The sequence below is a fragment of the Rhodopseudomonas sp. AAP120 genome (assembly GCF_001295845.1).
Classification (GTDB): Bacteria; Pseudomonadota; Alphaproteobacteria; order Rhizobiales; family Xanthobacteraceae; genus Rhodopseudomonas.
Window position 1 is genome coordinate 1 of record NZ_LJIC01000107.1, and the last position, 57,671, is coordinate 57,671.

A 57,671-nucleotide genomic window follows, 5' to 3' on the forward strand; every position below is an offset into this window, starting at 1 on the left:
GGCCAGCCATTTGGCGGCTTCCTCGCGATTGGCAGGCCCGCCGCCGCGGCCCGCCATGCGGGCCATCGCCAGCGCGAACATCGCCTCGCGGTCACCCAAATCGGCGGCGCGCCTGTACCACTCGACCGCCTTGTTGTAGTCGCGCTTGGTGCCGAGCGCGTTGGCGTAGAGCTCGCCCAGCATGGTCATTGCCTTGGGGTCGCCGAGCTCCTGGGCGCGCTTCATCGCCAGGTCGAACGCAGTCTTGTAGAAGCCGCGCTGATAGGCGCCGTACACCAGATCGACATTGGGGTCGTCCGCCGCTGCATCGGCCCCGTCCGCGGGCGTGCCCGGCTTGGCGCCACCGCCCTTGTCGGCGGCCGGCTTCTTAGCCTTGTCCTTATCGGCGGGCGCCGCAGCGGGCTTGGCGGCGGCTTTGGGCGCGGGGGTCGGCTTGGGCTTCGGCTTTTCCGGCTCGATCGGCTTCGGGAATGGATTCGGCGGCGGCGGAGTCAGCGACAGCTGGGCCGACGCGCCGCCGGTGGCGAACAGCAGCACGGCCGCAGCGAGCGAGAACGGGCGCAGCGATTTCATCGATTATTCCCGCGAGGCCGGGGCCGCGTCGGCGGTTGCCGCATAGCCCCGCTTCAGCGCCGCTTCGGCCTCCGCCAACACGGTCGCCTCGGCGCCCGGTTCGGCCCAGACGAGATCGCCGAGCAGCACGAAATCGGCGCCGGCCGCTGCGAATTCCTCGACCTCGTTGCGCGACAGCGCGTAGCCCACACAGGGCGGCTCGAACAGCTCGGCCCACCAGTTCAGCCGCTCGGCGATCGCATCCGACGACGGACGGGTGCCGTCGTCGGTCGGCTCACCGAACAGCACGTAGTCGGCGCCGGCTTCGCCGGCCACCATGGAGTCGTGACGGGTCGGCAGACCGCCGACGCCGGCGATCCGCGACGGCTGCAATTGCGGCAGCCACTCCTTCATCTCGGCAAGGCCCGTCAGATGCGCCCCGTCGGCGCCGCCGCGCGCCACCAGATCGGCATGGCCGTCCAGCAGCAGCGCGGCGCCGGCCGCTTGCACCACGCCCGCCACCGCCTTGACCCGGGTGATCAGCGTCCTCGGATCGGATGGCGCGAGCCGCAGCAGCACCGCCGCGACATCGGCAGCGGCGAGCAGGCGCGGCAGCACCGCGAGCAGGGGAGCGGGATCAGCGAGTGCCGGCGTCGCGAGGTAGAGACGCGGCGCCGGGCGGGGCGGGGCAGGCTTGGCGGCCATCGCGGCTATGCGGCTTTCTTGCTTTCCAGGTCGGAGCTCCACTCGCCCTTGCTGGCGAGCGAATTCATCTTGGCCCGGTGGGTGAAGGCGGCCTGGCCGGCCGCGACATTATCGACCTTGCCCGACCACGCCTTCTGCGGCGCGGCCTGCAGGGCACGGCCGTAGGAGAAGGTGAGGCCCCAGGGCAGGCCGCCGATCTTGTTCATGGCGTCGAGATGCGCGGTGGCTTCCTCGTCCGACTGGCCGCCCGACAGGAACGCGATGCCCGGCACCGCCGACGGCACGCAGGACTTCAGCAGCTTGACGGTCTTCTCGGCGACTTCCTGCACCGACGCCTGCTTGGGCGACTTCTTGCCGGCGATCGCCATGTTGGGCTTCAGGATCATGCCCTCGAGCGCGACGCGCTGGAAGTACAGCTGCTGGAAGGTTTCCTTCAGCACCCATTCGGTGACGTTGTAGCAGGTGTCGATGTCGTGGGAGCCGTCCATCAGCACTTCCGGCTCGACGATCGGCACGATCTGCGCCTGCTGGCACAGCGCCGCGTAGCGCGCCAGCGCGTGTGCGTTGGTCATGATCGCCGTGTGGGTCGGAACGCCCCTCGCGGAATCGATATCGATCACCGCGCGCCATTTCGCGAAGCGCGCGCCCTGCTTGTAGTACTTGGCGAGCCGTTCGGCGAGCTTGTCGAGACCGACGGTGATCAGTTCGCCCGGGCAACCCGGCAGCGGCTGCGTGCCTTCGTCGACCTTGATGCCGGGGATCGAGCCGGCCTGCTCGATCAGCTTGACCAGCGGCGTGCCGTCGGCGGCATTCTGCCAGATGGTCTCGTCGTACAGGATAACGCCGGAGATGTACTCGCTCATCGCTTCCTTGGAGCGGAACATCATCTCGCGGTAATCGCGGCGGTTGGTTTCGGTGGATTCGACGCCGATCACGTCGAACCGCTTCTTGATGGTCCCGGAGGATTCGTCGGCCGCAAGGATGCCCTTGCCGGGCGCGACCATCGCCCGGGCAATCTTGTTGAGGTCGGCGAGGTTCATCAACGTCTCTCCTATAAGGTGTTTTTGTTGGTTGGAAGGCAGCGGACAGGGTCTTAGACGAAAGCCGAGATGAGGGTCTTAGACAATGCCCAGGAAAATGGCGAGGGCGCGATTGACCGCGGAGATGTCTTCGGGGGAGAGGCGGCCGATGCGTGAACGGATCCGGTGAGGGGCGACTGCCGTGATCTTGTCCACCATGATCTGAGACAGATGCCGCAGGCCGTTATCCGGGGCCGGCTCGACTGAAATGCGGATCACGTCGATATCGCGCAATTCTGTGGTGAGCGGTAAGACCACGATCGAGGGGACTTCGTCGAAATCCTCGTTCTGGACAACAACAGCGGGTCTGGGCTTGCCATAGTCGCCTTGCATGGCGACCAGAACGATATCGCCTCGGGTCACTTCCAGCCTTCTGGATCGTACCAATCTTCAATTTCGGCGAGAATCTGCTGCTCGTGAGGATCGTTCGCGATCAATCGGCACTGCCGCTTGATCTCGGCCTTCCATTCCGGCGACTTGTAGTTCTCGGGAACCCAGATCGTCGCTGGCTTCAGCCCCATCGCCTTCATCTTCTCGCGGTGACGGCGGACGCGTTCGGCGCTGAGGCTGCGCGGCTTGTCGGCACGCTGGACCTTAGCGGCCGTGCGCTTGCCGGTGGCCGGCTTGTCGACCTTCCTGTCCATCGGGACTGCCTCTATCCGAAGCGTTACATGTAACGCAACATAGGCCTCCGATGGGCAAGCTGCAAGCCGGCGCCGGCCGCGAAACTTACTTCGCCCGCAGCACTTCGACGCCGGGCAGCGGCTTGCCTTCCATCCACTCCAGGAAGGCGCCGCCGGCGGTCGAGATGTAGGTGAAGTCGTCGGCCACGCCGGCGTGGTTGAGCGCCGCGACGGTGTCGCCGCCGCCCGCCACCGAGATCAGCTTGCCGTCCTTGGTGCGCTTGGCGGCGTGCTTGGCGGCCTCGACGGTGCCCTTGTCGAACGGCGTCAGCTCGAAGGCACCGACCGGGCCGTTCCATACCAGCGTGGCGGCGTCGTCGATCGCCGCGTGGATGCGCTCGATCGAGCGCGGGCCGACGTCGAGGATCATGGCGTCAGCCGGGATGGCGTCGAGTCCATAGGCGAAGGACGGCGCATTGGCCTCGAAGTGATACGCCACGGTAGCGTCGACCGGCAGAATGATGGCGCAGTTCGCCGCCTCGGCCTTGTCGAGAATGCGCAGCGCAGTCGGAGCCAGATCCTTCTCGCACAGCGACTTGCCAACCTTGACGCCCTGCGCGTGCAGGAAGGTGTTGGCCATGCCGCCGCCGATCACCAGCGCCTGCACCTTGGTGACGAGGTTTTCCAACAGGTCGATCTTGCTCGACACCTTGGCGCCGCCGACGATGGCGATCACCGGCTTGGTCGGTGCTTCGAGCGCCTTCTCCAGCGCGACCAGTTCGGCCTGCATGGTGCGGCCCGCATAGGCCGGCAGTTTGTGTCCGAGGCCTTCGGTGGTGGCGTGGGCGCGGTGCGCGGCCGAGAACGCATCGTTGACCCAGATATCACCGAGCTCGGCGAGCTTGGCGACGAAAGCCGGATCGTTCTTCTCTTCTTCCGGATGGAAGCGCGTGTTCTCCAGGCACAGGATGTCGCCGTCCTTCATCGCGGCGATCGCCTTCGCGGCGGCTTCACCGACGCAATCGTCGGCGAACGCGACCGGCTTCTTGATCACCTCGGCGAGCGCAGCGGCGACCGGCTTCAGCGAGTTCTTGTCGTCGCGTCCCTTCGGCCGGCCGAAATGCGCCAGCAGGATCACCTTGCCGCCCTTGCCGGCGATCTCGGTGATGGTCGGCGCGACGCGGTCGAGCCGGGTCGTATCGGTCACCTTGCCGGCTTCCATCGGCACGTTGAGATCGACGCGCAGCAGCACGCGTTTGCCTTTGACATCGACGTCGTCGAGTGTGCGGAATGATTTCGTCATGATGAACCCTATGCGTGGGGCACATCCTTCGAGACGCCTCGCTGCGCTCGGCTCCTCAGGATGAGGCTTACGAAAGCGGCGCGGAGAGCTAGCTCCCCGCGCCTTGTCTGGATCCTCATGGTCAGGAGCGGGCGAAGCCCGCGTCTCGCACCCTGAGGCAACGTGTCATTCGTGCTTTAGATCAGCTTCCCGATCGCGACGGCAGTATCCGCCATGCGGTTGGAGAAGCCCCACTCGTTGTCGTACCACGACATCACGCGCACTAGCGTGCCGTTCTGCACCTTGGTCTGGTCCATGTGGAAGGTGGACGAGTGCGGATCGTGGTTGAAGTCGATCGAGACGTTCGGCGCGTTGGTGTAGCCGAGGATGCCCTTCAGCTCCTGTTCGGCGGCACGCTTCATCGCGTCGTTGATCTCCTCCTTAGTGGTGGCCTTCTTGGCGACGATCTTGAGGTCGACCACCGACACGTTCGGGGTCGGCACGCGGATCGCGACGCCGTCGAGCTTGCCCTTCAGCTCGGGCAGCACCAGGCCGATCGCCTTGGCGGCACCGGTCGAGGTCGGGATCATCGACATCGCCGCGGCGCGGCCGCGGTAGAGGTCCTTGTGCATGGTGTCCAGCGTCGGCTGGTCGCCGGTGTAGGCGTGGATCGTGGTCATGAAGCCGGTCTCGATGCCGACGGTGTCGTTCAGCACCTTGGCGACCGGGGCCAGGCAGTTCGTGGTGCACGAACCGTTCGACACCACCATGTGGTCCTTGGTCAGCGTCTCGTGGTTGACGCCATAGACGATGGTCGCATCCGCGCCGTCCGACGGCGCCGACACCAGCACGCGCTTGGCGCCGGCGGTCAGCAGCGCGGCGGCCTTGTCGCGCGCGGTGAAGATGCCGGTGCATTCCAGCGCGATGTCGACGCCGAGGTCCTTGTAGGGCAGCGCCGACGGGTCCTTGATCGCCGTCACCTTGATCTTGCCGCGGCCGGCATCGATGGTGTCGCCATCGACCTTGACCTCGTGCGGGAAGCGGCCGTGCACCGAGTCGAAGCGCAGCAGATGGGCGTTGGTCTCGACCGGGCCGAGATCGTTGATCGCAACGACTTCGATGTCCTTACGGCCGGACTCGTAGATCGCCCGCAGAACGTTGCGGCCGATACGGCCAAACCCATTGATCGCGACCCGGACTGCCATCCAACTTCTCCTCGGTGCTAATGATACTCAACTGACTGGGGAGAGGGGTTCCCCCGTACTTGTGCGGTGTCATGCCCTGAATGCACCGCAGTTGCAATGCGCTCGTTTGTCGAATCTGCCCAGCGCCTTACTGGCCGGCCAGACGGCTCGTCGCCGCTTCGACAACCGCCTCGGCGGTAATGCCGAAGTGCTTGTAAAGGTCCTTGGCGGGCGCGCTGGCGCCGAAGCCCGTCATGCCGACGAAGCCGCCCTCCGGGCCGATGATCGCATCCCAGCCGAACCGCACCGCGGCCTCGACCGCGACCTTGACGGGGGCGTCGCCGACGATCGCCTTGCGGGTCGCGGCATCCTGCTGCAGCAGCAGGTCGAGCGACGGCACCGAGACGACGCGGGCGGCGACGCCCTTGTCGGCCAGCAGCTTGTGCGCCGCGACCGCGATCTCGACCTCCGAGCCGGTGGCGAAGATCGTCACCTGGGCCTTGCCGCTCGCGGGCACGAGTTCATAGCCGCCCTTGGCGCAGCGGTTCTCGTCCGATTTGGTGGTGCGCACCGGCGTCAGGTTCTGCCGCGACAGCGCCAGCACGGTCGGGCCCTGGGTGTTCTCCAGCGCGAGCTGCCAGCACTCCGCGGTCTCGACCGGGTCCGCCGGGCGGAATACGCGCATGTTGGGCATCGCGCGCAGCGAGGCGAGGTGCTCGACCGGCTGATGGGTCGGGCCGTCTTCGCCGAGCCCGATCGAGTCGTGGGTCATGATGTAGACCACCGGCACATGCGACAGCGCCGCGATCCGCATCGACGGCCGCGCGTAGTCGGCGAAGCACATGAAGGTGCCGCCGGCCGGCGCGAAGCCGCCATGCATCGCGATGCCGTTCATCGCCGCCGCCATGCCCATCTCGCGGATGCCGTAGTGAATATACCGCCCGCTGAAATCATCCGGCGTGACGTCCTTGGCATGTTTGGTGCGGGTGTTGTTGGACGGCGTCAGGTCGGCCGAGCCGAGCAGCATCTCGGGCACCACTTCGACGATCGCCTCGAGCGCGACTTCGCTGGCCTTGCGGGTGGCGATGGTCTGCGGCTCGGCGACCAGTCTGTCCTTGAGCTTGCGGATCGCGCCGTCCAGCGCCGCCGGGCGCTTGCGGTCGATCACCCGGCGCTGGAATTCGCCGCGCTGCTCCGCCGGCAGCGCCCCGAAGCGCTTTTGCCAGTCGGCATGCGCCTTGGCGCCCTTGCTGCCGACCTCGCGCCAGGCGTTCAGCACGTCGTCCGGAATTTCGAACGGGCCATAGTCCCAGCCCAGCGCCTTCTTGGCGCCGGCGAGTTCTTCGGCGCCGAGCGGCTCGCCATGCGCCTTGGAGGTGCCGGCGCGGGTCGGCGCGCCGAAGCCGATCGTGGTCTTGCAGGCGATCATGGTCGGGCGGTCGGAGGCCTGCGCCTTGCGGATCGCATCGGCGATCGCCTTGTGGTCGTGGCCGTCGATCCGGAACGAATTCCAGCCGTGCGCCTGGAAACGCGCGACCTGGTCGACATTGTCGGTCAGCGTCAGCGGGCCGTCGATCGAGATGCCGTTGTCGTCGTACAGGAAGATCAGCTTGTTGAGCTTGAGATGGCCGGCCAGCGCGATCGCCTCGTGGCTGACGCCTTCCATCAGGTCGCCGTCCGAGCACAGCACATACGTATAGTGATCGACGATCTCGCCGAATTCGGCCGCCAGCAGCCGCTCGGCCAGCGCGGTGCCGACCGACGACGCCACGCCCTGGCCGAGCGGGCCGGTGGTGGTCTCGACCGAGTCGGTGATGGAATTTTCCGGATGGCCGGGCGTGCGGGAATCCAGCTGGCGGAAATTCTTGATCTGGTCGAGCGTCATCTCCTTGTTGCCGGTCAGATACAGCAGCGCGTAGAGCAGCATCGAGCCGTGGCCGGCGGAGAGGATGAAGCGGTCGCGATCCGGCCAATGCGCATCGGCGGCGTCGAACTTCAGGAATTCGCTCCACAGCACGGCGGCGACGTCGGCGGCGCCCATCGGCAGGCCGGGGTGACCGGACTTGGCCTTTTCGACTGCATCCATCGCCAGCGCCCGGATTGCGTTCGCCATACGGGAATGATCGAGCTTCGCCATGATGTAACCACCTGAAATCGTGTGTTGGCCGGCGCTCCGCGATTCGAAGCGCAGTGCCGCTCCGGCACAGCCAGAGACACGAACAGGCCGAAAATACCGGGGTGCGATGGTGGAATAGCACCATGATCCGGCGAGTCCAAGGCGGGGGCCTGGGATCAGCACGAGGTGCGTGCTTTGTGGTGCATAGTTGAGCAGCGGCGTTGCGCTCGGCTGCCTTGCTGCGTAAATTTCCCCGTCTAAAGGCTTGTCCAATCGTGGCTTTTATTTGGACGCGTGAAGCTGCGAGGGTCGCGCAACACTATGACGGATCGTCCCGCCCCCGGTTCCATCAGCGCCGATCAGGCTCCGACCGAGATCGTCGCGGCGACGCGTCGTCTTGCCGCGGCGCTCGAGGCGCTCGAAGGCGCGGTGGAGCGGCGGGCCGAAGCGGATCGCGACGAGGACGAGCTGGCGTCGCGAATCCAGGCGCTCGGGGCCGATCGCTCGCGGCTTGCCGACGAGCTCGACGGCTCGCTGGTCAAGACCCGCAAGCTGGAGCGCGCCAATCGCGAGATCGCGCAGCGGCTGGACGCCGCGATCGGCACCATCCGCGCCGTGCTGGAATCCGAGTCGGTCGACGAGGAGGAGCCGTCATGAGCTCGAAGGACGCAGCGGCCGCCGCCAACCACGTCAGCGTCACCATCAACGGCCGGCAATACCGCATGGCCTGCGAGCCGGGCCAGGAGCCGCAGCTGCTCGGCCTCGCCGACAACCTCGAGAGCCGCATCCAGAGCCTGCGCGGCCGCTTCGGCGAGATCGGCGACGCGCGCCTCACCGTGATGGCGGCGCTGATGATGGCCGACGAACTACTCGACGTGAACGGCCGCCTCGCGGCGCTCCAGCAGGAAGTCGACGCGCTACGCGAAGACCGCGCCGCCGCGCTCGACCGGACCGTGACCACCAACCGCGCCGTCGCCGCCGCCCTCAACAGCGCCGCCGAACGCATCGAACGCACCACCCAAGTCCTCAACCGCACCATCGGCGGCGGGATTGCGATCGGGTAGTTACTACGCTCGAATTCCAGCGTCATTGCGAGCGAAGCGAAGCAATCCAGCTCCGTGCTCGGCGCTGGATTGCTTCGTCGCTGCGCTCCTCGCAATGACGGTTGCTACTTCCTGAAGACCGCCACCAGCTCGACATGCGGCGTGTACTTGAACTGATCGACTGGGGTCACCTTCTCCAGCCGGTAGCCGCCGTCGATCAGCAGCTTCGCGTCGCGGGCGAACGTCTGAGCGTTGCAGGAGACGGCGATGATCAGCGGCACACGGCCGGCCGCGAGTTGTGCGGCCTGGGCCTGGGCGCCCTGGCGGGGCGGGTCGAACAGCACGGCGTCGAAATCGACCAATTCCGGCGGCGCCAGTGGGCGTCGGAACAGATCGCGCGTCTCGGCTCTCACCGGCTTCAGGCCGGGCGTCGCCAGCGCGGCCTTCTGCAGGGCCGTCACCGCCGGTCCATCGCTGTCGCAAGCGAACACGCGGGCCTTCGTGGCGAGCCGGAGCGCAAACGGGCCGACGCCGCAGAACAGATCGGCGATCAGCTTGGCGCGTTTGATCTCGGCCAATGCGAGATCGGCCAGCGTCTGTTCGCCGAGCGCGGTCGCCTGCAGGAACGCGCCGGGTGGCAGTGTCACGCGCGCGGTGCCGATCATCACGGTCGGCGGCATCCGCATCAGCACCAGTTCGCCGTGCCGCGTCAGCCGCGCCAGGCGATGCTGTTCGGCGAGCTTCGACAGCGACACGATCATCCTCGGTGGCAGCGGGCCGGAGCCGCGCACATCGACATCGAGGCCGTTCTCGGCGGCGGTGACCTGGATGTCGAGCGGCTTGCCGACCGGCGTCAACGCTTCCGCCAGCGCCCACGCCGCCTCGATCGCGCCGGTCAGTCCCGGATCGAGGATCGGGCAATGATCAATCGCCACCACGTCGTGGCTCGCCGCGGCGCTGAAGCCGACCTTCAGCACGTCGTGCGTGCCCCTGCGCGCATGCAGCGTGATACGGCGGCGGCCGGTGCCGTGGGCGTCGATCAGCGGCGCGACCGGCGCGTCGATCCTGGCCTGCGCCAGCGTCTCGATCACCAGATTGCGCTTCCAGGCGCGATACGCCTCGTCCTGCCAATGCTGGATGGCGCAGCCGCCGCAGACGCCGAAATGCGGGCAGAACGGCGCGACGCGCTCGGGGCTGGCGACATCGACGCGCAACAGCTTGCGACGGTCGGGATGGCCCGACACCAGCGCCGTCTCGACGGTTTCGCCGCCGAGCGCGTAGGGCACATACAGCGTGCCGCTGGGCGCGAGGCTGACGCCGTCGCCGCGGTGGCCGACGTGATCGATCCGGAGAACTTCGTTCATGCCGAAGCGATATAGCGTGTCACGGCCGGCCGGGCACCTGTGTGTCTCAACAAATCGCCGCTAGGCGCTCGGCACGGCGGTGCGGCTCAGCAGGTGGAAACGCCACACCAGCAGTGCGGCGTACACCACCAGCCCGATCGCCAGACCAATCCAGACGCCGAATGGCCCAACGCCGGCGGTAAAGCCGAGCAGCCAGCAGCACGGAAACGCGATCACCCAGAAGCACAGGATGGCGAACAGCAGCGGCACGCGGGTGTCGTTGCGGCCGCGCAGCGCACCATTGGCGACGACCTGCAGGCCGTCGGCGATGAAGAAGCTGGCGCCGACGATCAGCAGTGCCGCGGTCAGCTCCGCGGTGGCAGCCGACTGTGGGCTGTCGCCGAGAAACAGATGCGGGATCTGGTGCCGCGTCAGCGCCACCAGCAGCGTCATGGCCGCCATGAACACGAGGCCGAGTCCGATCGCCGCGAAGCCGGCCCGTCGCGCGCCCTCGGCATCGGCGCGGCCGATCGCGTGCCCGACCCGCACGGTGGCGGCGATCGAGATGCCCATCGGCACCATGAACATGATGGCGGCGATCTGCAGGGCGATCTGATGCGCGGCCAGCGCGGTGGTGCCGAACTTGCCCATCAGCAGCGCCGCGGCGCCGAACACGCCGTATTCGAGCACGGAGGCGCCGGAGATCGGCAGGCCGAGGTGCAGCAGCCGGCCCATTAGCGGCCCGTCGAAGCGCCACAGCTCGCCGAACACCTGATACTTCCGGAACGGCCGCATCGTGACGCAGACGATCGCAGCCGCTACGCACATTGCGACGGCGACGATCGCGGTGGCGAGGCCGGCGCCGAAAATGCCGAGCTGCGGCACGCCGTAGCCGCCATGGATCAGCCAATAGGCGAGGCCGAAATTGATCGGGATCGCCGCCAGCATGATCCACAGCGCCGGCTCGGGCCGGTTCACCGCGCCCATGAAGCCGCGCAGCGCGATGAACAGCCAGGACGGCAGCAGCGACCAGGCGAGGCCGTCGAGATAGAGGCCCGCCAGCTTCGCCGTGCCGGGATCCTGGCCGAGCGCCAGCAGCATCTGCTCGCCGAACAGTTGCCCCAGTGTCAGCGGCACGCCGGCGATCACCGTCGCCCACAGCCCGACGCGCAGCGCGGCGCGGACCTGCCGCGGATTGCGCGCGCCGACCGCCTGCGCGGCCAGCGGCGTCACCGCCGAGACCAGGCCGAGGCCCATGGTGTAGGTCGCGAACAGCACCGTGTGGGCGAGCGCGGCCGCGGCGACCGACTGGTCGCCGAGCCGGCCGATCAGCGCGAGGTCGGTGGTCATCATCGCGATCTGGCCGAGCTGCGTCAGCGCCATCGGCGCTGCGAGCCACAGCGTCTCGATAACTTCCGTCCGCCACGCAGACGATTTCGCCGGCGCAAACGCGCCGGCGGTGACTTCCGAGCCAGGGTGGGTCATGGCGCGCACCATAACCGAACTTGCGGCGGGAGTAAGACTGTTGTGGTTGCGAAGCTGAGGCGGCATTCTTGCTAATGGAATTCGCCCGTCGCCACGAGTACAGCCTCATGGTGAGGAGGCGCGCAGCGCCGTCTCGAACCATGGGCCGCAGCGAATGCGTGGCCCATCCTTCGAGACGCCCGGCTTCGCCCGGCTCCTCAGGATGAGGTCGGTGCGTGTGGTTAAGACATCAGCCGCGCCGCGCGCCGAGGAAGAACTCGGTGTTGCCGTCGCCGCCGGCGATCGGCGAGGCGAACACCTCGATGTCGGTGCAGCCGAGCGAGGCCGCAAAGGCGATGAGTTCGTCGCACACCGCGCGATGCGCTGCGGCATCGCGAACGATGCCGTGCTTCGACGGCACCTCGAATTGCGGTTTGATCAGCGCCAGCAGGCTCATCGGCGCGGCGGCGAGAGACAGCGCGGCCGGCAGCACCAGCTTCAGCGAAATGAAGCTGGCGTCGATCACCACGACGTCCGGCCGCGCCGGCAGCCGCTTGCCTTCGAGGCTGCGGATGTCGGTGGCTTCCATCGAGACGATCTTGGGATGGCCGCGCAGCGACGGATGCAACTGATCGCGGCCGACATCGACGGCGAACACCACCGCGGCGCCGTTCGCCAGCAGCACCTCGGTGAAACCGCCGGTGGAGGAGCCGACGTCGAGGCAGACGTGGTCCTCGATTTCGATCGGATAGCGCTCCAGCGCGCCGGCGAGCTTGACGCCGCCGCGCGACACCCACGGATGCGCCGGCTCGGCCTGCAAGGCTGCATCGAGCGCGATCGGCTCAGACACCTTGGTGACTTGCTTGCCATCGGCGAACACCAGCCCGGCCTCGATCGCCGCCTGCGCCCGCGCCCGGCTTTCGAACAGGCCGCGCTCGACCAACACGACGTCGGCGCGTTTGCGGGGCGGGGAGTCGGGCGACTTGGCCATTATTGGTGCGCCGCCTTCTGCAGCAGCCGCTGCGCCGCGATCTGCACGCAGCTCTCGAACGCGGTGAGATCGTGCCAGATATCAGCGGGCGCGGTGCGCGGCGTCACCAGCGGTGCGCCGTGCAGCTCCAGACAATGGATCAGCATTAGATTATCGGGCAGGCCGAAATCCTCGACTGCGAGTCCGTCGGCGCCGACCAGCAGGCCGTCGCGGCTCGTGATCGTCTCGAACCGCGCGACGCGGTCGATGTAAGTCGCCGGATCGTTCGAATAGCCGAGAACCAGTTTGCCGCGGCCCGCCATGTAGCCGAGTTCGTACACCGTCCCGGCGTCGGCGCTCGGCCCGCGGAACGGCGTCAGATTGGCGATGATCGCATCGGCCCGGTCCATCATCGCCTCGTTGCCGCGGAAGATCTGCAGCGACGCATCATGCGCCGCGAGCGCGACGGCATTGTCGAGCGGGAACAGGCCGGTGAGGCCGTAACGGCCGCAAAGCTCGGCCTTGCGCCGGCCGACGTCGCGCGCGTCGGGCAAGAAGACGTCGGGACCGGCGAGATAGATGTTCATCGCGCAACGCCCATATCTGTGCCCCGGACGCTGCGCAACGCGCCGCGCAGCGGCGTGGTGCGCTGCAGATCCGGGGTCCCGGTTGCTGGGGCGAAGATAACCGGGGTCCCGGATCTGCGCAGCGGCACGAGCGTGCCGCAGCTTGTCCGGGACACGGATCGGGTGGCGCTTACGCCAGCTTCGACGTTTCGGCGGCGACGTCCTTGCCGAGGGTCTCGAACACCTTCTTGACGATCGCCTTGGCGTCGAGGCCGGCGCGGGCGTACATCGCGGCGGGGGTGTCGTGGTCGAGGAAGACGTCGGGCAGCACCATCGAGCGCATCTTCACTTCGCCGTCGAGCTTGCCGTGTTCGGCGAGCGCCTGCATCACGTGGCTGCCGAAGCCGCCGATCGAGCCTTCCTCGATGGTGATCAGGATCTCGTGGTCGTTTGCGAGCTTCAGGATCATGTCGAGGTCGAGCGGCTTCATGAAGCGCGCGTCGGCCACCGTGGTCGAGAGGCCCAGCGTCGCCAGCTCTTCGGCGGCCTTCTCAGCCTCGGCGAGCCGGGTGCCGAACGACAGCAGCGCCACCTTGTTGCCGGTGCGGACGATGCGGCCCTTGCCGATTTCCAGCGGAATGCCGACTTCCGGCATCTCGACGCCGCGGCCTTCGCCGCGCGGATAGCGCACCGCGCTCGGCCGGTCGTTGATCGCCACCTGGGTGGCCACCATGTGCACCAGCTCGGCCTCGTCGGCCGCCGCCATGATCACCAGGTTGGGCAGGCAGCCCAGATAGGCGTTGTCGAACGAGCCCGCATGGGTGGCGCCGTCGGCGCCGACCAGGCCGGCGCGGTCGATCGCGAAGCGGACCGGCAGGTTCTGGATGCAGACGTCGTGCACGACCTGATCGTAGGCGCGCTGCAGGAAGGTCGAGTAGATCGCGCAGAACGGCTTGTAGCCCTCGGTGGCCAGACCGGCCGCGAAGGTCACGGCGTGCTGCTCGGCGATGCCGACGTCGAAAGTGCGCTTCGGGAACGCCTTCTCGAAGATGTCGATGCCGGTGCCGGACGGCATCGCGGCGGTGATGCCGACGATCTTGTCGTCCTTCTGGGCTTCCTTGACGAGGCTCTGGCCGAACACGTTCTGATAGGCCGGGGCGTTCGACTTGGCCTTCGACTGCGCGCCGGTGGCGATGTCGAACTTGACCACCGCGTGATACTTGTCGGCCGCGGCTTCGGCCGGGGCGTAGCCCTTGCCCTTCTGGGTCACGACATGGATCAGGAACGGACCGGCGTCGGCGTCGCGGACGTTCTGCAGGATCGGCAGCAGGTGATCGAGGTTGTGACCGTCGATCGGGCCCACATAGTAGAAGCCGAGCTCCTCGAACAGCGTGCCGCCGCCCATCATGAAGCCGCGGGAATATTCCTCGGCGCGGGCGGCGCGATCGGCGATCAGCTTCGGCAGATGCTTGCCGATCTGCTTGCCGGCCTCGCGCAGCGACCGGTAGGTCTTACCCGAATACAGCCGCGACAGATACGACGACATCGCGCCGACCGGCGGGGCGATCGACATGTTGTTGTCGTTGAGGATCACGATCAGCCGCGAGTTCATCGCGCCGGCGTTGTTCATCGCCTCATAGGCCATGCCGGCCGAGATCGAGCCGTCGCCGATCACCGCGATGACGTTGTTCTTGACGCCCGACAGCTCGCTGGCCACCGCCATGCCGAGGCCGGCCGAGATCGAGGTCGAGGAGTGGCCGGCGCCGAACGGATCGTAGTCGCTCTCGGTGCGCTTGGCGAAGCCGGACAGGCCGCCCGGGGTGCGCAGCGTGCGGATACGGTCGCGGCGGCCGGTCAGGATCTTGTGCGGATAGGCCTGGTGGCCGACGTCCCAGATCAGGCGGTCGCGCGGCGTGTCGAACACATAATGAATGGCCGTGGTCAGCTCGACCACGCCGAGGCCGGCGCCGAAGTGACCGCCCGTGACCGACACCGCATCGATCGTTTCTTGCCGCAATTCGTCTGCAACCTGGCGAACTTGGTCGATTCGAAGCTTGCGGAGGTCTTCCGGCGTACGGATGGTGTCGAGAAGCGGTGTCTTACTCAATTCGGTCACGGCGATATTCCAGTCTTAACTATGGGGCTGGTGAGGCCCGCGACGAATGGTCCGAACTGTCCGATCTGCAGGAGCCCACCAGGCTTCCGCCTCCTTGCGCAGGAGAAAATCAACGATCGAAAGCGTAAGCTGCGCCTCGATCAATCGAAGTGACCCGGATCACTGAAGTGCGGCAGCACACGTCCACCGAAATTGACAGCTGCCACCAAGCAAATGTCACTCTCGGCGCATAAGCTCATACCCTTACACAAACTCTAATTCAAAGCCAATCAGGGGCTGCCCAACGCTTGGCCGGCCTGCATAAACTTTCGCCCAACAGGGTTGATCCATGCGTTTCCGACCCAAGTGTTGTGTGTCGGACACGGCCACCTGGGTTCGATCCCAGGTGGGGGAAACAAGCCGGAAACAAGATGACACCCGCAGACCTGTCGATTTGCTGAACAGCCCGATTATTGGACGTCGAGCGGCTCGGTTCCGGTCGCCTGACCGCTGGCGTCGGTGGTGATCTTGTCGACGCGCGCCTCGGCCTGCCGCAGCAGGTCCTCGCAGCGCCGCTTAAGCGCTTCACCACGCTCGTAAATTGCCACCGATTCCTCGAGCGGAACCTTGCCGTCCTCGAGCCGCTTGACGATCGTCTCGAGTTCCTCGATCGCGCGTTCGAAGCTCAGCTTTTTGACATCGGCGGGGGCGTCGGCCATCGGCGGCTCCTGGATGCGCCGCGGCGCGGCCGGCGGCGGAGGTATGTCGTGGGGGCAGTGAGGGGCGCTTCAGGCGCCCATCAGGGCGCCGACATGGGCGGCCACCGATTCACTCAGGCCCTGCAAGTCATACCCGCCCTCGAGCACCGACACAATGCGGCCCCCCGCGGTCTTGTCGGCGACGTCCATCAGCTTTTGCGTGACCCAGGCGAAGTCCTCGGCGTGCAGGTTGAGGCTCGCCAGCGGATCGCGGTAATGCGCGTCGAAGCCGGCCGAGATTACGATCAGCTCCGGCGCGAAGCGCTCGAGCTGCGGCAGGATTGCGGTCTCGAAGGCGAAGCGGAACTCCTTGCCGCCGTCCTCGGACGCCAGCGGCGCGTTGACGATGTTGTCGTGCTCGCCGCGCTCGCCGGCCGAGCCGGTGCCGGGGAACAGCGGCATCTGATGGGTCGAGCAGTACATCACGGTGCGGTCGCCCCAGAAGATGTCCTGCGTGCCGTTGCCGTGGTGCACGTCGAAGTCCACCACAGCGGCGCGCTCGATGCCGTATTTGCGCTGCGCATAGCGCGCGGCGATCGCGGCGTTGCCGAAGAAGCAGAAGCCCATCGGCTTGGTGACTTCGGCGTGGTGGCCGGGCGGGCGCGTCGCCACGAAGGCGTTGGCGGCCGTGCCCTTCATCACCGCGTCGACCGCCGACACAGCGCCGCCGACGCCGCGCAGCGCGGCCTCGAACGTGCCCGGCGACATCGACGTATCACCATCGACATAGACGATGCCGCTCGACGGCGACATGTGGCGCATCTCGACGATGTGGTGATCGGTGTGGCACAGCGCGATGTGTTCGAGCGAGCCGATCGGCGCTTCGCCGCGCGCCAGCGTCGCGAACCGCTCGGCGGTCAGCGTCTTGTTGACGGCGATCAGCCGCTCGGCGCGTTCCGGATGGCCCTCAGGCGTATGATGCTCGAGACATGCGGAATGGGTCAAAAATAACGTGGTCATTCGGGAGCGCCTGAAACGTCCGATCGGAGGAGAGACGACAATAATGATCGAATGAACTTAAGTGCCCACCGCGTCGCGCGGAAGGGCCGCTTAAGGCTTAGCGCGTCGAAAGCTTAATTCAATCGCAAAATACGTCCCGCGGCGGCCGGCGCGATCGGGCTGTGCGCCTTGAAATAGCCGAACAGCGCATCGACGTCGTAGACGCCGGTGAGCCGCTCGGTGCCTTGCGTGAACGGAACGAAGCCGTCGCCGCCGGAGGCGAGATACTGATTGACCGTCACGCGATAGCTGCGATCCGGCGCGACCGGCCGGCCGTTCAACATCATGCGATCGGCGAGAATGCGCTCGCCCGGCGCAGCGGTATTGTCCCACGCGTAGCTGAAGCCGTTCGACACCTGCAGGATGCGCGGCCGCGCCGGATCCTGCCACTGCAGCTCCAGCGCCGCTTTGAGCTGCGCGCCGCTCAGCGTCATCGTCACCAGCTGATTGCGGAACGGCTGCGCCGCGAACACGTCGCCGAACGTCACCCGGAACGGCGGCTCGCCGTGCGCCGCGCCGTTGATATCGGCGCGCAGGCCGCCCGGATTGGTGATCGCCAGCTCGGCGCCGCCGGTCTCCGGATCCCGCGTCGCGGCGAGCTGGGCATCGGCGACGACATCGCCGAGCGCGCTTTCACCGGCCGCGTTCGGCACCCGCGACAGCGGCGCGGTGACAGCGCCGGCCGGCCGCGCCGCGATCGGCCCGGCGAGCTTGTTGTAGGCCTTGATCAGCGCGGTCTGCGCCGGATCCTTGGCCAGCGACGTGTGCACGATGACATTGTCGGCCTTGGCGCTGGCGATGTCGCGCGTCGCCGGATCGAGCACAAGGTCGATCGCGGTGACCAGCGTGCCGTATTTGTCGCCGCTGGTGACGAGCCGGCCGTCGATCGTGCAGGTATAGGCGCGGTGGGTGTGGCCGCTGATCACCAGGTCGACGGCTTTGTCGAACTTCTTGACGATCTCGACGATCGGCCCGGAGATTCCAGGACACTCGTTGATGCCGCCGCTCGGAAAACCGCCCTCGTGGATCAGCACCACGATCGCCTCGACGCCGCGCGCCTTCAGCTCGGCGACCTGCGCGTTGACGGCCTCGGCTTCGTCGAGAAACTTCAATCCGGCGACGCCCGGCGGCGACACCATGGTGGGCGTCGCCTTCAGCGTCAGCCCGATGAACGCGACCGGAATACCTCCGAACTCGCGGATCGCATAAGGCGGCAGGATCGGCTTGCCGGTGGCGGTGTCGATCGTCGAGGCCGCGAGGTACTGGAATTTGGCGCCGGTAAATGGATGTGGGCCCATGCAGCCATCGACGGGGTGGCAGCCGCCGTTCTGCATCCGCAGCAGCTCGGTCCTGCCCTCGTCGAATTCGTGGTTGCCCACCGCCGACAGCGCCAGCCCCATCAGCGACATCGACTCGATGGTCGGCTCGTCGTGAAACATCGCCGACAGAAACGGGCTGGCGCCGATCAGATCGCCGGCCGCGACGAAGATGTTGTGAGCGTGTCCCTCGCGCAACTGCTTGACCAGCGTCGCCATATGCTCGGCGCCGCCGGCCGGGACGCTGATCGTCTTGGTGGCGTCGGCCGGATTGAGCGTTACGAGGCCGCCGGACGGCGGCTGCAGGTAACCGTGAAAGTCGTTGATCGCCAGGATGCGGACATCGACCGGCTTGGCGGCCTCGTCGGCCGTGCCGGCGAGCGGCGTCCAGGCAATCAGGGCGGCGAACACAGCGAGGCAGCGGCGACGGCAGGGCATGGGACGTCCGGCGAATTGCGATGACGGGGCATCGCTCAGCCGGCCCCGTCTGGCAACCGGATTCTGTCCATCGCCCGGCGCGGCCAACCGCCGCTGAATACCATTTTCCGGGCAGCCTTTGAGCAAGCGCAACGTCGCGCTGAAACTGCCGTGGTGATTCTGAGTCCGCCCGCCGCGCCGCCGGCGCGCTTTCCAAGAGGTGACGCATGCGCCCGAAGCCGATCACGCTCCTCCTCGCCGCCGCCCTGATCTGCGGAGGCGCGCTCGCCGCGGCGCTGCCGCCGGCTGCCGCGCAGCAGGCCGCCGACGCCGTCAAGCCCGGCAACCCGCGCCTCGCGGATCTGATGGAGGCCGCACAAGGGCGCCACATCAAGCTGTGGTTCGCCGGCATCACGGGCAACTGGAAACTCGCCGCCTACCAGACCAAGCAGATCAAGACCCGCCTGCAGGACGCCGCCTCGCTGTACCAGAGCCTCCCGGTCAACGACATCACCACCATGGCCAAACCGATCGACGCGGTGACGGCCGCTGTCGCCGCGCAAGACAGCAAGGCGTTCGTCAAAGCTTATGGCGAACTCACCAAGGGCTGCAATTCGTGTCACAGCGAGCTGAAGCTCGGCTTCGTCGAGCTGAAGACCCCGGCGATGAATCCGTTCAGCGATCAGGTGTTCGAGGTGAAGAAGAAGTAGATAATATCTAGCTATAATCATTACTTTAGATCGCATACAAAACTAGCTAACGGAGTGGCGAGGAAGCCGAAAGCTGTAATCGAAGAACCGGAGCTCGTTGGTAAAAGGCTCGGTCAAACGTCACTCTATCTATCTTATGACCTCGAATGAAGTTGAGCTCAACTCGGTCGATTTGCGTTTCAAATGAGGAGGCGTCCCGGCATTCCTATGGGAGCTGGAATACGCGTAATCCTCTGCTTTTCGTGAGTTCAATGCATCCTTGCGCTAAAGGAAGAATCTTGTCGAGCTCTGAAAGGTAGAGGTCTTGCGACACTCTTTGAGAGGCCATGCTCATCGATCGGTGCCGACTGGTGTCATGAAATGCCGCGATTGCGTTGCGGTTGAACTTGGTTCGATTGTAAATAGCACGAAACTCCAATGCACGCCGAGTTCTTGTGCTATCGAAGAAGCCCATGTCAAAAGCCGGTATTGCGCCTGTTGTAAGATAGTCAACCGAATCGCCCTGAATGAAATCGATGTGTTGCAGCACTCCCCAGGCTTCTGCAGTGGCGATCGCATGTTCTAAATTAGTTCGCTCAATCTCAATTGAGAGTAAGCGTCCATTCTCTGCCCCATCCTTTTCGTTTTCGCATAGCGCGAGAGCGATGCATGTGCTGCTTATTCCAAAGTGGCACCCAGTCTCGACGACAGATCGCGGTTTGATGCAGCGGACAAGTCCATATAGCAGGTCCAGGTAATCAACCTCCGTGCTTTCAAAAGATGCCGTGGTGAATCCCTCAGCTCTCTCACAGCAGATGTGTGGATGTACATCGATCTCTTTAAATTTCTTCAGCGAGTTTCGAAATGAGCTCCACATGCCTAGCCTCGCAAGCCATCGCAGCTGCTTGTAAGGGTCTCCCTATTTGCTTTAGCCAGAATAAAATTATCAGTTTGCTCCCAGATGTAATCAAAATGAGATTGCAGCTCGGCGCGATAGTCGTTGCTTAGTGTCGTAAACGCGGGGCACAGTTCTCCTCGCTTATGAGCAAGATACGGACTGAAGACAGAAAAATCTGATCCTGAGTATAGGTATCCAGATGACATGACGTCCCTGTAAAGGCGAACTTCAAGGCTGCCGCGAATCTCGGATGTTTTCTTGGTGAGGTTGAGCATCAGAATTTCTAACGCTCCAATTGCTGTTGCGAATGATGAGGTAGTTAGATTTGAGGTGGTCCCATGTAACGATTCCCTTTCGATGCAGGGTAGCAGCTTCGAATCGGGGTGCATCATCAAAACACGAAAATGGACGCCTTCAATAATCTTCTTCACGAGAAGATCGTTGCCCGGAGTCACAGTAAACAAAGAGCCTGCCACAACTCCAATCGTATCGATTTGTGTCCCGCGAGCAGATCTCTTTATGTCGTCGGCAATCGTTTCTAGTATATCACGGCGACTGAGAACAGCTTTATCAAGAAAGACGTTGTTGTTGCTGTAGCGAAATATGTGGCTGATATCTTCGAGTAATTCCTGACGAAATCCGACGTCAACCACCACAACGAGGATCGCGGCAATAATCAATGCGATTGAAAGCTCGTGGATGGCGGCAGATGCAAAATCTCGAAGGTGGAAGCTTTCGTGAAAATAAAGTGCATCCATGGTGAATAGTGCTGATCCGAGAAACAGCATTACTATTACGAAGCGTACGAGTTTTGAGGTTGCGTCATGATAGATGGTTTTAAACGACATAGACAGTGTCCGGATGAATTCAGCTGTACGCGCTGGCCAAAGGTCAGCGCTAACGAATGATCAGATTGTTTGGATGTGGTCAAAGTGAATATGGTCGAAAGGTCGGAATTCGTGGTCGCTGGTAATTTATGCAGGAAGCGTTGGTTGTTGGACCTCGTGCTTTGTGTGAACGTGGGAACTACCCCCGCTTCCGCTGAAAAAATCTCTGAAACGCGCTCACCGCTTCTTCCGACTTCATCCGCTCGCCGAACAGATGGCTTTCCTGATCGATGCGGCGGACGATTTCGTCCGGCGCAGGGCGGAGCAGTTTGCGTGAGAGGGCGACGGCTTCGGCCGGCAGCGCGCAGAGTTCGCGGGCGGCTTTGCGGGCTTCTTCCTCGGTGTGGCCGGGGGCGACGACGGCATTGACGAAGCCGGCTTCGCGGGCCTGTTCGGCGCTCACCTTGTGACCCATCACCAGCATGCCAAAGGCGCGCTGGTGGCCCATGGTGCGCGGCGCCAGCAGGCTGGAGGCGCCTTCCGGCACCAGGCCGAGCTGGATGAACGGCGTCGAGAACGTCGCGGTGGTCGAGGCCAGCACGTAGTCGCAGTGAAACAGCAGCGTGGTGCCGATGCCGATCGCGATGCCGTCGACCGCGGCGATGATCGGCTTCACGTTGTGGGCCAGCGAGTAGAGAAATTTCGTCGCGTTGCTGGCCCGCGGCGCGCCGCTGGTGTCGGTGCCGGCTTTGAGGAAATCGTCGAGGTCGTTGCCGGCGGTGAACACGCCGGAGCCGCCGGTGATGATCAGGCAGCGGATGGCCGGATTGTTCTGCGCGGTGTCGATCGCGTCGCTCATCGCGCGATACATGTCCTGCGTCAGCGCGTTCTTCTTCTCCGGCCGGCGCATGGTGATGACGCGCGTGGCGTCCTCATCGGTGACGATCAGATGCTCCGTCATGGACTTTCCCCCAACCCGGTTCGCTTGCGGCCGGACCGACGGCCGCATTTGCGAACAGTGTACACTATCACTTGTGGGGCCAGAACGGGGTTCGACGAAAGACTCCGCTTTTCAACCGGTTACGGCAAACGCCGAGCGTCGGGACGCTCGGCTCCGGGCTTGCCCCAGGTTTGCCACATGGTTTTTGGCTGTCGAAAGCGACCCGCTCAGGCGGTCAGCACCGCATCCGCGCCCTGCAGCCCGGCGGCGGCATCGACCACATTGCGCTCCAGCGCGCCGGCCTGCACCGCCACGCTCTCGGCGAAGAACCGCGCCAGCGTGACATAACGTGCCGGTTCGGCGACGCCGTCGAGATTGCGCGCCGCCAATGCTTCCGCCGCGAGCGAGCAGCCGCCGAGTGTGGCGCCGAACAGCCGCAGATACGGCGTCGCGCCGGCCAGCGCATCGTTGGTCGATGAGCCGAGCTTGTCGAGCAAGTACTTGCTGGTGCGGGTCAGCGCATCGAGTGCGTCGCGCAGCCGCGGGCCGGTGGCGCCGAACGCCGGATCGTTGCTGGCCTCGACGTCCTTGATGATGCCGTCGAGTTCGCCGAGCAGCGCCCACACCGACTCGCCGCTGTTGGCGCCGAGCTTGCGGGTGACGAGATCAATCGCCTGAATGCCGTTGGTGCCTTCGTAGATCGGCGCGATGCGCGCGTCGCGATAGTGCTGCGCGGCGCCGGTTTCTTCGATGAAGCCCATGCCGCCGTGGATCTGCACGCCGAGCGAGGCGACCTCGGTGCCGATGTCGGTGGAGAACGCCTTGGCGATCGGCGTCAGCAGCGCCGCGCGCGCGGTAGCGGCGGCCTTGACCTTCGGATCGCTGCTGCGCGCCGCGATGTCGAGCGCGACCGCGGTGGCGTAGCAGATCGTGCGCGCCGCGCCGGTCAGCGCCCGCATCGTCAGCAGCATGCGCTTGACGTCGGGATGCTTGATGATCGGGTCGGAGCCCTTGCTGTCGCTGCCGATGGCGCGGCCCTGTTTGCGTTCCTGCGCATAGGCCAGCGCCTGCTGATAAGCGCGATCGGCGATGCCGACGCCTTCGAGGCCGACGCCGAGCCGGGCCTGATTCATCATCGTGAACATGCACTGCATGCCGCGATTTTCCTCGCCGATCAGATAGCCGATCGCGCCGCCCTGATCGCCCATCTGTATGGTGCAGGTCGGCGAGGCGTGGATGCCGAGCTTGTGCTCGACGCCGCTCGGGAAGATGTCGTTGCGCGCGCCCAGCGTGCCGTCGCCGTTGACCAGGAATTTTGGGACCAGGAACAGCGAGATGCCCTTGGTGCCGGCGGGCGCATCGGGCAGTCGTGCGAGCACGAAATGCACGATGTTGTCGGTCATGTCGTGGTCGCCGTAGGTGATGAAGATCTTGCTGCCGAAGATCTTGTAGGTGCCGTCGGCGGCGCGCTCGGCGCGGGTGCGCAGCGCGCCGACGTCGGAGCCGGCCTGCGGCTCGGTGAGCTGCATGGTGCCGGTCCATTCGCCCGACACCAGCTTGCCGAGATACGTCTGCTTCAGCTCGTCGCTGCCGTGGGTATGCAGCGCGTCGATCGCCGACAGCGTCAGCAGCGGGCACAGCCCGAACGCCATGTTGGACGACGCCCACAACTCGGTGCAGACGGCGTTGAGGGCGGCCGGCAGGCCCTGGCCGCCGAACTCTTCCGGGCCCGACACCGCGTTCCACCCCGCCGCGACCCAGCGCTGATAAGCATCCGGCCAGCCCGGCGCGGTGGTGACGGCGTTATGCTCGAGCTTGATGCCGTGCTTGTCGCCGACCCGGTTCAGCGGCGCCAGGATATCGCCGGCGAACTTGCCGGCTTCTTCGAGCACTTGCGCCGTGATCTCGCTGTCGTAGTCGCCGAGATGCCCGGCCGCCACCGCGGCCTGCAGGCCCGCGCCGTGGTTGAGGGAGAGCAGAATGTCGTCGATCGGAGCGCGATAGGTCATGTGAAGATCCCGGCTGACGGAGCACTGGCCCGCCTTCTTCCATGAAATCCGGCCGCTCTCAACCTTTCGTCACGCCTGCCCACGGGCGGAATTTCGCCGGCTGCCGGATGGGCAGGGCGGTTGAAAACCGGCGGCCGTCTCTATAGACCGGCGGGGCCGAAACATGATTCCGCCGCCGGCTCAGTCCAACTCGGTCGGCGGGCGATGGGGCGTAGCCAAGCGGTAAGGCAGGGGATTTTGATTCCCCCATGCGGAGGTTCGATCCCTCCCGCCCCAGCCAGAATGGTCTATCTTATTGATAATATTGCAGTAAATTTCTGAGCTGGGGGGCTGATACACAGCCCTGCGACACACCGCTGCTACACTAGGGTGTCGTACGACCGTGGCTTTCCACATTTTTCGCCGCCAGGCCACCTACTATTGGAGGCGTCGCAGGCCGCGTCAGCTTGCCAGTTTTTGGGCCTCCTCGCATATTCTCGTGAGCCTGCGCACAACCGCGTTGCCCTCGGCACGTCGGTTGGCGGTGGCGCTTGATGCAAAGCTTGAGGACGCAGTGATGCTCGCCGAAAGTGCCGATCCAACGCTATCGAAATCCCAGATCGATGCCATGCTTCGGACGGTCGTGGATCGACATCTAACGAAGCTCGACAGGGTCGCGTTGGTCGCCAAGGGGTCCACGGGCTTCGATCCAGATCAGGCCCGTCGCGACGATAAGAGAGCTTTCTGGACCTACTCGCTCCTCGATGCCCGTGGCCCCTACGCCGAGGTCACGGACAACGATCATGTCCGTATGGTCGAAGACGGCTTATGCGATGCTGACATCGAGGCGGTGAAGCGTCACCTGAAGATGTTGAAAGACAACGGCCTGGTCCCGACCAAACACCATATTCTTCGGCGTTTGATCGAGGGCGTTGCGGCCGAGCCAACCTCTACAAACATTCAGATTGCACAGGGTACATACTATCGGGGAATGAAGCTCGCGCTTGCCGCGGCCGATAGACGCTATGGCGGTACTCGGGCGGAGGATGCGGACCTCGTCGATCGGATGTTCACGTCCAGCGACGCAGTTCGGCCCTGCTCGGCATTGGTCGAAGACACGTCTCGCGAGCAAAATAAAGTTTCGCGATCCGAGAAACAAGAAAGTCCGGCGACGGCCTTTGCAATGGCGGACTTTCTGAAAATCACCGAGAACGTAATCGACTTGAATCGAAAAGATGATCACTGGGATGAAAAGACACAGCGGCAGGTTCGAAGCATTTCGCAGCTGTTCGTCAAGTTCATGATCCAAGATCAGCATTTGGTTGATCTAAATTCCTTAAAGCAGATTCACGTTGGAAAGTTTGCTGACTTCCTTCGGAGCGAGATCTACAAGCACTACGGTAAGTCTATCCGTGACAGTGAGCTGACGATCGCGGAGCTCAGAGCCGATGGATTGTCACGCGAGAAAGGGTTGCGCGGAATTAGCGCCGATACGCTCAATCGGCACTTTACATTCTTGCGGCAAATATTCGATCACGCGTTCGCGCATGGCGTTGCAGATAATCTTGAGAAGATTGATCTCGTTAAATTGCGGGGAAGAAGCAAGAAGCGGCGCGCTCGGGACGAAAGAGCCAAGCTGCCGCTCAATCAGTTCGAGGTGGTCTTTCGCGCTCCGCCGTTCAACAATTGCGCGGCCTGGAACCGACTGGACGAGCCCGGAGTCTTAGGGCAACAGCAGGTTTTTCACTGCGCTTTGTACTTCGTCCCAATTCTAATTTACTATACTGGTTGTCGCCGCGAAGAACTTTGCGGGTTGATGGTGGAGGACGTTGTTCTTGATAATGGGCAGTATGCGTACTTGCATATTGCGAAAAATGCTCAGCGACGCATCAAGAACCCGCAATCACAACGCAATATTCCGCTGCACCCAGAGGTAATCCGTCTCAATTTCATTGCCTATGTTCAAGCAATCAAGTCGCTTGGCTATAGATTGCTATTTCCTGACCTCTATTCTCCTACAACAACCTCCCCGATGGGAAATCGCTTTTACAAGCAATTCAAGCCGATCTTGATGTCGTCGGGAGCAACAGAGGAAGGATTAGGGGCGCACGCCGTGCGTCACCTGTTTGGTGCGCAGTTAAAGAAGAGGCTCGTTGCCGAAGAAGACCGGGCTGATTTGCTTGGTCACGGCGGGGGCACCGAGACCAGCGAGCGGTATTGCGAGCCTCACGAGATCGCTACGATGATGGAGCTTGTTCTGAAACTCCCCGTCATTACCACTCACCTGGAGCGGGCGACCATAAACCTCCTTCCGTGGGTTGAGCAGAAGCAAGTGGCACCATTTTCGCAGCCATCGCGGGCGAAGCGGAGGATCTGAAGCGAAGGATTTAATGTAGCAGTCACTAACGAGCCTTTGGAAATCCTCCAGCGCGCTCAATATCGAAACGCCTTCACCGGGGACCGGGTTCGAATCCCTCCCTCTCCGCCAGCAGTCACGAAACGCACGCGAATTAGCGCTTCTTCCTGATCCCGAAGGACTTTTCGGGATTCTTCCGGACGACCGTCGGTACACAACCTCGGTACACACGGAAGTCATGGTTAACGCGCTCTTTACGCCCAAGCGTCACCGGGAAAGCGGCATCTTCCTGTTCCGGAAGCGCGTGCCAGAACGGCTGAAAGACGCCGTCGGCAAGAACGAGATCAAGTTCTCGCTGCAGACACGCGATCCCGTCGTCGCGCGGATCCGCAATCTCGAGGAGATGGCGCGGCTCGAGCGCGCATGGGCCGAGATCGACGGCACGCGCCTCGAAAACTCCCAACGCTTCGCCTCCTACCTGGACACCAAGTTCGCCCGGCGGCCCGCGGTCGCCGGCGAGCCGGCTCGGGTCGTCGCGGACGCCGCAGCAGGCGCGACCGGCCCGTCGTCGGTCGACGGGCCGCCGAAGACGCCGGTGCCGCTGCGGCCGCTCTTCGCGTCCTACGCCAAGGAGGCCGAACTCGCGCCGTCGACGGTGAAGCGCTGGACGCCGGTCCTCGACCGCCTGATCGCCCATCTCGGCCACGACGACGCGGCGGCGATCTCGCGGACCGACATCGTGGCCTGGAAGGACGCGCTGCTCGACGGCGGCATGTCGAACGTCACCGTCCGCGACGTCTACGTGGCGGCGGCGAAGGCGACGCTGCAGTACGCGGTCGATCAGGGAACGCTTCCGGAAAATCCCGCCGCCGGCATCAAGGTGCGCGTGCGCGAGGCGCTGCTGGAACGCGACAAGGGCTTCGACGGCAAGGAGGCCGAGACGATCCTGTCCGCGACGCTCCGCACGCCGTCGGACAAGATCAGCGTCGAGATGGCGGCCGCGCGCCGGTGGGTGCCGTGGATCTGCGCCTATACCGGCGGCCGGGTCAACGAGATCACGCCGCTCGCCTGGTGCGACTTCGTCCGGCGCGACGGCATCTGGATGATCCGGATCCGCGCCGAGACCAACAAGACGCGCAAGTTTCGGGAGGTCCCGCTCCATAGCCATCTGATCGAGCAGGGATTGCTCGACTACGCGAAATCGCGCGGCACGCGGCCGCTCTTCTACGATCCGCGCCGCAGCCGCGGGGCCAAGGATTCGAATCCGCATCACAAGAAGGTCGGCGAGCGTCTGGCGGAGTGGGTCCGCTCGCTCGGCATCGATCCGCGCGTGGCGCCGAATCACGGCTGGCGCCACCGCTTCTCCTCGATCTCCCGCGTCGTCGCGATGCCCGAGGACGTCCGCAACATCATCCAGGGTCACGCCGGCGCCAAGGTCGCCGACCGCTACGGCGAGACCTGGCCGCTGGTCGCGCTGCGCGAGATCGAGAAGCTGCCGCGGTATCTGGCCTGAAGGACCGAGAAGGACTCATGAAGAAGACCTACACCCTGTTCCTGCAAACCGGCCCGCGCGAGGAAGTTCTCGCCCGCGGCGTCACGCTCATGCACGCACTCGTCCTGGCCCTGGAGCACGGCGACAAGGGCAAGGCCACCGTGATCTACGGCGAGGAGGGCCGCTTCCGCTTCTTCGCGATCGGACGACGTTCCGCGGAAGAGGGGACGTTCGAGAGCGTGCTGTCGGTGGCCGTTCCGCGTTCCGGCAAGCCCGCGGCGGACAGCAACCGCGCGATGCGGATGATCGGGAAGAAGCTGCTGCGCGAGCCGCGCGCCTTCTGGGACGGCTACATCGAAAGCGACGAGGACTACGAGCGCCGGCACGCGACGCCGCGGGAGATGCGACATGACTGAACCGATGATTCTCGAAGCCTTCATGCCGGATTTTTCCGGCTTTTCGTCGCCGGGCTGGGCGGCGCTGCTCTCCGGGCCGCGGGAGCGGACGGCGGCGAACTACGCGAAGCTGCATGAGGGAGACAATCGCCCGCTGGACCGCGATGACTATCTGAAGATCATCGATGAGGTAGGCGACCCCGCCCGACAGTGCGCGGAAATCGCCAAGTCGTTCTGCGACATCTTCGGCATTCATCTCGCGATCAAGCTCGGAATTCCGCACGGGCTCCGGTTCAGCCGCTACGAAGCGGAGAGCGACCGTATCGTGGCGCTGGTGCCGCTCTTTACGGTCCGGAACATCCTCGATCGCTGCGAAGAGAAGCGGCACCGCTCGCTCGACGGCATCGTACCGGCCGAGTTCGAGCCGCTCTGGCAGCTCGCGCCGGAATCCGGCGGGCTGAGCGAGGCGGCGTCCCGATGCCTGGCGCGACTGGATCGTGCCACGCTCTGCACGGTCTTGCGGGCCTTCGCCAATCCCGGCGTCGAAAAGAAGGCGATCGCGGGGATCGCGGCCCGACGTGCCGAACTCGCGTTCTCGAACTCGATCGACTGGGAGAAATTCCGGGCCGCGGCGGCGCAGCGCCGGCGCGAGAAGTACCCGCGCGGAAATTCCCTGAACTGACACCGACCGGACAAGGGCAACAGGTGACCAAGAAAACGACGCTCGATACGTTTCTGCCGGCCTTCGGCGGCTTCTACCAGACGGAGTGGGAGGAGTTGCTGTCTTCCTCCGAACAGCTCTACGCCACGCTGCTCGCGGCGTCGGAAATCGGAGATGCGGCGTTGGACGTCGATGATTTCGTCGAGATCCTGTCCGAAACGACCAGCGTCTCCCGTCACTGCGCGGGCCTGGCCGAAGCCTTCTGCGTGGGCTTCGAAAAGGATATTTCGAAGCAGTTGGGCTTCCGGCTGGGACTGAAGTTCTCGAAGCTCAAGAGCCCGCGCGAGTATGATTTCACGACCGACCGTATCCTCGCGACGATGCCCCTTCGCAGCGCCCGCAAGCTCTTCGAACTGAGCATGCAGGAGCGACATGAGAGACTCATCGAAGCGATCGAGGATTGGTTCACTCCCTACGACGGGTTCCTTCCCTACTACAGCAACGTGATCGACGACTGGATCGGGAAGCCCATCGATCGCTGGGACAAGATCGAGCTTTGCGTTCTTTTGGATGCATTCGTCGACCCGGAGATCGACGATCGGCTGTTCTCGGATATCGCCGAAGGCAAGGCCTGCTCGGCTTTCGAAGGCGCCGTCAACTGGAAGCGCTTCGAACAGAAGGTCGCCGCTCGCCGGCGCGAGAAGGCGAAGGAGTTCCTGAGCAACCTCGTGTTCGAGGGGGAGCCGTCATGAGCGCGACGTCGGAGCGCCACGTTCTTCCCGAGATGGCGCGGTTCGCATGACGACGAATCTCGAACTGTTCCTGCCTGGCTTCGTCTATCGGGAGGGCACCCACTGGGAAGATCATCTGCCCACGTTCGTACGATACCATGCCGCGCGGCTCGCCGCCGGCCAAGCCCGGGTTGCTGACGTGGTCCCGCTCGAGATCGAGGTGTTGGTCGGACTGGTCGACAAACACCTCGACCGGCGCAAATACCCGATCGTCCACTCGCGTGCGTTCTGCTGGGCAGTCGGGGGCCGGCTGTCCGACCGGCTGGGCATGCCCGGAGGTCTGAAGTTCAAGCGGTTGCTGAATCGGCATACCTACGGTTACGAGGCCGACGTCATCGTCGCCTCGCGTCCGGTGGGAAGCGCCCGCGCTCTGGTCCAACTTAGCGCGGCGGACGGTCACGAAAAGCTCGCTCGAGCGATCCGGGATTTCGCCAAACCGCATCACGGCGTTCCCTCGCGGTACAGCGCGAACCACGTCGAGTGGCTGGCGAAGCCCCTCCGCGATTGGGACTGCAACGAGTTGAGCGTGCTCCTCGGTGCGTTCGTCGAGCTGAACATCGTCGGCTGTTCCGACGACGGCGAGATAGACGATTGGGCGTACGTCGCCTTCGAATATTCGTTGCGGGGCGGCCGTCTGTTGATCGACGTGCTGAAGCGCCTGCACGGGGTCAAACGCAACGAGGATCTCATGAAGCTGATGAAACTGCGGAGCAAGCCGTGAACGATAGCCAGACCTACACCGCCTACATTCCCGTCAACCACATCGAGGACGACGACGTCGTGATCGCGCGGCACCTCTCCGCGACGGAAGCCATGAAGATCGCGTTTGGCTACCAGAACGCCTGGCGCGTCGATCTCGGCGAAGATGATTACGGTTCGTTCGTCCACTACACGTGGCGGGCTCACTCCAACAACAAAGACCCGATCGGCCTTCCCTATTGGCATGAAGATCTTCACGCGACGGTCGTCCGTTCGGGGCAGCCCGAGCTGGACAAGATGCTCGGCATGAACATGATTGCTGCGCAGTTCCTGCGGTTCGGCGGTCGTTACTGGAAGGGCCGGGTCGAGAGCGACGAAGCCTTCGACAAGCGCCTCAAGCGCGTGGCGGAGAAGCGCGAGGTCCGGCGCATCGACAGGGAGATCGCCACCAAGCTCGTGGATGCCATTCTCGCGGACGGCTACACCATTACCTGCGACCTCCAGGAGGACGAACCGGAGTTCAAGCGCTCCACCGACCGCGACGGCATCCTCGACTACATGTGGCAGGTCGAGATCGTCGAGATGTCCGTGCACAAGGGAAAGTCGCGCGGCTGGCTTCGCCTGATCTTCGACGAGTCGGGCTGGGATCTCGTCCAGGACTACACCGTCGGCCTCGAGCATATCGTCGATCCGATCACGGAACCTTACCTGCCCTGGAATCAGCCGAACGCGAACGAGCTCGATCACGGCATCCGCGTGATGACGCTGAACTCGCCCGACGACGTGCTCAAAATCGAGGAGATGCTGAAGTGATGAAGCATGACAACCGCCCGCTCGAAGACGTGTTTCACGACGAGATGGTGGAGGGCTGTCTGGACGGATTCAGACCGGACAATCCCGAACCATCGGCGAGTTGCTCGGCCAGCTACAGGCACGGTTTCGCCAACGGCCGGGACGATCTCGCCAGATCGCCCCGCTTGCGGGCGCAGGTGTTCCGTCTCCTGGCGGACCAGGCGATCAGGGACGACGTCCTCAAGGCGAAGGGAGCGGCGATCGGCGCGAGCGGGACCGCGTCCCGCAGGCCGGGCAAACCCGTCCGAAACTAGATTCGGCAGATCGTTGGATTTCCCTCCATTGTCCAGCCGCGCCACCTTTCGGCTTTCCATTTGGCGCCGCCCATTTGTTCTGCCCTGATCGAAAAGACGTCCGTTACGTAGTGCTTTCGTGTTCCTACGGGCTGTAGGCAGCGTCGGGGAAGGCCCGTTGATACGGCGGCGCGCGCACGGCGAAACGGCGCTTTCGGCCTGTCTTGTGCTATGTAGCGGCATGAACTTGCCCCGCGATCACCACTTCATACCCGCCTTCTACCTGAAGCAATGGGCCGGCCCGGATGGCAAGCTCGTCGAATACACGCGGAAGGGCGGAAAGCTCATTTCGAAGTCGGTCGGGCCCGGTTCGACGGGCTATGAGCGCGATCTTTATTCTTTTCCCGAGCTGCCTTCCGACGCCGCACAATTCATAGAGCAGGTCTTCTTCCAGTATGCCGACCAGAAGGCATCGGACGCCCTCGATAAACACCTCGGCGTCAAGTCCCTGCCCTGGACGAGCGAATTGGTCAGCGCATGGTCGCGTTTCATCGTCGCGATACATCTTCGCCATCCCGACGCGATGCCGGAGCTGCGCACTGCGGCAGCCGCGATCTGGACCGCCGGCGGTCTTGATTGCCAGGCCCGCTATGACGCCACGCGGAAGCAGACAGACCCTCCGAGCTTTGATGAATATCTCGCGGTACGCGATCCGCTTGCGCCGGTAAAGGTGCGCGTCAATATGATCATCAAGGCGCTCGACAATGAAGAGGTTGGTGCCCACATAAATCAGATGAAGCATGCGGTTATCGACGTCTCCGCCGCACCATATCGGCTGCTCACGTCCGACCGGCCCGTCGAGCTCTTCAACATCAAAGAGACGAACGGAATTCTTTCCATCCCGATAAGTCCAACCAAGGTTTTTGTGGCCGCAAACGACGACGCCACCTTCGAGAAGCTGCGCCGCGCCGCCCCCGAACGACTGGTCTGCGACATCAACACCTTCGTCGCAACCCGTGCCCGACGGTTCGTCTGGGCGCAGGACAAGTCTCAGGAGCGCTTCATCGATAACCGGATATCGACGAAGATGGAGCCGACGCCTCTATTTCCGAACATCGCCCACTATGTGTCAATCGGCGCGCAAATTTGACCCCGTATCGGCGTCCAATTTTGACCCCCTTGAGCGACGGGTTTGGGCGGTAGCGCTCGCCGCGTCGGAGCTGGTCGGGGTTGTGGAGACGTGGCGAGCGCGGGCGGTGTGATCGTCGTCTCGGCTTTTGAACCGCCAACTGTCGTTACCGGTTTCGACGATGTCACAGTGGTGGGTCAGCCGATCGAGCAATGCGGTCGTCATTTTGGCGTCGCCGAACACGCTGGGCCACTCGCCGAACGCCAGGTTGGTGGTGACGATAATCGAGGTGCGCTCGTAGAGGCGACTGATCAGGTGGAACAGGAGCTGGCCGCCGGCCTGGGCGAACGGCAGATAGCCCAGTTCGTCGAGGACAACGAAGTCCATCCGGGTCAAGTGCTCTGCGATCTGCCCCTGCTTGCCGTTGCGAGCTTCGGTCTCGAGCCGATTGACGAGATCGACCACGTTGTAGAACCGGGCTCGGGCGCCGGCCCGGATGCAGTTCCGGGCGATGGCGATGGCCAGATGGGTCTTGCCGGTGCCGGTGCCGCCGATCAGCACGACGTTGCGTTGCTGGGCGATGAACCCGCCGCCCGCCAGGTCCTTGACCAGGGTCTGGTTGATCGGGGTCCCTTCGAACTGGAAGTCGTCTATGTCCTTGGCGAGCGGCAGTTTAGCGATGGTGAGTTGGTATTTGATCGAGCGCGCGTGCTTCTCGTTGATCTCGGCACTGAGCAAGTCGCCGACGATGCGCTGAGGTTCGTGTTGGCGCTTGACCGCGGTGGCCATGATCTCGTCGAAGGCGGCCTTCATGCCGTACAGCTTGAGTTCGCCCATCAAGTCGAAGAGTTGAGTGCGTTCCATCAGACCATCCTCCGGAGGTTGTCGTAGCGGGCACAATCGGCGATGGGCGCGTAACGCAGCGCCAGCGCCGCGGGGGTGAGGATGTTGGCCGGCGGCGCTGGATCGCGCCGGCGAGCGAGGATGTTGAGGATGACGTCGGCGGAATGGACGCCGTGCGCGATCGCCTCGACACAGGCGGCTTCGACCGCCGCCAGGCCATCGGTCAGCACCGCATTGAGGATATCGACCATCTGCCGGTTGCCGTCGGCAACACCGGCAAGCTTGCGCCTGACGCGTTCCATCGCTGCCGGTAGCACCCAATCCTTGAACGGCGCGCCGTTGCGCAAGGCGCCCGGCTTGCGCGCCAGCACGGGAACGTAATGCCAGGGATCGTAGGTGGTCTCGCCGCGACCGAACGAGCGAGGATGTTCGGCAACGACGCGGCCGTCCTGGCGGATGACGATGCGGTCGGCATAAGCATGCACCTCGACCGGTCGACCGACCGCGCTGGCGGCGACCGAGTATTTGTTGTTGTCGAAGCGCACCAGGCAGGTCTTCGAGACCGAGGTCGGCACCGCGTGGAATCCATCGAACCGGCCGGCATAGGGAACGAGCTTTGGTCGCTCGGCTTCGAACACCTCCCAGATCGTCTGCTCGGTCAGCTCTGGGTGGCGATGGGCTTTGGCGTAGGCGATGCATTTGTCCGTGAGCCAGGCGTTCAACTCGTCGTAGCTCCTGAAACGCAGCCGCGGCGTGAAGAATCGCTCACGCACCAGGCCGACCTGGTTCTCGACCTGACCCTTCTCCCAGCCAGACGCCGGCGTGCATGCGACCGGCTCGATCAGGTAGTGGCTGCACATCTGCATGAAGCGGCGATTATAGAGACGGTCCTTGCCGACGAAGATCGTCTCCACCGCCGTCTTCATGTTGTCGTAGATGCCGCGTCCGCAGGTTCCCTTGAACAAGGCGAACGCCCGGTCATGAGCGTCGAACACCATCTCCTGGGTCTCGCGCGGATAGGCCCGCACGAACAACATCCGGCTGTGGCAGAGCCGGACGTGGGCGACCTTCACGATCGTCGTCACCCCGCCAAACAGGACGATCTCGTGGCTCCAGTCGAACTGGTAGGCTTCTCCCGGCGCGAAGCTCAGCGGTACGTAAGCTGCGGCCGTCGCCTGGCCGCGCTCCTTGGCCCAGCGCCGGGCGAAGCGGCGCACGGCATCGTAGCCGCCGTCATAACCGCGCCCGCGCAGTTCCTCGAAGATCCGGATCAACGTCAACTGCTCGCGAGCTGCCTTGGTGGCGTTCGTCGAGAGCAGTTCATCCAGCTCGGCCGTCCACCGCCCAAGCTTCGGTCGCGGCTGAACTTCGCGCTCATACTCGAATGACGTCTCACCGGAACGCAGCACTTTGCGGACCGTGTTCCGCGACACCTTCAGGTCCCGGACGATCTCCTTGATCGTCTTGCCCTTGAGAAAATGCTCACGCCGAATCCGAGCGACCGTCTCCACTGTCAGCATTCCTCCACCACCCGCTTCGAGCCAAAGCGGGTAGCGTGGAATGGGAGGGGGTCAATTTTGGACGCCGATCCCCCGGCTCAGGGGGTCAAAATTGCACGCCGAAACACAGTCCTGATTGAAGCGCCGCGTCGATCTATGGGAGATCGAACAAGGGCAAATCAACACCATGCTCGAGTTGGACTAGGCGCACGCCGGCATCCCATGGGCCCCTGTCGACACAACGGCCGCACTCATCCGATCGTCGTTGACGATCACTGAACGTTCAAGACCAGCATCAACCCGCCGCCCCCTTCTTGCTCGACATTGTTGTTCGAGGTGTGATGGGGAATATGACAATGCACCAACCACTTCCCGCTCCTGCGGGCGGTCCAAACCACGTCGTATCTTTGCCCCGGACCGACGTTGACAGTGTCGGCCTGGTAGCGGGCGCCTTCGGTAAGAGTAACCCCATCCACTGCCACGACTTCGAAGGGGCCACCGTGTACGTGCATCGGATGAACGAAGTTGTTGTTGGTCCCGATGAAGCGCAACTTTATCGTCTGCCCAACCTTCATCTGCACCGTGTCGGTCGCCGGGAAAGCCTTACCGTTGATCGTGAAGTAGTTGGGTAGCTCTCCTTCCATCAGCATCGCTGGATAAGTGAGCCATTCCCGTTTCAGCCACTCCTGAAGTTGGATCGTATACTCAAGGTCCGCTTTGACCTCCGACGACGGATCTTTCGGATGAACGATAAGCGCGCCATATAATCCGAGGGCCTGCTGCCGATCGGGGTGGTCATGACTATGATAGAAATACGTCCCGTGCTGCCCTACGGTGAACTCGTAGCTATATGATCCGCCCCGTGGCACCGGAGGTTGCGTGATCTTCGCCGGGCCATCCATCTCATTCGGCACGATCAATCCATGCCAATGCACTGTCGTACTCTCCGGCAGCTCGTTGCGGAAGTTGATCCTCACGTGGTCGCCCTCCGTGAGCTCCAGCCGAGGCCCGGGTATCTGGCGGTTGTAGGCATAAGCCTGCACCGCGACGTCGGGCAGGATGTTCCAGCGGATCACGGAAGCCTCGATATCGAACACCTTGACGCCGTTCTCCAGCCGCGGCTGCAGCACCTGGTCGCCGCGGGCCGTCTTCGGCGCCTCGTATCTCACCTGCCGAGGCTTCACCGCCGCCATTTCGCGCATGGCGGCGGCCGGCAGTTCGAACGTATTGATCATGCCGGGCGGCATTATCGCGCCGTCCACGTCGCGAGCGCTCAGGTTCAGATTCACGAAAAAGCCGGGCCATACCATTCCGGTTATGAGTAGCAATCCAGTGACCCCTGCCAAGGCTGCAAGTTGCGGCCCGGTCGCCTCGCTCTTCATTCCCTTTCCGCCGCCATGATCTCCTTGCCGGTTATCGCCTTCGTCGTGTTCGCTGGATCTTTCAGTCATGAGGCCGTGCTTGATGCCGGCGCGCACCATCCAAACGTTGAAGGGATAGGCTGTCGTGAATCCCACGATCACACCGAGCGACATTACGCCCCAGAACGTCAGTTCGAGCGGGTCCATGGCGCGCATATCACGCCCCATCATCAGGAAGCTCATCGTCGGGGCCATTCCGGCCATCATCGCGTTCATGCTGATGAATTCGGGCATGAAGCTCATCTTTACGTTCTGCCAGTACGAGCCGCCCATCATTCGCTTCATGAACAGAGACTGGAAGATGAAGAGCCCGAATGAGAATCCGGCCAGATACTCAACGATCAAGTCGATCCACATCGGCAATCCGAGCAACGCGGTCGTTACCGCGGCCAAAATGATGCCGGTCGCGTCTCCGGCGACGCAATGAATGGTGCTGCCGACACCTTGCTTCCAAAGCGGCGAAGTGAACCGTTCGTGTTCTCCGGGGCGAGGCTCCTTGTCTGCAAGCACGTAGAGCAAGAGTCCGAACGGCCCCATATAGAGCGTTATCAAGATAAACGCCCATTTCATCACTGTGGGCTCGGGATTCCCCGCAAACTGATCGTAGCCGACGTAAACCGTCGAAATTAGCGCTATGGCAAACCAGCCAAGCAGAAAATAATCATAGGGAAGGGCGATCACGGCTCCTCCGATGCATTGTCCGTCACGCAACCGCCGCTTAAGTTCTTCGTTCCATTTCCCAACGCGGTCCCGACGTGAGAAAAATGTTGGCAATCGCTGTAATATTTGCGACTCGAGAGCGTCGCTGGCGCGCTGATCCGCTCAGCATGGATCTGCGAACATGATGGGGGCGATGCCGCAGCCGGACCTGACCTATCTCTTGCGCGCGCTGGTGGAACGATGGCGCCAGGATCCTGGATCGACCTACCGTACTTGGTTTTCTGTGGGACGAGCGACTGAAGAACTTCAGGTCAATCCGGCGCGGCATCGCTCAGGTCGTCGAAGAGATCGAGGCCGGAAGGTTCGGCAATGTCTACAAAAGCTCCTCCCTCGAAACCGCACGAACCACAACAATTTGCACGTCCGCGGCTACAAAGAAGAGGGCACGATCACCACCACCTTCGATATCACGGTGCTTAACGATCCGGATCGCTTCCACCTCGAGATCGATCGCCTGCCGCAGGTGAGTGCCAAGGGGGCTTATTTAAAGCAGCAGCTTCGGGACAAGCTCATTGAATATAACCATTACATCCGCAACCATGGCGAAGACATGCCGGAAATCCGAAACTGGCAGTGGGACGCAAAGACGTGACCGGCTTACCGAGTTTGCTCTCGCGCCTCTACCAAATGCGACACGGCGAATTCGCTTGGTCGCTCTCCGGCCAGCATACCGGCCGAACCGGCATCCTACTGAGCGAACAAGGCGAACGTCCGCAAGGTGGAAAGCGGCTCTGCGCTGGCCCTCACCACGCCGATGAGAACAAGCAGCTAAATCTTGAGGCCAGCAAACTTGCGAAGTAATCGGTGGGAGCACGCATCCATGACGAAGATTACGCTCGAAGTCCGCGATCTATTCTCGGTCCTTGGCGCACATGGAATCGAACGGCATCTACAGCATGTTACGGGTGTCGGTCGCGTGTCGGTTAATCCGGTTTCTGGCTCGACGACCGTCATGTTCGATCCGGAGAAGACCAGCCCTGCTGCAATACAGGAAGCGATTAGAAATTGTGGTTTTCATTGTGCGGGCGAAGCGCTGCCCAAGCACGTTTGCGAAAAGTCGACGCCGCCGAGTACTGGTCCGACGGTTCAGACCAGCCAGCTCGAGCATGCGCATTCCCAAACGCATAGAGATCGCGGCGATACGGCGGCTCCCGGCATGATGGCGGCCGACGCGATGGCCGAGCACAGGGTGCACGGCGGGGAAAGGAGCGATGCCATGGCGCATGAAATGGGCCACGGCGTCGGCATGGACATGCAGGGCATGGTCCGCGACATGCGCAATCGCTTCTGGATCGCGCTCGTCTTTAGTCTGCCGATTTTCCTGTTCTCGCCGATGGGCATGGACTTCATTCAAATCCCGCCACCATTCGGCCTGCGCCTGGACCTTGTTCTGTTCGTTTTGGCGAGCGCCGCCATCCTTTACCCGGTCTGGCCATTCGTTGTTGCAGCTTACCGCGCACTCCGCAGCGGGGTTGCAAACATGGCCGTCCTGGTCGTCCTCAGCGTAGGCACCGGCTATCTGTTTAGCGTTGGCTCGACTTTCTTTTATGGCGGCCACCAGTTCTACGAAGCCTCGGCAATTCTGCTCGTCTTCATCCTGCTCGGACACTGGCTCGAAATGCGTGCAAGGGCAGGGGCATCTGAGGCGATCCGCGCGCTCATGGATATGGCGCCGCCCAAGGCAACGGTGCTGCGGGTTGGCAAGGAATTCGAAGTACCCACCGCTGAGATCATTTCCGGCGATACGGTCCTGATCAGACCGGGCAACAAAATCCCGGTTGATGGGACCGTGCTAGAAGGATCGTCGCTGGTCGACGAGTCGATGCTCACTGGGGAATCGATGCCAGTAGTCAAAAAGGTCGGCGATGCCGTGATCGGCGCGACCATCAACAAGAGCGGTGCGTTTCAGTATCGCGCAACCAAGGTCGGAGCAGACACGGCTCTCGCCCAGATCGTCAAGCTCGTCCAGGAAGCTCAGAACTCCAAGGCGCCGTCGCAACTGCTCGCGGATCGCGCCTCGCAATGGCTGGTGCTGGCAGCGGTCGCCGTGGGCCTGCTTACGTTCGTCATCTGGTACTGGTGGATCGGCCAGACGCTGCTGTTCGCACTCAGCCTGACGATCACCGTCTTCGTGATCGCATGCCCCGATGCCCTTGGGCTGGCAACGCCGATGGCGATCATGGTCGGAACCGGGCTCGGCGCCATGAATGGCATCCTATTCAAAAATGCGTCGGCGCTGGAGGACGCTACAAAATTGAACGTTGTCATCTTCGACAAGACCGGTACGCTGACGATGGGCCATCCCGAGGTGGTGGATCTAGCGATCGCTGCCGGCGCCTCCGAGGATCAATTGCTATCTGCGGCCGCAGCGGTGGAAGCAGGGTCGGACCATCCTTTGGCCCAGGCCATCCTGCGCCGGGCCGCCAACGTGAAGGCACCCAAGGCAACCGGGTTCAAGAATGTCGAGGGCAAGGGCGCGCAAGCCGAGATCGACGGCAAGATGGCATTGCTCGGCAATAAACTGCTGATGACTGAGAATAAGATCGATCGCGGCGAGCTCGGCGCGAAATCCGAGGAACTGCAGGGCGCCGGACGAACGGTCGTTCATCTCGCAGTAGGCGGCAAGCTCGTGGGTTTGATCGCCATCGCCGATGCGGTGAGACCGACGGCGGTGGAAGCGGTCAAGGCGTTGCGTTCGCGGGGGGTCGAGGTCGCGATGTTGACAGGAGATAATCAGGGTACGGCCGAGCGGATCGCAAAGAGTCTCGGGATCGATAAAGTCTTCGCAAATGTGTTGCCTAGCGACAAGGCGGGCAAGGTCAAGGAACTCCAATCGCAAGGTAAAAAGGTCGGCATGGTCGGCGACGGCGTGAACGACGCTCCGGCCTTGACCCAGGCCGATGTTGGCTTCGCAATCGGTGCAGGCACTGATGTCGCGATGGAAAGTGCCGACATTGTGTTGATGAAGAGCGACCCTTACGATGTGGTCGGGGCCATCGAACTCTCCCATGCGACGCTCAGAAAAATGCATCAAAACTTATGGTGGGCGGTCGGCTACAACGTGATAGCCTTTCCGCTTGCCGCTGGCGTGCTGTATCCATTTCTGCTTGGGCCGAGCATTGCTGCTCTTGCGATGTCCGGTAGTACGGCATTGGTAGCCATCAATGCTCTGATGTTGAAGCGGACGAAGCTGACCGGCATCCGCCGTCGGCGCGCGACTTCTACCTCTGAAGCGATCATCCCCGTCGCGGCGACGTCGTGATCACGCGCGCCGTGTCAGGTGTGCCGCCCTGAACAGCTCTTGAAGACGGTCGGGCTTTGAGGACTGGAGTGTCTGTCACGTCCGCCAACTGCGCAACGGCGCTGGCTTTTTCGGTCGGCACGGCTTAACTGACTAGGATGACAGGCGAAGCACCACGCGCGATCCGCGACGATCAAAAGTCGGCGACCGGCTCGGCCTTTGGTCCGTTCCGCCATCCGGCATACACGGTGACTGGACCGCCTCGGTCGTCGCCAACATCGGCACTTGGATGTACACCGCCGCCTCAGGCTGGCTGATGACGAACCTCGATCCCGATCCGCTTATCGTCTCGTTGGTGCAAGTCGCCGCCGGCTTACCGATCTTTCCTAATCGCTATCCCGGCCGGTGCGCTTGCCGACATCGTCGACCGTCGGCGCTTTCTGATCGCAGGCGCGAAGCCGCTAGCGTTTTCCGATCATGTTGGTTTGTAACCTGCAGCGGCGAAGTAGTTTGCGCATTCGGTTGGCTTGAATGCGTCGAGGCATCGGGCGATTGCTTCCCAGAGGCCCTCGACGGTGCGCTCGGCGGCCTTGCGCAGCAGAGCCTTCAGTTTTGCGAACGCGTTCTCGATCGGGTTGAAGTCGGGACTGTAGGGCGGCAGATAGAGCAGCACCGCGCCGGCTTCGGCGATCAGCGCCGAGACGCGTGACCTTTTGTGGCTCGACAGATTGTCCATCACCACGATGTCGCCGGATCGCAGTGTGGGAACGAGGATGCTTTCGACGTAAGCTTCGAGAGCGTCTTTGTTGATCGGTCCGTCGAGCACGAAGGGCGCCGTCATGCCTTCGAGGCGTAGGGCGCCGACGAAGGTGGTGGTTTTCCAGTGTCCATGCGGGATAGCGGCGCGCAGGCGTTGGCCCTTCGGGGCTCGGCCGCGGCTGCGGGCCATATTGGTGGAGGCCCAGGTTTCGTCGATGAACACCAGGTGCGCGGGGTCGAATGCAGGTTGCGCCTCAACCCAAGCCGTTCGCCGCATCACGACGTCGGGACGGTTCTGCTCGGCGGCATGCGCAGTCTTTTTTTGAAAGTGATCCGTCGTCGCGCGAAGAAGCGCCACAACGTCCCGATTCCGACCGCCACGCCTTGCTCGGCCAACGCCGCCTGGATCTCGTGAAGCGTGATGTCCGGTTTGGTCTCGACCAGCGCCAGAATGCTCGGGGCATGCGCTTCGATGCGACCTGACCGGCGATCACCCCCCAATGCCTTGGGCCGCGCGTCGCCTTGCCGACGCTGCATGGCTCGCCAGCGGATGGCACTCGATGCGCTGACCCCGAACTGTTCCGCGGCCTGACGGCACGACAGCCCACCGGCGATCGCCGCCAGAACTCGTGTCCTTAAATCAAGCGATAGAGCCTTCGACATCCCGGCCGGCCTCCAGCCCCGGCAGGGATCTTGAATCACTTGCGCCCCGATTTGGGAATCCCAGCCCGAGTCAATCAGCTCGGAAATCGCTCTAACAGCAATCGCGGCAATCTTCGCGGCGCTGGTCGCGTTCGATCTTGTAACACTTAGCCTACTCCTCGTATTCACGTTTCTGATCGGCGCCTTCGGAGCGCTGACGGCGCCCGCATGGCAAGCGGTTACGCCGCAGCTCGTGCCGAAGCGGGACCTGCATGTAGCGATCGCGGCGAACAGCGTCGGCTTTAACCTCAGCCGCGCAATCGGGCCCGCGCTCGGCGGCGCGCTGACGGCAGCCTTCGGCATCACGGCACCTTTCTGGATCAATGCCGTGAACAATCTTGAGGTGAGCGGGATGGTCGCGAGCGCGGCGGCCGCCGCGATGAAATGCGCGATCGGTTCTTCAGTAATTAAATAGCAAATCACTGCACTAAACGCTCAGTCGCTAGATAGTGTGTCTTTTCGAGCCCTTGGCGAAGCGCTCGGTCGCCCCTTGCGGGTCTGACCGCCCCCGAACCATCATCTTGTATGTGCTTCAGCTCCTCGATGACAATCGCCATGAAAACAGGCGTCAATTGGCCGCTTGACGGTATCGCACCTCGCTCCACCATTTCCAAATGACGTATATGGCCGGATAGATCAGCAGCGTTAAGAGAAAACTGGTAACGACGCCGCCGACCATCGGAGCGGCGATTCGCTTCATGACATCGGAGCCCGCTCCGCTGGACCACATGATAGGCAAGAGTCCCATTAATATCGCCAGCACGGTCATCATCTTTGGCCGGACGCGTTGCACGGCTCCCTCCATCACGGCACTTTCGAGGTCGTGGATGCTTCGCATCCGACCTTCCTCCTTCCAGCGCTCGTAGACGACGTCCAGATACAGCAGCATCACCATCCCGGTCTCGGCGTCGACCCCGGCCAGCGCGATGATCCCAACCCATACGGCAACGCTAAGGTGATAGCCCAACAGCCAAAGCAGGAAGAATGCGCCCACCAGGGAAAACGGCACCGCAATCATCACGATCAGCGCTTTGGCAATCGATCGCGCGTTCAGGTAGAGCAACAAGAAGATGACGGCGAGTGTGATCGGGATGACGTACAGAAGTCGCTGGCTCGCCCGTTGCATTCCCTCGAACGATCCGCTCCATTCCAATCGGTAACCCGGAGGCAGCTTCACCATTTCGCCGACAATCTTGCGGGCGTCGTTCATGTAGCTGCCGGTGTCTCGGTCTGCGATGTCGATGTAGGCATACCCCACAAGCTGCGCAGCTTCGCTCTTGATCAGACCGGGGCCATCGACGAATCGCAGCTTTGCCAGTTCCTGCAAGGGCACTTGCGCTCCCAGAGGGGTGGCGACCAGTATCCGCTGCAATTTGCCGACGTCATCTCGGAGGTCACGTCCGTAGCGGACGTTGACCGGATAGCGCTCGCGGCCCTCGATGGTCTGCGTCAGATTGGCGCCGCCCACCGCCGCCTGGATAACTTCCTGCACGTCCATGACTGAGAGCCCGTAACGGGCGATCGCATCGCGATCGATATCGAAGTCCAGGTAATGGCCCTGCGCCACACGTTCGGCAAACACGCTTCTTGTGCCCGGAATGGTGCCGACCGCGGCCTCCACGTTCGACAGAATCCTTCCGATTTCCGCAAGGTCCGGTCCGAACACCTTGACGCCGAGCGGCGTGCGGATTCCGGTGGAAAGCATGTCGATGCGAGCCTTGATCGGCATTGTCCAGCTGTTTGAGAAGCCTTTCATCTTCGCGTTCAGCGCCGCGTTCATCTCTGCGATCAGCTTGTCCGGGGTGATGCCGTTCCGCCACTGCTCCGGCGGCTTGAGGTTGATGACCGTCTCGACCATTTCCAGCGGAGCCGGGTCGGTCGCGCTTTCGGCGCGTCCCGCTTTGGCGAACACGCTCGCAACTTCCGGGAAGCCGAGCAGAATGGCGTCCTGCTCCTGGATCGCCTGCCTCATCGTCTGTATCGACGCCGCCGGCAGGGTCGCGGGCATGAACAGCACCGATTCTTCCCATAACGGCGGCATGAACTCGCTACCCAGGCTTCTGTAGATGGGGATGATGGCGACGGTGGCGAAAACGGCGACGCCGACCATGACGTAGCGCAGCCGCAACGCCAGCATGGCAACAGGCTGATAAATCCAAATCAGGAAGCGGTTGATTGGATTGTTCTCCTCGGCAGGAATCTTGCCGCGGACGAGCCATACCATCAAGAACGGGGTGACGGTGACGGACAGCACCGCCGCAAACAACATGCTAAAGGATTTGGTGTAGGCGAGCGGCCTGAACAACCGACCTTCCTGGTCCTGAAGGGCAAACACCGGCAGAAAGCTGACGGTGATAATGAGCAGCGAGAAGAACAGCGACGGCCCCACCTCTCGACAGGCCACGATCACGAGTTCCAGCCGCGGCCGGCGCTGCTCAGCGGGCTTGGCCTCCTCTCTTTCGATATGTTTGTGAGCGTTCTCGATCATCACGATGGCCGCATCGACCATCGCCCCGACCGCAATCGCGATGCCACCCAGACTCATGATGTTGCTGGTCAGCCCGATCCATCGCATCGCGATCATCGCCAGCAGGACTGCCAATGGCAGCGTGATGATTGCGACCAAGGCGCTGCGAAAATGGAACAGGAATACCAGACAAACCAGGCTTACGATCACTCCTTCTTCGATAAGCTTCTCTCTCAGCGTCTGGACCGAATGATTGATAAGGGTGGACCGGTCATATGTGAGATTGAGTTCGACGCCCTCCGGCAAGCCTGGTTGCACCGTGTCCTTGATCGTCTGCTTCACGGAAGCCAACACGTCGTAGACACTTTCGCCAAACCGGACGACCACGATGCCGCCAGCAGCGTCGCCCAACCCGTTGTAGTCGACCACGCCACGGCGGATGTCCGGACCGATCTGGACGAAGCCGACGTCGCGGACCAGAACAGGCGTCCCATCGGACTGTGCTCCGACTGCCACCTTTTCAATGTCGGACGGCGATTGGAAATAGCCCCGACCTCGCACCATGTACTCGGTGCCGGTGAACTCCAATACCCTGCCGCCGACTTCCTGATTGCCTCGGCGAACCTGCTCCACCACCTTGTTGATCGGAATTTTGTAGGCCAGCAGCTTGTCCGGGTCGACGGTGACCTGATATTGTTTCACGAAGCCGCCGACGCTGGCGACTTCCGCAACGCCTGGAACGGCGCGGATCTGATACTGCACTTGCCATTGCTGCAGACTGCGAAGCTCGGACAGCGAGTGTTTTCCGGTCTTGTCAATCAGAACGTATTCGAGCCCCCAACCCACGCCGGTTGCGTCCGGCCCCAACTGCGGAGAAACGCCCGCCGGCAGCTTGCCGGCCATGCCGCTAAGATACTCCAAGACCCGGCTGCGCGCCCAGTACAGGTCAGTACCGTCTTCGAAGATGACATAGACCAGAGACTGGCCGTAAAAACTGGTGGCTCGCACCGCCTTGACCTTTGAGGCGGAGAGCAACTGCGTCACGATGGGATAGGTGATTTGGTCTTCGATGATGTTGGGACTGCGATCTTCCCAATCAGTGGCGACGATGACCTGCACATCCGAGAGGTCCGGAAGTGCATCCAAGGGCGTGTTGTAGACCGCCCAAACGCCTCCGCCGATGATGGCCACGATAAGGAGAAGCATGAGAAGCGCGTTCCGCGCGCTGAACTCGATCAGCCGGCCGATCATGGTCTATCTTTCGCTCACGGACGATCGTGTTTCATGGTGGAATGATCGTCTGCGGTAGGTCGATTTGGCATCGACATCCCCTTGACGTCCTGCGGCCGGGCTGCCGGTTTGTTCTCGTTGGCCTTGCTGCCGTCGTCCATCCCGGGCATGCCGGCCATACCACCGCCGCCGGCCAGTAGCTGGCTTTCGGAATCGATCAAGAAGTTGGCGGAAGTGGCAACCATGTCGCCATCCTCCAGCCCCTCCAGGATCTGGAATCGATCCTCGAACCGCAGCGGGCTGATTTTCACTTGGACCGGGAGAAAGCGATCATCGGCAACAGCTCGGAACGTGATGTTGCGTTCGCCGGTGCGGATGACGGCCGATACCGGAACGGTCAAGCCGCTTCCCATCGCGTGGCTGATCAAGATCTGACTGAACATGCCTGGCTTCAGTCGGCCGTCGGGATTTGGTAGCTCGACGCGGACTTGCACCGATCGGGTCATCTCGTCGACCACCGGATCGATGAACACGACCTTGCCGGTATATTGTTGCGTCGGCGACGAGGGCAGCGCGACAGTCACAGCCATGCCGATCTGGACGTGCGGCAATTCATACTCGAAGACCTTGCCCTGAACCCACACCGTCGAGAGGTCGGCGACGACGAACAGTTCGTTCTGCGGCATCGTGTATTGACCTTGAAAGACCTTCTTCTCCAGGACGGTACCTGAGATTGGACTGCGTAGTACCAACGACGTCCCGGGCCGCCCGGTCGCCTCCAGGGCCTTGATCGCATCGGCAGGCACATCCCAAAGCTCCAGGCGTCGACGCGCGGCTTCCAACACCAGCTGTTGATCTGTCATGCCTCCGAGATTGGATTGTGCCGACCGCGCCGCGGACAACAGCTCTCTCTGGGCCGCAAAGAAGGCCGGACTGTAGATCGCAAGCATGGCTTCGCCGGCTTTCACCTGTTGCCCGGTGAAAGAGACGAACAGTCGTTCGACCCAGCCTTCGGTCTTGAGGTGAATATGAGCAAGCTTGGTTTCATCGGGACGTACGATCCCGACCGTTCGAATGGTCATGGTGAGGGGGGTCCGCGTCGCCCTTCCCAGCGTAACTCCGATACGCTGCCGGATTGCCGGATCGACGCTTAGTTCCGTATATCCCGGAGGCATCGAATTGCCGGGCACGGAGTGATCGGCCGGCATGTTCTGCTGGGGCTCGGGGGCCTGTTGTGCTGAACTCGCGTCTTGGCTGATGAAGTAGCCCGCGCACAAGACCATCAGTTGGGCCAGGGCAGGGCCGATCGACTTCCGATATCGTTTCGTCGACACGAGATCCCTCACGGTGCTGGACTTTCTATTGTGCGGCCAGCGAGGCCGCTCCGGGTGGCGACGTTCCAAGTGTCTCGATGTCGACACCCGCAAGCGCCTCAATTTCCGCCAGTCGCTTCTCACGCTCGATCCGGACCTGAGCGGCCGCAAGACGGGCGGCGATCAGTATCCTCTGGCTGTCGATGAGATCGGAAAATGCCGCGGTCCCGGCGGTGTAATCGCTCCGGGACGCGTTCACCAGTTGCTGGGCGGCCGGCACGATACGCTGACGGTACAGGGCGATTTGCCGCTCCGCATTTCGCATCAAGTACAGGTTTGCCACGAAGCTGGCGGCGCGGTCTCTCGTGGTCTGCCGCAACATTGCTTCTGACGATCGCATCATGGCCTCCGCTTCCCTGATGGCGCCGCGGATGGCCGGCAGTTTTGTCGGCAGCATCACCATCGACGAAACAACCTGTGAAACATTGCCTGTCACGGTCCCTGAGGGAACGAAATCGGGCAGATAGGCCAGCCTTGCAAGTTCGATAGCGTCCTTTCGCCCGGCCACCTGCCGGGCAAGCCCGGCCAGTTCCGGGTTCTGTTCAACCGCCGCCGCCAGAAGCTGGGCGTCATCGACGGCGACGGTTCGCTGCGACGGCAGAGTTGACGGCAGTCTCAGCGGCGCATTGGCGTCGCGCGCGAGCATGCCGTTCAGCGACCCTCGTATCGACTTGGCCTCCGCTGCCAAGTTCGCCAGTTCATTCTCGGCCATCTGAGACTCGATCTGAACCTTGAGCAAGTCCTGCAGCGCGCCGCCGGATTGCGCGCGCGCGGCCGCCGAATCGTTGACAAGCTTAAGAAGCGTCAGATTGTCGCGTTGAACCCGAAACTTTTCCTCACTCAGCGCCAGATCCAGATAAGCGGAAATGACTTTTCGCTGCAGTTCAAACTTTGTCGCGCGAAGCTTCTCGCCGGCTTGCCTGGCGGATTCCAGAGCAACCTCGGCCGCGGTCTGCACTTTGATCGGCAGCGACAGGTTCATCGATGGATCGAAGCCGACGCCGACCGTGGTGCGGTCCCACGCCTTGAGCTTCTCGGCGGAAAACATGTAGCTGAAATTGACGGCGACGTTGCTGTTGGGCCAGGTCGCGGCTTGATCGATGCGGGCGAAGGCGGCCTTCCATTCGAAGTAGGCGGATTCCAACTCTCCGTTGGCAAAGAACGCGCGGCGCAAGACATCGCGCCATCGCGCCGGCGCGGGCACGAGCGGCAACTGACGATCGGCGACCGGCGGCTCATAGGCAGGTGCAACCGAATTGAGGTTGGCTTCTTCTTCTGAGGTGCCGTTCGGCAGCAGCGTGCAGCCGCCGAACGCCAGAACAACGGTGGTGAAGAGCGCCGCCAGCAAAGTCCCCCTTGGCGACAGGGGAGCGATACTGTTAGTCGATTGCATAGCTGCCAGCCGCAGCGAACTCCCTCGTGCAGAATTGTCGCTTGAGGCCTGAGGGCCGGTCGTAGACATTGAGAACGTCCTGTGTCGCGAACAAGGTTTCCTTATCCCGTATGTCGAGCTGGCGACTCTCGAACCGATCAAACGAGGAAGCGAAACGGAATTGATGGACGGGCATTGGAAGGCCGCATCGACGGTGGTTGCCGCGCATCGCCGGCCGGCCCGCCGCCCGCCAATTCACCGCCCGGGATGTCGAGCATGACCATCGCCGGCTCTCCCTGAGACGGCGGTCTGCTTTTCAAACAGATTCGTGGCGTATTCGCTCGTCGAAGGCATTATCCGGCTCCGTGCTGTCGATGGCGCCATCACAGCGCTAATCATGAATTCGGAGTGGATCCTCGGGAGGTTACAAGCGGAAGCAGAAAAAGTTCTCGGCGTTAACCGTCAGATCCAGTTGACGGGGTTCCGCGCCCGGATGTCGCGGCCGAGGTGTCGGTAATCTCTCGGTGCCGAACGGAGAGGGGACCGGCTTTTGTCCAGGACGTGAGCCTGCCGGTATCGCGAACGGCGGTCTGGCTCTCGTGTCATGACGACGGGTTACCCGGTTTGGTCCGGTCCGATGAAGGTCATGAATGGCTTTCGGTCGGTTGCCCCAAATAGAATCACTGCGTATTTCTCCGCAGGCATACCGCCCATTCCAGGTGATCCTGCGGGCATCCCCGGAACAGCCAAGCCAATAGCGTCAGGACGCTGTGCCAACAATCGTTGCACCGCGACGGCCGGGACGTGTCCTTCCAAAACATATCCGTCGATTTCGGCGCTATGGCACGATGCGAGATCGATCGGTACGCCAAGGCCAGCCCTGACGGTGGCAAGATCGGTTGTTTCCCGTGCCCGCACCGTAAAGCCTGCTTTCTCCAAGTGGCGGACCCAGCTCTGGCAGCAACCACAATTTGGATCTTTGTAGACCAGAATCGGAGATGTCTGCGCCCACCCGGGACGAACCGTATTGGCCAATAGTGCAACCGCGGCACCGCCCAGCATCGCCCGTCGCGTCATGACCGGCGGTTTCTGCGTCATTGATAGGCATTCTGCCAAAAATTGCATTGGTTGCTCCTTATTGCCTCGCCGCAGATTCAACCATGAAACCTGCTGTCGTCGCGGGGAACGTCGTCGTCCAGGCACGCCTATTGTCGATAAGTCGTTCTGAAGCGAAACATCTATCTTCCAGCGAATTACCCTGGTGCGCATCGAGAGCGAAAGAATATCAAGCGTTTTTCTCGGCGCTCTTGGCATGGCTGTTGTTGGTTGCGGTCTCGCCTGCGGCAAGTTCGATGATTTCTGCCGTGATCTCTTCCTGCCGCACGATCCGCCGGGTGGCATGCAATTCGGCAAGCTGGCGCTCGATCTGGTTGCGCGCCGAGGCCATCGATTCCATGCGCGCCTCGTTCTCCGCCGCGAAGGCATGGAGCGCCGTGTTGCAGAGTTGCGCAAATACGTAGTCAGCGGTGAGCTCGACCATCAGGGTTTCGGGGGACAGGTCGAGGAGCGGCGCATCGCCCTTCGTCGGATGCGGAAAGCCCGAGAGATCGAGAGGAAACAAGCGGCGGCGCTCGACACGAACGCCATGGCCGGGCCGCCACTGGCTGAAAACGACATCGAGGCGGCCGATCTCGTCCGTGGCGATTCGGCTGTAGAGTGCTTCTGAGATTCGATCGGCAAGTTTCGGAATACCGAGCGAGTGCGATGGCATCGCGCTATTCCAGACCCCGACGATCCCTCTTTCCCCGGCGACCGCCCGACCTCGCGTGCCGATCAGGAACAGTTCTGACTGGGAAAAGTCGTCGCGAACGGCATCGAGCACGCGTTCGCTGAACGCACCGGCAAACCCTTGTTCGGCACAAAATAGCACCAAGGCCGATCGGGTCGATCGATCCGCGGGACCGGCCCCGGCCGGGACAAGGGCGAGCGTTCGCCCGATCGCAAGCGCGATCGTGGCGGAATAGCTATCGACGGCAACAAGCTGGCCGCGCGCCTGCTGGGCGCGTGCCGCGGCGATGCCCCGCATGGCATTGACGACCGCGCCGAGCTGGCCGATCCCGTCGATCCGCGCGCCAATCTCCGAAAGACGATCGGTCATGATTGCCTCGGTGCTTTCGACGGATCCGCGACCGTGGCCAGCGTCTGAAGGTATTTTCGGAGGGTTTCGCGGAGCGCCTGCTTTCCGGGCTCGTCGAGCGCGCCGGTATCTTGGATCCGACGGACGACGCCCGGGACGTGGCGGTCAAGGGTCTCGCGCAGGCCATGCCGGAACGCAGGCACTGACGGCAACGGCAACGGATCCAAAAGCCCGGATTGCACAGCCAGGACCAGGGCCACCTCGTCGGCAAGCCGAAGGGGCAGGTGCGGCGGTTGGCCGAGGATCGCGCGAATTCGCGCGCCCCGGCTCAGTTGATCGCGAACCCGGCTGTCCGGCATTCCACCAAACCGGGTGAAAGTCTCCAGTTCGAGGAACTGAGCGTAATCGAGCCGCACCGTCTCCGCCGCCTCCCGGAGCGCCTGTGCCTGGGTCTTGCCGCCGACCCGGCTGACGCTGGTGCCGACGTCGACCGCCGGCTTCTGCCCTTCATGGAACAGCCTGGCATCGAGGACGATCTGACCGTCGGTGATTGAAATCAGATTGGTCGGAATATAGGCGCTGAGGTTGCCGGCGTCGGTCTCGGCGATCGGTAGCGCCGTCAGCGAGCCGCCGCCTTTTTCCTTGGACAGTTTGGCGGCCCGTTCGAGCAGCCGCGCATGAACATAGAAGATATCCCCCGGATAGGCCTCGCGACCAGGCGACTGGCGGGTCAGCAGCGAGATCTCGCGGTGGCTCGCCGCGTGCTTGCTGAGGTCGTCGACCACTATCAGGGCATGTTGGCCGCGATCGCGAAAATATTCGGCCATGCTGAATGCCGCGAAAGGTGCGATCCACTGCAATCCGGGTGAACTCGACGACCCCGCCACGACGATGATGCAGCGCTCGGGCGCACCAAAGGCCATGATCGCATCGATGGCGCGGCGGACGCTCGCGGTCTTCTGGCCGACTGCGACATACACGCAGATTATGTCGCTCGTTTTTTGATTGACGATGGTGTCGATTGCGATCGTGGTCTTTCCGATGGCGCGGTCGCCGATGATCAGTTCGCGCTGACCGCGGCCGAGAGCAAACAGGGTATCGACCACCACGAGGCCGGTCTGAACGGGCTGGGTCACCAGATCGCGATCGACGATGGCGGGTGCCGGGGCGTCGATCGGCTCCAGCATGTCGGTGGCAACCGGGCCTTTCCCGTCGAGCGGGCGGCCGAGCGGGTCGACGATACGGCCGAGCAGTGCCGGTCCCACCGGCACGCGCACGACATCGCCCGTGCCACGCACCCTGTCACCGGCCTCGATCGCATTCACGTCGTCAAGCAGCACACAGCCGACATGATCGCGCTCAAGCACCTGGGCGAAGCCGAACTGTCCCTTATCGAAACGCAGCAACTCATCGAGCCGGACATTGGGCAGACCCGCGACGAGCGCGATGCCGTCTCCGACCGCTTCCACCTCGCCGATCTGCTCGGTCTGCGGCCCGAGCGTGGTGGCGTCGATCCTGGCGCTGGCGCGTTTGAGCCAGGCGTCGGCCGGGCTATCGGGATCTGTCGTCATGCGCGAGGTCCGCAAGGGTGTTGGCAAGGTCGGCGCGCCAGCTGTTGGTGATGACGAGGTGAGGGCCATGCAGTTCCAGGCCGGCGATGAGCGCGGGATCGACCTTGAAGCTGATCTGCGGGCGAACTCCAAACGCGTCGCCGATCAATGTGCGATAGCGCTGCTGGTCGGCGGGTTCGATCGGGGTGGCGCTGATCGCCTCGATCGCGATACCGTTAGCCGCGACGGCGCTGCGCACCGGATCCGGCAGGTTTCGGATCTCTCGCAGCAGCCAGTCGAGAAAGGCAGAACTAACCGATGCGCCACTGAGGCGGGCGACCAGACGCCCGGCTATTGCTACCGCAAGCCGGTTCGCCCGTTCCGCCCATGCTTGCTCGGTCGCGCTTTTCTCCTTCTCGATCGCCGACCTCGCCGACGCCTGCAGCGCCGCCGCCTCTTGGGCGGCCGAGGCAAGGAGCGATATCCGCCCTTGTTCCGCAGCTTGATGCGCCGCGGCAATTATAGCCGCGCGTTCCTCTTCGAAACCGGCGCGCGTACGCTCGATCTCGGCGAGTGCGTCGGTGGCTTGTCCGAGCTTGGTTTCGGCCTCGATCATGATCTGCCGCGCTGTGGCACGGCGCTGCTCGATCATCGCGGCAACCGGACGCCAGAAGAACCGCGCCAGTAGCCAGACCAGGATAATGACGTTGATGGCCTGGATGCCGAGCGTCCACCAGTCGATGGTCATGACATCACTTCAGCAGCGGGTTGGCGAACAACAGAAGCAGGGCGATGACGAGGCAATAGATTGCCATCGTCTCGATCATGGCGAGACCGACAAAGAGCGTCCGCGAGATGGTGTTGGCGGCCTCTGGCTGACGGGCGATGGCGTCCATTGCGGCCGCGACCGCGCGCCCCTCGGCAAGGGCAGGGCCGATCGCTCCAAACGAGACCGCCAGAGCGGCCGATACGATGCTGATGAAAGCTAACCAGTTCATGAGGGCATCCTTTGGCTGGAGTTGTTGCTGTCCGGTCGTCCTTCGTTCACCGCACCGGCAATGAACACCATCGCCAGAACCGAGAAAATGTAGGCTTGCACCGCACCGGTCAGTAGATCGAGCGCCATCAGCGGGATCGGCACGAGAAGGCCCGCGAGCGACAATACGATCCCGATCACGAATACGCCGCTCATCACATTGCCGAACAGCCGCACCAGCAGCGAGAAGGTCCGGGTCAGACTTTCGATGAAATTGAGCGGGATCATGATCGGGTTGGGCGAGGCGAAGGTCGACAGATAGCCCCGCACGCCGCCGACGCGTATGCCGAACCAGATCACCGCCAAGAACACCAGAACAGCGAGCGCGGCATCGGTCTCGAGCTGAGCCGTCGGGGGGGCGACGCCGGGCACCAGCGAGGACCAGTTGGCTACGAAAATGAAGACGAACAGGGTGCCGATGAAGGCGCGATAAGGAGCGGGTTCGATCTGCATGGTATCGCGGATCTGGCCGTCCACGGTATCGACGATCAGCTCGAAGGCCGCCTGGGCTGCCGACGGCACGAGCCAGGGGCGGCGCGTGACCAGAATGCTCCCCAGAACCAGCGCCACCATGATCGCCCAGGTGACCACCACGCCAGCGCTGATCGGTATCGGCCCCAAATTGAACAGCGCGATGCTGCTGAGCGGTGAAGTCACGGAGTGACCTCTCGAACGCGACGCAGGATGGCGGCCCGGGCGGCCAGGACGCCAAGTGCCAGCACAAGCAGCGGCAGCGCACCCTGCAGGCTCGCCAATGTCATCAGGCCGCCAAGAACGACGAAGCGGCCGATCATCAGCGCGATTGTCGCCGCCAGCTTGCCGCCATCGGAAAATCGCCGGACGCTCCACCAAAGGCCGCGAAAATACAGCATACCAAGCACGATCCCGGCACCCAGATAGGCGACAAGACTGACGACCTCGGCCCCGGCCGATAGCGCATTGAACCAAGGAAAATTCATTGGCGTTCAATCCACTTCCAGGCGGACCAGCATCCGAGCGCCAGCCCCACGATCAGCAGCGGGGCAGTGCAGAAGATTCCGGAGTTGAATTTCTGATCGAGCCACTGGCCGCCGAACACTGCAATCAGCAGCGGCACGACGATGATCCAGCCGAGCACGCCGATCTGGGCGAGCATGCGCGCCACCGATGGGTCGCCCTCGCGCAGCCAGCGCTGGTGACGCCCGCCGCGGAGCCGTACCCCTTTGACCAGCGAATCCTGTTCGTCCGGCACTGCCGTGGGTTCAGGTTGTGGGGTTTGCTTTGGCGCGGTCATGAGAATATTCTTGCACCGCGTCGGTCGGAACGAAGATGGCTCATGATCTGCCGGATCGCGTTGAGTTGCAGGCGTGTGGTCTCGACATGCTCCGTCCGTTCGGCCTCGATATCGGCGCGGAAGCGAGCGAGGACCGTCTCGCCCAAGGTCGCAAGATCGTCCCCAAGCACCGCCTCGCGCGTCGCCACGGCGACGTCCTGCCCGCCGCTGACCGAGAGGACGCCACGGCGCACCGCGCAGCAGTGCCGGATCCCATTGCCGTTCTTCCAGCTCACGACGGAAATCGCGAGGTTCGTGAGGAAGTCCGCGTGACCCGGCAATATCCCGAAGCTGCCGGTGGCGTCTTCGGCGCGCACGACGAGGACGCCGTCTTCCTCGACGACGACCGAGAGCGGCGTGACAATGCGGAGCCTCATGACGCGGCTTCCTTTCTGGCGCCCGCCGTCTCCTTCTCGCGGGCCTCATCGATGGTCCCGATCATATAGAGCGAACTCTCTGCCCAGGCGTCGGCTTCACCGTCGAGAATGGCGTGGCAGCCGGCCAGCGTATCGGCGCGGGGGACGCTGCGGCCGGGCGTGCCGGTGAAGGCCTCCGTCACGGTGAAAGGCTGGCTGAGGAAACGCTGCAAGCGGCGTGCCCGTTTGACGACCAGCCGGTCGCCGGCGCCGAGTTCCTCGACGCCGAGCAGTGCGATGATGTCCTGCAGATCCTTGAAGCGAGCGAGCGTCTCGCGGCAACGTTCGGCCAGACGATAGTGTTCTTCGCCGACCACCCGGGGATCGAGCAGTACCGACGACGAGGCAAGCGGGTCCACGGCCGGATAAAAGCCTTGGGCCGCCAGCGAGCGTGACAGCATGATAACGCTGTCCGTATGGCTGGAGATTGTTGTCACCGCCGGATCGGTGAAGTCATCGGCCGGAACATAGACGGCCTGGATCGCGGTGACGGCGGCACCGGCAACCGACGCGATCCGCTCCTGCAACGAGGCCACCTCGGTGGCCAGTGTCGGCTGATAGCCGACGCGCGAGGGCAGGCGTCCCAACAGGCTGGATAACTCGCTTCCGGCCTGGACGAAGCGGAAGACGTTGTCCATCAGCAGCAACACATTCTGATGCTTCTGGTCGCGAAAATACTCCGCGATCGTCAATGCGGTCAGCGGTACCCGCCAGCGTGCGCCAGGCGGCTCGTTCATCTGCCCGTAGACGAGCACCGTGCGAGCGAGAACTCCCGAACGCTGCATATCCGTCAGCAGCTCATGGCCCTCGCGGGAACGCTCGCCGACACCCGCAAACACCGAAATGCCCTGGTATTTCTCAACCATGGCGTGGATCAGCTCCATCACCAGCACGGTCTTGCCGACGCCGGCTCCGCCGAACATCGCGGCTTTGCCGCCTTGGGCGAGCGGTGCGAGCAGGTCGATCACCTTGACGCCCGTCTCGAACACCGCGCTGGTCGAGGTCTCCTCATTGAGCGCCGGCGGCGGGTTGTGGATGCCGCGGCGTGGCGTATCGGATGGTAGGGCAAGACCGCGATCCTGGACGGTCCCGACGACGTCGAGCAGGCGTCCTAGAACCGCATCTCCGACCGGTACCGAAATCGGCACGCCGGTCGCGCGCACCGCCGTATTGCGCGCAAGACCAGCGGTGGCCTGCAGCGCAATGCTGCGAATGGTCCGGGGGTCGACATGGCTATGGACTTCGAGTACGAGCGGCTCGGGCCGGTCCCATTCGACGATCAAGCCGGTATTGATCGGCGGCAGCGTTTCGCCGTCGAAAGCCACGTCGACGACGGCGCCTCGAACTGATACCACCGTTCCCATTGACGTGACAGAATCCATGGCATGTCCGATGTGTTCTCAAATATCAGCTGCTGCGAACGTCCGGCAGGCAAGAGTCGCGGTTGGTTGACTTCGAACGGGCGTCATTCAGGCTCAGGCGTCATTCAGGCTAAAGTCGGTCATTGCTTTGGACCGCGGTCGCAGATGCATCCCCGCGTCGAATTATCGACGCGCTTCCGACCATCGATCCACGTTGCTTCACATCGACTAGTTCGGAACAAGGATGCGGCCGGTTACAGCGTGCAAAGAATATTTTGAGTGCCATAGCCGCGCCGCAGCGCGACAGCAAGCCATTGTCGAATCTGTCAGGATTGCCGCGCTGACTGACCAGGACCATCCCCGCAGAACCGGATAGTCCCGGCAGCACGGGGCCTTGGCCGGTCCCCGCCGGTTCCATGCAGTGGCCCTACTTTAGAAACAACGTCAAACGTTGACAGCAGCGCTATGAGCCGGCGCGGGTGCCGGCCGACGTGAACTCCGCCTTGCAACATTTCCAACGCGCGCCTTGTAACCGATCGGCGACTTCGTCCGAACTATCATTGCCAGGGCGCTAATGAGATGGTTCGGGCGGGGGAGATGAATGAGAACGAATTGAAGCCGCTGATGCTGGCGAGCCTGCATGGCGACGCACCTGCGCACCGTGAACTGCTGTCGCGGCTGAGCGGCTATCTGCGCGTATATTACCGGGGCAAGCTTGCCAGAATCGGCCGCAGCGCGACGGAGGCTGAAGATCTTGTTCAAGAAGCCTTGATGGCCATGCATATGCGGCGCCACACCTACGAGCCCGCGGAGTTGTTGACGCCCTGGGTGCGCGCGATCGCGCGCTACAAGCTGATCGACCACCTGCGGCACACCCGGGGATCGATGTCGGACGTCCCGATCGACGATGTCGAACCGGTGGTGGAGGACGCCGCTGCCGGCATCGAAAGATCGATCGATCTCGGCAGGCTGATGGCATTACTTCCGGAGAAGATGCGGACGGCGGTGCAGGCGGTCAAGCTGGACGGCTTCAGCATTGCCGAGACGGCGATAAAGCTGAATATGAGTGAATCCTCGGTCAAAGTGAGCGTCCATCGCGGGTTGAAGGCGTTGTCCGCAATGATCAGACAGGAGAAACAGTTATGAAGACCGACGACCTCATCGCTATGCTCGGGACCAACGTCGAGCCGGTCCGCCGGCCGGCCGGACGGATGCTGACGCTGGCCATCACTGTTGGGGCGCTGCTGGCCGCCTGCCTTGTGCTGGCGACGATGGGGCTGCGTCCGGACCTCGTGCGGTCGGCGTCGCTTCCGTACCTGCTGCTGAAGATCGGCTTGATGATCCTCATCCTCGTTCCGGCGTCGATCTTTTTGAAGCGACTGGCGCGGCCGGGCGGCGAACACCGGGTGTCGCTGGCGCTGCTGGCGCTTCCGTTCGTCGCGGTGATGGTGCCGGCGATCGCGGCGCTTTGGATCATGCCAATGTCGCACTGGAGGACCGAGATAGTCGGCGACGGATGGATTGAATGCCTGATTTCGATCCCCGTGATCGCGATCGTCCCGTTTGCCGCCATCGTCTGGGCGGTGCGCCGGATGGCCCCGACCGACCTGGTACGTGCGGGCGCGGTCGCCGGTTTGGTCGCGGGTTGCCTGAGCGCTCTGGGCTACGCGCTGCATTGCACCGGCGACAGCGTTCCGTTCATTGCCGTCTGGTATGGAGGAACAGTGGTGCTGTGCACCCTGGCCGGCGCGCTGCTCGGTCCCCGGCTGC

Annotated in this window: 53 protein-coding genes, 1 tRNA gene and 3 pseudogenes (1 of these 57 running past the window's edge); 19 read left to right on the top strand and 38 right to left on the bottom strand. The window is 63.1% G+C overall.

Annotation, left to right across the window (positions count from 1 at the left end; genetic code table 11):
* From IP86_RS16945 to tkt, 8 genes are all read right to left on the bottom strand, one after another.
* A partial coding sequence (locus IP86_RS16945; protein ID WP_197279856.1) for a tetratricopeptide repeat protein occupies positions 1–573 on the bottom strand: 573 nt, incomplete at its 3' end.
* Between the two features lie 3 nt (positions 574–576).
* Positions 577–1,257, bottom strand: coding sequence for a thiamine phosphate synthase (locus tag IP86_RS16950; RefSeq protein ID WP_054163716.1), 681 nt, complete (start codon positions 1,255–1,257; stop codon positions 577–579).
* Between the two features lie 5 nt (positions 1,258–1,262).
* Positions 1,263–2,297: a class I fructose-bisphosphate aldolase gene (locus IP86_RS16955; protein WP_054163717.1), complete on the bottom strand. Its 1,035-nt coding sequence runs from the start codon at positions 2,295–2,297 to the stop codon at positions 1,263–1,265.
* Positions 2,298–2,375: 78 nt separating this feature from the next.
* A complete protein-coding gene (locus IP86_RS16960) occupies positions 2,376–2,699 on the bottom strand; it encodes a type II toxin-antitoxin system PemK/MazF family toxin (RefSeq protein ID WP_054163718.1) in 324 nt (107 codons plus the stop codon).
* Positions 2,696–2,980 (bottom strand): antitoxin MazE family protein, encoded by a 285-nt coding sequence (locus IP86_RS16965; RefSeq protein WP_054163719.1) that lies wholly within the window; start codon positions 2,978–2,980, stop codon positions 2,696–2,698. The genes IP86_RS16960 and IP86_RS16965 overlap by 4 nt, the downstream gene beginning before the upstream one ends.
* 85 nt (positions 2,981–3,065) lie before the next feature.
* Complete coding sequence (locus tag IP86_RS16970) at positions 3,066–4,262, bottom strand: phosphoglycerate kinase (RefSeq protein ID WP_054163720.1); 1,197 nt, start codon at positions 4,260–4,262, stop codon at positions 3,066–3,068.
* Positions 4,263–4,438: 176 nt separating this feature from the next.
* Entirely contained in the window at positions 4,439–5,446 is a 1,008-nt protein-coding gene (gene gap, locus IP86_RS16975) for a type I glyceraldehyde-3-phosphate dehydrogenase (RefSeq protein WP_054163721.1), read from the bottom strand.
* 127 nt (positions 5,447–5,573) lie between these two features.
* Positions 5,574–7,562, bottom strand: a complete 1,989-nt coding sequence (gene tkt, locus IP86_RS16980; protein WP_054163722.1) for a transketolase — start codon at positions 7,560–7,562, stop codon at positions 5,574–5,576.
* 300 nt (positions 7,563–7,862) lie between these two features.
* Here tkt and IP86_RS16985 point away from each other — a divergent pair, with 300 nt between their 5' ends.
* Positions 7,863–8,198 (top strand): DUF4164 domain-containing protein, encoded by a 336-nt coding sequence (locus IP86_RS16985; RefSeq protein WP_054163723.1) that lies wholly within the window; start codon positions 7,863–7,865, stop codon positions 8,196–8,198.
* A complete protein-coding gene (locus tag IP86_RS16990; protein WP_054163724.1) occupies positions 8,195–8,605 on the top strand; it encodes a cell division protein ZapA in 411 nt (136 codons plus the stop codon). The genes IP86_RS16985 and IP86_RS16990 overlap by 4 nt, the downstream gene beginning before the upstream one ends.
* Positions 8,606–8,709: 104 nt before the next feature.
* On the opposite strand, the gene IP86_RS16995 is transcribed toward IP86_RS16990, so the two are convergent.
* The 8 genes from IP86_RS16995 to IP86_RS17030 all read right to left on the bottom strand — a co-directional run bounded on the left by IP86_RS16995 (position 8,710) and on the right by IP86_RS17030 (position 18,533).
* The gene (locus tag IP86_RS16995) at positions 8,710–9,948 is read right to left on the bottom strand and encodes a class I SAM-dependent RNA methyltransferase (RefSeq protein WP_054163725.1); all 1,239 of its coding nucleotides are present in this window, start codon (positions 9,946–9,948) and stop codon (positions 8,710–8,712) included.
* A gap of 60 nt (positions 9,949–10,008) precedes the next feature.
* Positions 10,009–11,424: an MATE family efflux transporter gene (locus tag IP86_RS17000; RefSeq protein WP_054163726.1), complete on the bottom strand. Its 1,416-nt coding sequence runs from the start codon at positions 11,422–11,424 to the stop codon at positions 10,009–10,011.
* A 217-nt stretch (positions 11,425–11,641) separates the two neighbouring features.
* Positions 11,642–12,382 carry a TlyA family RNA methyltransferase gene (locus IP86_RS17005; RefSeq protein WP_054163727.1) on the bottom strand — a complete coding sequence of 247 codons (741 nt, stop codon included), beginning with the start codon at positions 12,380–12,382 and terminating at the stop codon, positions 11,642–11,644.
* Positions 12,382–12,948 carry a nucleoside 2-deoxyribosyltransferase gene (locus IP86_RS17010; RefSeq protein ID WP_054163728.1) on the bottom strand — a complete coding sequence of 189 codons (567 nt, stop codon included), beginning with the start codon at positions 12,946–12,948 and terminating at the stop codon, positions 12,382–12,384. Before IP86_RS17010 ends, IP86_RS17005 begins: the two co-directional genes overlap by 1 nt.
* 169 nt (positions 12,949–13,117) lie before the next feature.
* Positions 13,118–15,034 (bottom strand): 1-deoxy-D-xylulose-5-phosphate synthase, encoded by a 1,917-nt coding sequence (gene dxs, locus IP86_RS17015; RefSeq protein WP_197279858.1) that lies wholly within the window; start codon positions 15,032–15,034, stop codon positions 13,118–13,120.
* Between the two features lie 458 nt (positions 15,035–15,492).
* Positions 15,493–15,741: an exodeoxyribonuclease VII small subunit gene (locus IP86_RS17020; RefSeq protein ID WP_054163730.1), complete on the bottom strand. Its 249-nt coding sequence runs from the start codon at positions 15,739–15,741 to the stop codon at positions 15,493–15,495.
* A gap of 69 nt (positions 15,742–15,810) precedes the next feature.
* A complete protein-coding gene (locus tag IP86_RS17025) occupies positions 15,811–16,740 on the bottom strand; it encodes a histone deacetylase family protein (RefSeq protein WP_054163731.1) in 930 nt (309 codons plus the stop codon).
* Positions 16,741–16,853: 113 nt separating this feature from the next.
* Entirely contained in the window at positions 16,854–18,533 is a 1,680-nt protein-coding gene (locus IP86_RS17030; protein WP_082364065.1) for a bifunctional metallophosphatase/5'-nucleotidase, read from the bottom strand.
* A gap of 206 nt (positions 18,534–18,739) precedes the next feature.
* Here IP86_RS17030 and IP86_RS17035 point away from each other — a divergent pair, with 206 nt between their 5' ends.
* Positions 18,740–19,222: a hypothetical protein gene (locus tag IP86_RS17035; protein ID WP_054163732.1), complete on the top strand. Its 483-nt coding sequence runs from the start codon at positions 18,740–18,742 to the stop codon at positions 19,220–19,222.
* A 205-nt stretch (positions 19,223–19,427) separates the two neighbouring features.
* On the opposite strand, the gene IP86_RS28135 is transcribed toward IP86_RS17035, so the two are convergent.
* The 4 genes from IP86_RS28135 to IP86_RS17045 all read right to left on the bottom strand — a co-directional run bounded on the left by IP86_RS28135 (position 19,428) and on the right by IP86_RS17045 (position 23,875).
* On the bottom strand, positions 19,428–20,078 hold the full coding sequence (locus IP86_RS28135; RefSeq protein ID WP_082364067.1) for an O-methyltransferase: 651 nt from the start codon (positions 20,076–20,078) through the stop codon (positions 19,428–19,430).
* Positions 20,079–20,080: 2 nt separating this feature from the next.
* The gene (locus IP86_RS28770; RefSeq protein WP_156332540.1) at positions 20,081–20,947 is read right to left on the bottom strand and encodes a DUF5919 domain-containing protein; all 867 of its coding nucleotides are present in this window, start codon (positions 20,945–20,947) and stop codon (positions 20,081–20,083) included.
* Positions 20,948–21,125: 178 nt separating this feature from the next.
* Positions 21,126–21,887, bottom strand: coding sequence for a crotonase/enoyl-CoA hydratase family protein (locus tag IP86_RS17040; protein ID WP_054163733.1), 762 nt, complete (start codon positions 21,885–21,887; stop codon positions 21,126–21,128).
* 206 nt (positions 21,888–22,093) lie between these two features.
* Positions 22,094–23,875, bottom strand: coding sequence for an acyl-CoA dehydrogenase family protein (locus tag IP86_RS17045; RefSeq protein WP_054163734.1), 1,782 nt, complete (start codon positions 23,873–23,875; stop codon positions 22,094–22,096).
* A 205-nt stretch (positions 23,876–24,080) separates the two neighbouring features.
* On the opposite strand from IP86_RS17045, the gene IP86_RS17050 reads away from it, so the two are divergent.
* From IP86_RS17050 to IP86_RS17095, 10 genes are all read left to right on the top strand, one after another.
* A tRNA-Gln gene (locus tag IP86_RS17050) sits at positions 24,081–24,155 on the top strand.
* 102 nt (positions 24,156–24,257) lie between these two features.
* Positions 24,258–26,231 carry a DUF6538 domain-containing protein gene (locus IP86_RS17055; protein ID WP_012494603.1) on the top strand — a complete coding sequence of 658 codons (1,974 nt, stop codon included), beginning with the start codon at positions 24,258–24,260 and terminating at the stop codon, positions 26,229–26,231.
* A 217-nt stretch (positions 26,232–26,448) separates the two neighbouring features.
* A complete protein-coding gene (locus IP86_RS17060; protein WP_012494604.1) occupies positions 26,449–27,723 on the top strand; it encodes a DUF6538 domain-containing protein in 1,275 nt (424 codons plus the stop codon).
* A gap of 17 nt (positions 27,724–27,740) precedes the next feature.
* On the top strand, positions 27,741–28,118 hold the full coding sequence (locus IP86_RS17065) for a hypothetical protein (protein WP_012494605.1): 378 nt from the start codon (positions 27,741–27,743) through the stop codon (positions 28,116–28,118).
* The gene (locus IP86_RS17070; RefSeq protein WP_012494606.1) at positions 28,111–28,779 is read left to right on the top strand and encodes a hypothetical protein; all 669 of its coding nucleotides are present in this window, start codon (positions 28,111–28,113) and stop codon (positions 28,777–28,779) included. Before IP86_RS17065 ends, IP86_RS17070 begins: the two co-directional genes overlap by 8 nt.
* A gap of 23 nt (positions 28,780–28,802) precedes the next feature.
* Entirely contained in the window at positions 28,803–29,510 is a 708-nt protein-coding gene (locus IP86_RS17075) for a hypothetical protein (RefSeq protein WP_012494607.1), read from the top strand.
* A 46-nt stretch (positions 29,511–29,556) separates the two neighbouring features.
* A complete protein-coding gene (locus IP86_RS17080; protein WP_012494608.1) occupies positions 29,557–30,270 on the top strand; it encodes a hypothetical protein in 714 nt (237 codons plus the stop codon).
* Complete coding sequence (locus tag IP86_RS17085; RefSeq protein WP_012494609.1) at positions 30,267–31,061, top strand: hypothetical protein; 795 nt, start codon at positions 30,267–30,269, stop codon at positions 31,059–31,061. Before IP86_RS17080 ends, IP86_RS17085 begins: the two co-directional genes overlap by 4 nt.
* Positions 31,061–31,354, top strand: a complete 294-nt coding sequence (locus IP86_RS17090; protein WP_012494610.1) for a hypothetical protein — start codon at positions 31,061–31,063, stop codon at positions 31,352–31,354. The genes IP86_RS17085 and IP86_RS17090 overlap by 1 nt, the downstream gene beginning before the upstream one ends.
* 220 nt (positions 31,355–31,574) lie before the next feature.
* A complete protein-coding gene (locus IP86_RS17095) occupies positions 31,575–32,483 on the top strand; it encodes a DUF4238 domain-containing protein (RefSeq protein WP_012494611.1) in 909 nt (302 codons plus the stop codon).
* Here IP86_RS17095 and istB read toward each other — a convergent pair.
* The 3 genes and pseudogenes from istB to IP86_RS17110 form a co-directional block, all read right to left on the bottom strand.
* Positions 32,463–33,326: an IS21-like element helper ATPase IstB gene (gene istB, locus IP86_RS17100; RefSeq protein ID WP_054163737.1), complete on the bottom strand. Its 864-nt coding sequence runs from the start codon at positions 33,324–33,326 to the stop codon at positions 32,463–32,465. The genes IP86_RS17095 and istB overlap by 21 nt on opposite strands.
* Positions 33,327–33,334: 8 nt before the next feature.
* Positions 33,335–34,825 (bottom strand): annotated as a pseudogene (gene istA, locus IP86_RS17105) (IS21 family transposase); the annotation flags it as partial.
* Positions 34,826–35,076: 251 nt separating this feature from the next.
* Complete coding sequence (locus IP86_RS17110; protein ID WP_012494614.1) at positions 35,077–36,906, bottom strand: multicopper oxidase domain-containing protein; 1,830 nt, start codon at positions 36,904–36,906, stop codon at positions 35,077–35,079.
* Between the two features lie 364 nt (positions 36,907–37,270).
* Here IP86_RS17110 and IP86_RS17115 point away from each other — a divergent pair.
* From IP86_RS17115 to IP86_RS29415, 3 genes and pseudogenes are all read left to right on the top strand, one after another.
* Positions 37,271–37,537: pseudogene (locus IP86_RS17115) on the top strand (phosphoketolase family protein); the annotation flags it as partial.
* 228 nt (positions 37,538–37,765) lie between these two features.
* Positions 37,766–40,207 carry a heavy metal translocating P-type ATPase gene (locus IP86_RS17120; protein ID WP_012494615.1) on the top strand — a complete coding sequence of 814 codons (2,442 nt, stop codon included), beginning with the start codon at positions 37,766–37,768 and terminating at the stop codon, positions 40,205–40,207.
* Positions 40,208–40,344: 137 nt separating this feature from the next.
* A pseudogene (locus tag IP86_RS29415) lies at positions 40,345–40,632 on the top strand (MFS transporter); the annotation flags it as partial.
* Between the two features lie 29 nt (positions 40,633–40,661).
* Here the strand turns inward: IP86_RS29415 and IP86_RS28150 are convergent.
* Positions 40,662–41,608 (bottom strand): IS630 family transposase gene (locus IP86_RS28150; protein WP_012494616.1). Its coding sequence is split into 2 segments (ribosomal slippage): positions 40,662–41,269 and positions 41,269–41,608, totalling 948 coding nucleotides; the frame shifts between segments, so codons are not numbered across the junction.
* A 100-nt stretch (positions 41,609–41,708) separates the two neighbouring features.
* On the opposite strand from IP86_RS28150, the gene IP86_RS28155 reads away from it, so the two are divergent.
* Complete coding sequence (locus IP86_RS28155) at positions 41,709–42,062, top strand: MFS transporter (protein WP_283804784.1); 354 nt, start codon at positions 41,709–41,711, stop codon at positions 42,060–42,062.
* Between the two features lie 153 nt (positions 42,063–42,215).
* Here the strand turns inward: IP86_RS28155 and IP86_RS17135 are convergent, their stop codons facing one another.
* The 14 genes from IP86_RS17135 to atpD all read right to left on the bottom strand — a co-directional run bounded on the left by IP86_RS17135 (position 42,216) and on the right by atpD (position 55,922).
* Positions 42,216–45,365 (bottom strand): efflux RND transporter permease subunit, encoded by a 3,150-nt coding sequence (locus IP86_RS17135; protein WP_012494617.1) that lies wholly within the window; start codon positions 45,363–45,365, stop codon positions 42,216–42,218.
* Between the two features lie 14 nt (positions 45,366–45,379).
* Positions 45,380–46,678: an efflux RND transporter periplasmic adaptor subunit gene (locus tag IP86_RS17140; protein ID WP_054163738.1), complete on the bottom strand. Its 1,299-nt coding sequence runs from the start codon at positions 46,676–46,678 to the stop codon at positions 45,380–45,382.
* Between the two features lie 25 nt (positions 46,679–46,703).
* Positions 46,704–48,065, bottom strand: a complete 1,362-nt coding sequence (locus IP86_RS17145) for a TolC family protein (protein WP_245264889.1) — start codon at positions 48,063–48,065, stop codon at positions 46,704–46,706.
* A 182-nt stretch (positions 48,066–48,247) separates the two neighbouring features.
* The gene (locus IP86_RS29615) at positions 48,248–48,373 is read right to left on the bottom strand and encodes a hypothetical protein (RefSeq protein ID WP_283804783.1); all 126 of its coding nucleotides are present in this window, start codon (positions 48,371–48,373) and stop codon (positions 48,248–48,250) included.
* A 331-nt stretch (positions 48,374–48,704) separates the two neighbouring features.
* A complete protein-coding gene (locus IP86_RS28160) occupies positions 48,705–49,214 on the bottom strand; it encodes a DUF411 domain-containing protein (protein ID WP_245264890.1) in 510 nt (169 codons plus the stop codon).
* A gap of 160 nt (positions 49,215–49,374) precedes the next feature.
* On the bottom strand, positions 49,375–50,247 hold the full coding sequence (locus IP86_RS17150) for a F0F1 ATP synthase subunit gamma (protein WP_012494621.1): 873 nt from the start codon (positions 50,245–50,247) through the stop codon (positions 49,375–49,377).
* Positions 50,244–51,797 carry a F0F1 ATP synthase subunit alpha gene (locus IP86_RS17155; protein WP_012494622.1) on the bottom strand — a complete coding sequence of 518 codons (1,554 nt, stop codon included), beginning with the start codon at positions 51,795–51,797 and terminating at the stop codon, positions 50,244–50,246. The genes IP86_RS17150 and IP86_RS17155 overlap by 4 nt, the downstream gene beginning before the upstream one ends.
* Positions 51,778–52,524 (bottom strand): F0F1 ATP synthase subunit B family protein, encoded by a 747-nt coding sequence (locus IP86_RS17160; RefSeq protein WP_012494623.1) that lies wholly within the window; start codon positions 52,522–52,524, stop codon positions 51,778–51,780. The genes IP86_RS17155 and IP86_RS17160 overlap by 20 nt, the downstream gene beginning before the upstream one ends.
* A 4-nt stretch (positions 52,525–52,528) precedes the next feature.
* Complete coding sequence (locus IP86_RS17165; RefSeq protein WP_012494624.1) at positions 52,529–52,774, bottom strand: F0F1 ATP synthase subunit C; 246 nt, start codon at positions 52,772–52,774, stop codon at positions 52,529–52,531.
* Positions 52,771–53,469, bottom strand: coding sequence for a F0F1 ATP synthase subunit A (locus IP86_RS17170; RefSeq protein WP_012494625.1), 699 nt, complete (start codon positions 53,467–53,469; stop codon positions 52,771–52,773). Before IP86_RS17170 ends, IP86_RS17165 begins: the two co-directional genes overlap by 4 nt.
* Complete coding sequence (locus tag IP86_RS17175) at positions 53,466–53,771, bottom strand: ATP synthase subunit I (RefSeq protein WP_012494626.1); 306 nt, start codon at positions 53,769–53,771, stop codon at positions 53,466–53,468. The genes IP86_RS17170 and IP86_RS17175 overlap by 4 nt, the downstream gene beginning before the upstream one ends.
* Entirely contained in the window at positions 53,768–54,085 is a 318-nt protein-coding gene (locus IP86_RS17180; protein WP_012494627.1) for an AtpZ/AtpI family protein, read from the bottom strand. Before IP86_RS17180 ends, IP86_RS17175 begins: the two co-directional genes overlap by 4 nt.
* Positions 54,082–54,501, bottom strand: coding sequence for a F0F1 ATP synthase subunit epsilon (locus tag IP86_RS17185; protein ID WP_012494628.1), 420 nt, complete (start codon positions 54,499–54,501; stop codon positions 54,082–54,084). The genes IP86_RS17180 and IP86_RS17185 overlap by 4 nt, the downstream gene beginning before the upstream one ends.
* A complete protein-coding gene (atpD, locus tag IP86_RS17190; RefSeq protein ID WP_012494629.1) occupies positions 54,498–55,922 on the bottom strand; it encodes a F0F1 ATP synthase subunit beta in 1,425 nt (474 codons plus the stop codon). Before atpD ends, IP86_RS17185 begins: the two co-directional genes overlap by 4 nt.
* A gap of 576 nt (positions 55,923–56,498) precedes the next feature.
* Between atpD and IP86_RS17195 the strand changes: the two genes are divergently transcribed.
* Complete coding sequence (locus IP86_RS17195; protein WP_012494630.1) at positions 56,499–57,047, top strand: sigma-70 family RNA polymerase sigma factor; 549 nt, start codon at positions 56,499–56,501, stop codon at positions 57,045–57,047.
* Positions 57,044–57,671 carry the 5' portion of an NrsF family protein gene (locus IP86_RS17200; RefSeq protein ID WP_012494631.1) on the top strand. 11 nt of this gene lie beyond the right edge of the window, so 628 of the gene's 639 nt are visible here — the first part of the coding sequence; it begins with the start codon at positions 57,044–57,046; its stop codon lies beyond the right edge, outside the window. Before IP86_RS17195 ends, IP86_RS17200 begins: the two co-directional genes overlap by 4 nt.

Coding starts and splice junctions, on each gene's coding strand:
- IP86_RS17045 (WP_054163734.1), bottom strand. CDS start 23,875: ATGACCTATCGCGCTCCGATCGACGACATTCTGCTCTCCCTCAACCAC.
- atpD (WP_012494629.1), bottom strand. CDS start 55,922: ATGGATTCTGTCACGTCAATGGGAACGGTGGTATCAGTTCGAGGCGCC.
- IP86_RS17180 (WP_012494627.1), bottom strand. CDS start 54,085: ATGACCGCGCCAAAGCAAACCCCACAACCTGAACCCACGGCAGTGCCG.
- tkt (WP_054163722.1), bottom strand. CDS start 7,562: ATGGCGAAGCTCGATCATTCCCGTATGGCGAACGCAATCCGGGCGCTG.
- IP86_RS16955 (WP_054163717.1), bottom strand. CDS start 2,297: ATGAACCTCGCCGACCTCAACAAGATTGCCCGGGCGATGGTCGCGCCC.
- IP86_RS17010 (WP_054163728.1), bottom strand. CDS start 12,948: ATGAACATCTATCTCGCCGGTCCCGACGTCTTCTTGCCCGACGCGCGC.
- IP86_RS17155 (WP_012494622.1), bottom strand. CDS start 51,797: ATGACGACAGATCCCGATAGCCCGGCCGACGCCTGGCTCAAACGCGCC.
- IP86_RS17120 (WP_012494615.1), top strand. CDS start 37,766: ATGACGAAGATTACGCTCGAAGTCCGCGATCTATTCTCGGTCCTTGGC.
- istB (WP_054163737.1), bottom strand. CDS start 33,326: ATGGAACGCACTCAACTCTTCGACTTGATGGGCGAACTCAAGCTGTAC.
- IP86_RS17005 (WP_054163727.1), bottom strand. CDS start 12,382: ATGGCCAAGTCGCCCGACTCCCCGCCCCGCAAACGCGCCGACGTCGTG.
- IP86_RS17150 (WP_012494621.1), bottom strand. CDS start 50,247: ATGACCGATCGTCTTTCGGAGATTGGCGCGCGGATCGACGGGATCGGC.
- IP86_RS17020 (WP_054163730.1), bottom strand. CDS start 15,741: ATGGCCGACGCCCCCGCCGATGTCAAAAAGCTGAGCTTCGAACGCGCG.
- IP86_RS17095 (WP_012494611.1), top strand. CDS start 31,575: ATGAACTTGCCCCGCGATCACCACTTCATACCCGCCTTCTACCTGAAG.
- IP86_RS17000 (WP_054163726.1), bottom strand. CDS start 11,424: ATGGTGCGCGCCATGACCCACCCTGGCTCGGAAGTCACCGCCGGCGCG.
- IP86_RS17185 (WP_012494628.1), bottom strand. CDS start 54,501: ATGAGGCTCCGCATTGTCACGCCGCTCTCGGTCGTCGTCGAGGAAGAC.
- IP86_RS17060 (WP_012494604.1), top strand. CDS start 26,449: ATGGTTAACGCGCTCTTTACGCCCAAGCGTCACCGGGAAAGCGGCATC.
- IP86_RS16970 (WP_054163720.1), bottom strand. CDS start 4,262: ATGACGAAATCATTCCGCACACTCGACGACGTCGATGTCAAAGGCAAA.
- IP86_RS28135 (WP_082364067.1), bottom strand. CDS start 20,078: ATGTGGAGCTCATTTCGAAACTCGCTGAAGAAATTTAAAGAGATCGAT.
- IP86_RS17195 (WP_012494630.1), top strand. CDS start 56,499: ATGAATGAGAACGAATTGAAGCCGCTGATGCTGGCGAGCCTGCATGGC.
- IP86_RS16965 (WP_054163719.1), bottom strand. CDS start 2,980: ATGGACAGGAAGGTCGACAAGCCGGCCACCGGCAAGCGCACGGCCGCT.
- IP86_RS28770 (WP_156332540.1), bottom strand. CDS start 20,947: ATGTCGTTTAAAACCATCTATCATGACGCAACCTCAAAACTCGTACGC.
- IP86_RS17040 (WP_054163733.1), bottom strand. CDS start 21,887: ATGACGGAGCATCTGATCGTCACCGATGAGGACGCCACGCGCGTCATC.
- IP86_RS16985 (WP_054163723.1), top strand. CDS start 7,863: ATGACGGATCGTCCCGCCCCCGGTTCCATCAGCGCCGATCAGGCTCCG.
- IP86_RS17090 (WP_012494610.1), top strand. CDS start 31,061: ATGAAGCATGACAACCGCCCGCTCGAAGACGTGTTTCACGACGAGATG.
- IP86_RS17025 (WP_054163731.1), bottom strand. CDS start 16,740: ATGACCACGTTATTTTTGACCCATTCCGCATGTCTCGAGCATCATACG.
- IP86_RS17160 (WP_012494623.1), bottom strand. CDS start 52,524: ATGACCATCGACTGGTGGACGCTCGGCATCCAGGCCATCAACGTCATT.
- IP86_RS17035 (WP_054163732.1), top strand. CDS start 18,740: ATGCGCCCGAAGCCGATCACGCTCCTCCTCGCCGCCGCCCTGATCTGC.
- IP86_RS17030 (WP_082364065.1), bottom strand. CDS start 18,533: ATGCCCTGCCGTCGCCGCTGCCTCGCTGTGTTCGCCGCCCTGATTGCC.
- IP86_RS17135 (WP_012494617.1), bottom strand. CDS start 45,365: ATGATCGGCCGGCTGATCGAGTTCAGCGCGCGGAACGCGCTTCTCATG.
- gap (WP_054163721.1), bottom strand. CDS start 5,446: ATGGCAGTCCGGGTCGCGATCAATGGGTTTGGCCGTATCGGCCGCAAC.
- IP86_RS17175 (WP_012494626.1), bottom strand. CDS start 53,771: ATGAATTTTCCTTGGTTCAATGCGCTATCGGCCGGGGCCGAGGTCGTC.
- IP86_RS17070 (WP_012494606.1), top strand. CDS start 28,111: ATGACTGAACCGATGATTCTCGAAGCCTTCATGCCGGATTTTTCCGGC.
- IP86_RS17080 (WP_012494608.1), top strand. CDS start 29,557: ATGACGACGAATCTCGAACTGTTCCTGCCTGGCTTCGTCTATCGGGAG.
- IP86_RS16990 (WP_054163724.1), top strand. CDS start 8,195: ATGAGCTCGAAGGACGCAGCGGCCGCCGCCAACCACGTCAGCGTCACC.
- IP86_RS28160 (WP_245264890.1), bottom strand. CDS start 49,214: ATGCAATTTTTGGCAGAATGCCTATCAATGACGCAGAAACCGCCGGTC.
- IP86_RS17165 (WP_012494624.1), bottom strand. CDS start 52,774: ATGAACTGGTTAGCTTTCATCAGCATCGTATCGGCCGCTCTGGCGGTC.
- IP86_RS17065 (WP_012494605.1), top strand. CDS start 27,741: ATGAAGAAGACCTACACCCTGTTCCTGCAAACCGGCCCGCGCGAGGAA.
- IP86_RS16995 (WP_054163725.1), bottom strand. CDS start 9,948: ATGAACGAAGTTCTCCGGATCGATCACGTCGGCCACCGCGGCGACGGC.
- IP86_RS16950 (WP_054163716.1), bottom strand. CDS start 1,257: ATGGCCGCCAAGCCTGCCCCGCCCCGCCCGGCGCCGCGTCTCTACCTC.
- IP86_RS29615 (WP_283804783.1), bottom strand. CDS start 48,373: ATGGTCATGCTCGACATCCCGGGCGGTGAATTGGCGGGCGGCGGGCCG.